Consider the following 57,416-nt stretch of genomic DNA (forward strand, 5'->3'; position numbering starts at 1 on the left):
CCTTCCGGCGCGACGACGGCAAGGCCGAGGCCCGGTTCTGGCTGCTCACCTACCAGGACGAGCTGGACGCCAAGGCCGCGTACGAGGTGCTGTGGCGGGACGCCTGGCACAAGTCGGGCACCGAGAACGTCGACCTCGGCACAGTGGGCCGGCAGCGCGCCGCCTCCGCCGGACCGGCCGGGCGGCACGGCGAAGCGGTCACCGGCCAGATCCGGGTGGGCACCGCCATCCTCTGGATCGGCGCCTCCGGGTCAACCGTGGCCGCGGACCGGCTCGACAAGGACTTCCCGAAGCACATCGCCGCCCTGTTCGCCAAGCGCGTGCAGCAGGCCCAGAACGGTGAGAAGCCCTCCGCCGCGATCCCCGGCCACTGAGCGGGCGACCGCGTACAGCGCCCGCGGCGGCCGGGGACGACGGTGAAGCCGCCCCGTCCGGCCTCGTTACAGTGAAGAACATGAGTTCCTCCCCCCGCTTCGACCGCGGTCACACCGACGACCTGATGGCCTTCCTGATGGCCTCCCCCTCCCCGTACCACGCCGTGGCCACCGCGGCCGAGCGGCTGGAGAAGGCCGGATTCCGCCAGGTCGAGGAGACCGCGGCCTGGGACGGCACCAGCGGCGGGAAGTACGTCCTGCGCGGCGGTGCGATCGTCGCCTGGTACGTGCCGGAGGGCGCCGCGGCGCACACCCCGTACCGGATCGTCGGAGCGCACACCGACTCGCCGAACCTGCGGGTCAAGCCGCTGCCCGACACGGGGGCGTACGGCTGGCGGCAGGTCGCCGTGGAGATCTACGGCGGAACGCTCCTCAACACCTGGCTCGACCGTGACCTCGGCCTCGCCGGCCGCATCTCGCTGCGCGACGGCACGCACCGGCTGGTGAACATCGACCGGCCGCTCCTGCGCGTACCGCAGCTGGCCGTGCATCTGGACCGGTCGGCCAACCCCGACGGGCTGAAGCTCGACCGGCAGAAGCACATGCAGCCGATCTGGGGGCTCGGGGACGTCGAGGAGGGCGACCTGATCCGGTTCGTCGCCGAGGAGGCGGGCGTCGACGCCGCGGACGTGACCGGCTGGGACCTGATGCCGCACCCCGTCGAGCCGCCCGCCTACCTGGGCCGGGACCGCGAGCTGCTGGCCGGGCCCCGGATGGACAACCTGCTCTCCGTGCACGCGGCGACCGCCGCGCTCGCCGCCGTCGCCGGGCAGCCGGACTCCGAGCTCCCGTACATCCCGGTCATGGCCGCCTTCGACCACGAGGAGAACGGCTCGCAGTCCGACACCGGCGCCGACGGACCGCTGCTCGGCACGGTCCTGGAGCGTTCCGTCTTCGCCCGCGGCGGTACGTACGAGGACCGCGCCCGGGCCTTCGCCGGGACCGTCTGTCTCTCCTCCGACACCGGCCACGCGATCCACCCCAACTACGCCGAGCGCCACGACCCGACCCACCACCCGGTGGTCAACGGCGGACCGATCCTCAAGGTCAACGTCAACATGCGGTACGCGACCGACGGCAGCGGCCGGGCCGTGTTCGCGGCGGCGTGCCGGAAGGCGGACGTGCCGTGGCAGACGTTCGTCTCCAACAACTCGATGCCGTGCGGCACCACGATCGGCCCGATCACCGCCGCCCGGCACGGCATTCAGACCGTGGACATCGGCGTCGCGATCCTGTCGATGCACAGCGCCCGTGAACTGTGCGGCGCGGACGACCCGTACCTGCTGGCCAACGCGGTGGCGGCTTTCCTGATGGGCTGAGCGCGCCGGCCGCGCCGACCGGGCGCAACCCTTCGCCGGCTCCACGGCACCCCCGATACCCTGGGTCATTGCCCGTGCCCCCATCTCGGGTGCACCTCGCCCGGAAGGGAACCGGTACGTGGAGTTCCGGCTGCTCGGCACCGTCTCCGTCGACACTGGCACCGGGCCGTTGCCGCTCGGCCCGGCCAAACGCCGCAGCCTGCTGGCCGCGTTGCTGCTGTCCGCCAACACTCCCATATCCGTCGGCCGGTTGACGGACTCCCTGTGGGACGACGAGCCGCCGCTGCACGCCCGCAGCGTCATCCAGGGGCATGTGTCGCGGCTGCGCGCCCTCCTGGTGGGCGCGGACGCGGAGGCGTACGGGGTGGAACTGATCACGCTCGGCGACGCATACGTGCTGCGGCTGCCGGAAACCCTGCTGGACTCACAGCGGTTCGAGGAACTGCTGGTCCTGGCGCGGGAACAGCGCAGCGTCGCCGACGCCGTGCTGATGCTCAAGGAGGCCCTGTCCCTGTGGCAGGGCCCGGCGCTCACCGGCGCGTTCGCCGGCCCGCCGCTCCAGGCCGCCGCGCAATCGCTGGAGGAGTCGCGGCTGGCCGCGGTCGAGCAACTGGCATGCGCCTACACGGCGCTGGGGGAACACAGCCGGGCGGCGTCGGTGCTGCGGGCGGAAGCGGTCGCCCATCCGATGCGGGAGTCGCTGGCGGCGGCGCTGATGACGGCGCTGTACCGGGCGGGGCGTCAGTCGGAGGCGCTGGACTGGTTCCACCGCACGCGGCGGCTGCTCGCCGATGAGCTGGGGATCGACCCGGGCCACGAACTCGCCGACGCGTACGCGCTGATCCTGCGCGGCGAGCCCGGCACGGACGAGCGCGTCGAACCGGCCGACCGCTCGTGGGTCCTGAGCAGCGGTACGGGGGGAAGAGGCGCCGGGACAGGAGCCGGTGTCCGGCCGGAAGCCGGAGGACGAGCCAGTACGGGAGCCGGGGCCGGCGTCGGAGCCGGTACGGAAACCTGGCCGGTAGCCGGTACGAAGGCCGGGGCCGGAGCCCTTACGGAAGCCGGAGCGCGAGCCGGTACGGGAGCCGGGGCCGGGTTTCGTACAGACAGCACGCCCGGCCCGCCTCCTCCGCTCTGTCCCCTGGCTCCGCCGCCCCTCGTCGGGGAGCCGCACCCCACCGACCTACTGCCCCGCGCACCCCGCGGCTTCCACGGCCGGGTCCCCGAACTGGCCGCGCTCACCCGAGCCGCGGCGGGCGAGGCACCCGTCTGTCTGGTCACCGGACCGGCCGGCGTGGGAAAGACCGCGCTGGCCCTGCAGTGGGCACACCGCAACCCCGCCGCCTTCCCGGACGGACGGCTCTTCGCCGATCTGCGCGGGTTCAGCGACACCGGAGAGCCCGCGCTGATCGAGGTCCTGCGCGAGTTCCTGCTGGCGCTCGGCGTCGCACTGCGCCGCGTCCCCGAGTCCGTGCCCGCAGCGGCCGCGCTCTTCCGGTCCCTGACCGACCGGCGCCGACTGCTCGTCGTCCTCGACAACGCCCGCGACTCCGCCACCGTCAGGCCCCTGCTGCCGGGTGGCACCGACTGCGTCACGCTGGTCACCAGCCGGCACCGGCTGGAAGGTCTCATCGCCTCGGAGGCGGCCCGCCCCGTCCCGCTCGACGTACTCGAACCGCAGGACGGCACGGCCCTGCTGGCCGGTGTGCTCGGCGAGGAACGGGTCCTCGCCGAACCCGTTGCCGCCCGCCGGCTCGCCGGCCTCTGCGGCGGACTGCCGCTCGCCCTGCGCGTCACCGCGGCCCGGCTTGCCGGACGTCCGCAGCGGACGCTGGCCGGGATGGCCGACGAACTGGCAGACGAACGCAGCCGGCTGACGTACCTCGACGTCGACGACACCGGTGTCTCGGCCGCGCTGCGGCTGACCGTGCAACAGCTTCCGCCGGACGCCGTCCACCAGTTCACCCGGCTCGGCCACCACCCCGGCAGCCACTTCGACCCGCACACCGCCGCCGCACTCGCCGGCACGGACCCGGTCGCCGCCGCCGCGGCGCTGGAACGGCTCGCCACCGCCCACCTCGTCACCGAAACGGCACCCGGCCGCTGGGGACTGCACGATCTGGTCCGCCTCTACGCGCGCGGCCTGGACCCCGCGTGCGGACCCGAGGCCCTCGTCTGCGTCCTCGACCACTACATAGCCACCGCGCTCGCCGCCGCCGACACGGCCGAACCCGGCGGCGAGCCCTGCTTCGTCCTGCCGGACGGCTACCACCGCCCCGCCGCCGTCAGGGACTTCACCGACCGGGCGGCGGCGATGAGCTGGCTGGCCGCCGAACGCGACGATCTGGCCCTGGCCGCCGTCGCGGCCCGGACCGCCGGGCTCGACGACCGGGCCTGGCGGATCATCCTGCTCCAGTGGCCGCAGGTGGTGTGGCGGGTCCGGGACGGCTGGGCCCCGCTGCTGGAACTGGCCCTGGACTCCGCCCGTGCCGAGAACGATCCGTATGCCGAGTCTCGGGTGCTCAATCTGCTGGGCTGGGTGCTGACCGAGGAGGGCAGGTACGCCGAGGCCGTCGCCCTGCTGGAGCGCTCGCCCGCCCTCGCCCGGCAGGCCGAAGACCGGCTCGGCGAGGCGACGGCGCTGATCAACCTGGCCATCGTCCAGGCCGAACAGGGCGGGCTCGACCTGGCGCTGGAGGGCTGCGAACAGGCCGTCGGCCTGGCCCGCGAGGAATCCGACGCGCACACCGAGATGCTCGCCCTGCAGCACCTCGCCCGGATGCAGCTCACCGCCGACCGCCCGCAGGACGCCCTGAACTCCGCCCGGACGGCACTCGACCTCGGGCCCGAGCACGAGGAGACCACGCTCCGGATGCTGCTGCTGACCGTCAGCGGCGAGGCCCGGCTGGCACTCGGCGAGGAGGACGACGGCATCCGGCTGCTGGACCTGGCGGCGAGGGAGGCGGAAACCGCCGGTTACGACGAGGGCGCGGTTCGGGCCCTCGAAGCGCTGCTACGGATCACGGCACGGACGGAGTACCGCAAACGGTACGACGAGGCGGTCCGGCGGCTCATCAACGGCGGCTGAGCCGCTCACCCTCGGTGACGTGAGAGTGGCGGTCCCGGACGTCAGCGGGACGTCAGCGGGACGCCAGCGGAACATGAGCGACGCACCCCAGACTCATACATGTCAGCAGGTCAGTGGCGCTCGCCAATGACCAGGCGTCCGCCGCACCGTCACACTCGGGGAAATTCCATGAGCACGCTCCGCAACCGCACCACTGTCCTCGCCGCCGCGACCACCGCGGTGCTCGCCCTGGCCCTGACCGCCTGCGATGGGGACGACTCCGGTACGAAGTCCGCCAGCCCGGCGTCGGGCAACTCCGCAGCCGCCTCTTCGCCGGAGACTCCGAAGGACACCTCCGCCGCAAACACCGACACCGCCAAGGGCAGCGGCACCACGGGCGGCAGCACCACGGGCGGCAGCGGTACGGCGGGCGGCAGCGGTACGGCGGGCGGCGACACCAGCGACAGCTACGCCTACAAGCACCCGTGCAAGAGCGGGGACCTGTCGGTGCGCGTGTACCCCCGCGAGGGCTCGGCCACCCAGCAGGTGATCGAGGTCAACAACGTCGGCGCGAACTCCTGCGGCCTGAGCTACTTCCCGCGGGTCAGCCTGGGCGCCGCGAATGCCTCGGACCACAGCTCCGACATCCAGCCGACCGTTCCCGGCGGCCTCGGCGGCGCACCCGCGTACCCGGTTAAGCCCAAGACGGCCGCCATCGCCGTGATCGACCTCAACCCGAGCGGTGCGAACGGCCTGACCTGGATCAACGAGATGAACGTGCTCGCCGACGACGACCACATGCCCAACGCGGAGACGCAGAACTTCGAGCTCGGCCCCGATGTGAAGGTGCTCGACCCGAAGCTCGGCCTGTACCGGAGCACGGTCGCCGAAGCGGTGAGCTCCATGAAGCAGGCGGGCACCTCCTGACCCGCTGAGCCGGGCCGTAGGACGAGCCCCGCGGGACGCGGCCCCTGCCCCTCCGCACACACCGCACCCGGCGCAGAAGGCCCTCCGTGTCCGGGGCTCCGCGCGCCGTCAGACCTGCTCGTCCATCCCTGCCAGCACCAGCGGCAGCCGGGGCGTTCCCTCCGCGGTCACGCGGACGGGGACGCCCCAGTCCTGTTGGTGGACATGGCAGGCCGGGTACTCGTTCGCAGGGTCGTCGTCGCAGGACGCCGCCATCGCGGACACGTGCAGGACCCCCTCGGCGACACCGTCGGCCAGCACCAGGTCACGGAAGAGATCGGTGCCCGGACCGGAGCCCTCCGCCAGCAGCTCGGGCGGGGTCGACGAGACCAGCAGGCGGGTCGAGGGACCGTACCGGGTGTCCAGCTTCTGCCCGGCGGGCGCCTGGAAGACCACATCGAGCCGGAGCGTGCCCGGGGCGATCTCGGTGGCCGCGCGCCGCGTGTGGTGTGCCTGGCCGACGACGCGCACGGCCTCCTCGGGAAGCCGTAGCCGGGTCAGCCGGTGCCGGGCGGACTCGACGACTACGAGATCGCCGTCGGCCAGGACGGCGTCGCTGGGCTCGCGCAGATCCGTGGCGAGGGTGGTGACCTCGCCGCTCACGGGGTCGTAGCGCCGCAGCGCGTGGTTGTACGTGTCACAGACGGCGACGGACCCGTCGGGCAGCGCGGTCACGCCCAGCGGGTGCTGGAACAGCGCCTGCTCCGCTCCGCCGTCGCGGTGTCCGAAGTCGAAGAGTCCGGTGCCGACGGCCGTACGGACGACGAAGCCGGTGCCGTCCCGCTCGACGTACCGCAGGGCGGACGTCTCCGAGTCGGCGACCCACAGCCGCTCCCCGTCGGCCGACGTGGCGAGGCCGGACGGCTGGGCGAACCAGGCCTCGTCGGCCGGCCCGTCGACCAGGCCCTCATTGGTCGTGCCAGCGGCGACCCGCACGGTCCCCGTCGCGGGGTCGTACGTCCACAGCTGGTGCACGCCCGCCATGGCGATCCACAGCCGGTCCGCGAACCAGGCGACGTCCCAGGGGGAGGACAGGTCGACTTCGCGGGCCGGGCCCGTCGTCGGTGAACCCTGCCACCACTGACGGCCCGTGCCGGCGAGGGTCGTCGTCACCCCGGTGGTGGGGTCGAGGGCACGAATCGCGTGGTTGACGGTGTCGGCGATCGCGATCCGGCCGTCGGGCAGCACGGCGAGCCCCTGCGGCTCGGAGAACCGGACCTCGTCGGGCCCACCGTCGGTGAACCCCCTGTCCCCTGTTCCGACGTGACGGCGAACCGTTTCACCGTCACGTTCGATCTCGACCAGGCGGTGCCGGGTGGTGTCGGAGACGAGGAAGCCGCCGTCCGGCAGGAGCAGGGCCTTGCCGGGGAACCGGAGATGCGTGGCGACCGGCTCGGGCGCGACGTAGGGGCCGTCGCCGCGGCGCAGCGTGCCCTTCGCCCCGTGCTCGGTCTCCAGCTCCTCGACCAGCTTCTCGATGGCGTGCGCATGGCCCTCGCCCGCGTGCTGGGCGACTATGTAGCCCTCCGGGTCGATGACGACGAGCGTGGGCCAGGCGCGTACGGCGTACTGCTTCCAGGTCGCCAGCTCCGGGTCGTCGAGGACCGGGTGGTGGACCTCGTACCGCTCGACGGCGTCGACGACTGCCTGGTGCTCGGCCTCGTGGACGAACTTCGGCGAGTGCACACCGATGATCACGACGGTGTCGCGGTGCTTCTCCTCCAGTTCGCGCAGCTCATCGAGAACATGGAGACAGTTCACACAGCAGAAGGTCCAGAAATCCAGGATCACAATGCGTCCTCGCAGGTCAGCGAGGGTGTACTGCTGTTCGCCTGTATTGAGCCAGCCACCCTTGCCGATCAGCTCCGGGGCCCGGACGCGCGCACGTGTTCCCATGTGGACAGTCAACAGCACCATGGCCCGCACGCATTCCGGAGGGTCCACGTATTCCGGGCGGTCCTGGGGGAACCTGTGAGTCATGAGATTCCTGGTGCGTGAACGGCTCTTCGCTGTAGGCGACGACTACTGGATCGAGGACGCGGACGGTCGCAAGGTCTTCCTCGTCGACGGCAAGGCCATGCGGGTGCGTGACACCTTCGAGCTGAAGGACGCGCAGGGCCGGATTCTGGTCGAGATCCGGCAGAAGCTGCTCAGCCTGCGCGACACGATGCTCATCGAGCGGGACGGCGAGCAGCTCGCCAAGGTCCAGCGCAAGCGGCTGTCGCTGCTGCGCAACCACCATCGGGTCACGCTGGTGGACGGTACCGAGCTCGACGTCAGCGGCAAGATCCTGGACCGCGAGTTCGCCGTCGACTACGACGGGGAACTGCTGGCCCAGATCTCGCGGCGGTGGCTGACCGTCCGGGACACGTACGGCATCGACGTCGTACGGGAGGACGCCGACGTGGCACTGCTCATCGCCGTATCGGTGTGCGTCATCGTGCTCGCCGACAAGGAGAAGGAGCACGAGGACTGACGGACTCGAAAACCAGGTCCGTCGAGGGGGTCCCCCATGCCCTTGAGGCCATGGGGAACTTGAGGACAAAACGATCAGCGGGTGGGTCCGGCGATGACATCGAACCCGGTTTCACGTGAAACGTGACTACTCGCCCGTCCGGGGCGGAGCCAGCCCCAGCCGCCGGTCCTTGAGCGCCGGGAACTGCTCGCGCGTGGCGGCGACCTTCGACGGGTCGAGCTCCACACTCAGCACCTCCTCGTCGGCGCCCGCCTCCGCGAGCACCTCGCCCCACGGGTCGACGACGATACTGTGTCCGGCCTGCTGGATTCCGGCATGGGTGCCCGCGGTCCCGACGGCCAGGAGGTACGACTGGTTCTCGACGGCGCGGGCCCGGGCCAGCAGCGTCCAGTGGGCGCGGCGGCGCTCGGGCCAGCCCGCGGCAACGATCAGCGTCTCGGCGCCCGCGTCGACCAGGCCGCGGAACATCTCCGGGAAGCGCAGGTCGTAACAGGTGGCGAGGCCCAGGGTGGTCTCCGGCAGGGCGACCGTGACGAGCTCCTCGCCGGCGCCCATCATGACCGCCTCGCCCTTGTCGAAGCCGAAGCGGTGGACCTTGCGGTACGTGGCGGCCCGCTCGCCCTCGGGCGTGAAGACGAGCGCCGTGTTGTAGAGGGTGCCGTCGGCGGCGCGCTCGACGAAGGAGCCCGCGTGCAGCCAGACCCCGGCGTCGGCCGCGGCCTTGGCCATGATGTCGTGGGTGGGCCCCTGGAGCGGTTCGGCCTCGTCGGCGAAGGAGGTGTACGCGAAGGCGCCGACCGGCCAGAGCTCTGGTAGAACCACCAGATCCGCACCGCGCTGGTCCGCGATCAGCGAAGCCACGCGCTGCCTACGGAAATTGACCGATTCGTCCGGGTCTACTGCGATCTGGATGAGGGAGGCGCGCACACTACCACCGTCCTGGCATTCGAGCCGTCAACACGGGCCTACGATCGTCACACGAAAGCACTGCCGGGGTGCCTGCTCGCAGCGTAACTTAGCGATCGAACCTCCCACGCAGTCCGCCGCCCGCGCCCAGCACTCCAGCCCATGCACCGCAGAACCGCACGAGGGGTCCCGTGACCGTCCATCCCAGCCTCCAGACCTACGCCGATGCCTGGACCCACTCCATCGAGTCGATAGCCGAGCTGGTGAAGCCACTCGCCGAGGGAGAGTGGAACAGCCGTACACCGTGCCCCAACTGGTCGGTGCGTGACATCGTCTCGCACATCATCGGCATGGAGAGCGAGCAGCTCGGCGACCCGCGTCCGATCCACACGCTGCCGCGCGACCTCTTCCACGTACAGAGCGACTTCGCCCGGTACATGGAGATGCAGGTCGATGTGCGGCGTCACCACACCGCGCCGGAGATGACCTCCGAGCTGGAGTACACGATCATTCGCCGCGCACGTCAGCTGCGCAACGAGACCCGTGCCCCCGAGACCATGGTCCGGGCGCCGCTGGGCGCCGAGCAGACCCTCGAACTGGCGCTGCGGATGCGGGCCTTCGACGTCTGGGTACATGAGCAGGACCTGCGGACGACGCTGGGGCAGCCCGGAAATCTGGACTCCCCCGGCGCCTTCATCGTCCGGGACACCCTGCTCGCCGCGCTGCCGAAGGTGGTCGCCAAGGACGCGGGCGCACCGGCCAATTCGGCGATCGTGCTCGATGTGCACGGGGCGCTGGAGTTCCTGCGCACGGTCAGGGTCGACGCGGAGGGCCACGGCTCGGTGGACGGTTCGCCGTCGCTCGGGCCCGCGGTGACGCTGGCGATGGACTGGGAGACGTACTACCGCCTCGCCTGCGGGCGGGTGCGCGCGGCCGCGGTCGCAGACCGGATCAAGATCGAGGGCGACCCGGACCTGGCGGCGGCGATCCTGCAGAACTTCGCCGTGACGCCGTAGCGCCCCGGCGCAGCACCCCGGTGATCGGCGGCGCCCGTCGTGCGAGGACGGGCGCGCCGCCGATCCGGCGCGACAGACGGGTCACGCGGGTACGTGCACGGCCTCCACGCGGCTGATCACATGGTGGTCCCGCTCCCGGTGCGTGGCTCGGGAGCGCAGCCGCAGAATCTGTACGACGCCGAGTGACTCCAGTACGAAGACCGAGGCGAAAGCGATCCGGTAGTTGTCCCCGGTCGCGTCCAGCAGCACGCCGACGGCGAACAGCGTGGTCATCGAGGCGATGAAGCCGCCCATATTGACGATGCCCGACGCGGTGCCCTGGCGCTCCGGCGGGTTGGCGGGCCGTGCGAAGTCGAAGCCGATCATCGAGGCGGGACCGCACGCGCCGAGCACCACGCACAGGACGATCAGCAGCCACATCGGCGCGTGGTCGCCCGGGTAGAAGATGGTCGACGCCCAGAGCAGCGCCGTCCCCGCGACCGTCCCGAGGGCCAGCGGCGCGCGGGCCGCGTGGTGGCGGGCGATGATCTGCCCGTAGAGCAGCCCGAACGCCATGTTGGAGAGCACTACCAGGGTGAGCAGCTCACCGGCGGTGGACCGGCTCAGCCCCTGCGCCTCCACCAGGAACGGCAGCCCCCACAGCAGCAGGAACACCATGGCCGGGAACTGCGTGGTGAAGTGCACCCACATACCGAGCCGGGTGCCGGGCTCCCGCCAGGCGGCGGCGATCTGCCGGCGTACGTAGGCGGCGCCCGCGTGCTCGGCGGGCGGCGGCTCGTGGCCCTCGGGGTGGTCCTTCAGGAACAGCAGAAGGAGTACGAGGACGAGAACCCCGGCGGCGGAGCTGCCGACGAAGGTGGTGGTCCAGCCGAATCCGTGCAGGGCCCGCGCGATGAAGAGCGTCGAGACGAGGTTGCCCGCCATCCCGAAGAGCGCGGCGACCTGCCCGATCAGCGGACCGCGCCGCGCCGGGAACCAGCGGGCGCCGAGCCGCAGCACACTGATGAACGTCATCGCGTCGCCGCAGCCGAGCAGCGCCCTGGAGGCCAGCGCCATGCCGTACGAGGGGGAGAGCGCGAAGCCCAGCTGCCCCAGGGTGAACAGGACGGCCCCGAGGGTGAGGACCTTCTTGGTGCCGAGCCGGTCGACCATCAGGCCGACGGGTATCTGCATGCCCGCGTAGACGAGCAGCTGAAGGATGGAGAACGTGGAGAGCGCGGAGGCGTTGACGTGGAACCGGTCGGCGGCGTCGAGTCCGGCGACACCCAGGCTGGTGCGGAAGATGATGGCGACGAAGTAGACGGCGACACCGATGCCCCAGACCCACACGGCCCGCCGGCCGCCGGGCGGATCACCGGGCAGGGACAGGGTGGGCGCGGCGGCGGAACTCATCGGTCCTCACCCCTGACGAGCACCTTGACCCGGCTGACATGACGCCGCACGACCTGCGCGGCACCGTCCGCGTCGCCGGACCTGATGGCCTCCAGCAGCTCGCCATGCTCGGTGATGTTCGCGGCGATCCTCCCCGGGTGCGCCTCCATCACGGCGACGCCCATCCTCAACTGCCGGTCGCGCAACTGGTCGTAGAGGCGCGAGAGGATGTCGTTGCCCGCATTGCGCACGATCTCGGCGTGGAAACAGCGGTCCTTCACGGACACCGCGGCCAGATCCCCCGCCTCCGCCAACTGCCGCTGCTCTTCGAGAAGTTCTTCGAGCCGCCCGATCAACCGCGCGGAGGCGGGCACGGCCTTGCGGGCCGCGAACTCCTCGACCAGCAGCCGGGTCTCCACCACGTCCGCGATCTCCTGGGCTGAGACGGCGAGCACGAGAGCCCCCTTCTTCGGATACAGCTTGATCAGCCCCTCGACCTCCAGCCGCAGCAGCGCCTCACGCACGGGCGTACGGGAGACTCCGACGGCCTCCGCGAGATCGCCTTCGGTGAGGAGCGTGCCGCCCTCGTAGCGGCGGTCCAGGACGGCTTCCTTGATATGGGCGTAGACGCGCTCGGCGGCGGGGGGCTGCTTGACGGAGGACTTCTCGGCGGGCTTCACACGGGGCTTCACGACTGGGGGTGCGGCAGGCATGTACACAGCATAGATACAAGATGCGCGCATGATGGCACCCGTCCGGAAGCCGGACGGTGAAACCTCGGCCGTCCGCGTCGGAACCGACCGATGGAGCGGGACGGACACCCGCACGGCGTGACGCGATCGACATCAACGACATCGCGTACGGGGCGATGGGGCCCGGATCCGGCGGGGGTGCACCGGACGACGCGCCGGGCCATGCCCCGAACCACCCGTAGCCCCGGAATTGCCCCAGGAATCAGCACATCCTTCCCCGGGTCTCATGAGTCTCATCACCGAGCGGCATCCTTATGAGGCCGCATTCCAGGGGCATTTGGAGCGTTCAAGTTGAAAATCGGAATCAAGGGCATAAACCGTATTTCGGCCGCTGCCACCGTGGCCCTCACTGCGGGTGCTGTCATCGCGGGAAGCGCGTTCGCCTCCACGGCGCAGGCCGCGACACTGCCCACCCCCACGATTACCGCCAAGGGCGGTTACGTGATGAACAACGGCACCGCGAAGTCCCTGTACTCCAAGGCCGCGGACACCCGTCGCTCCACCGGTTCCACCACCAAGATCATGACGGCCAAGGTCGTCCTGGCACAGAAGAATCTCAACCTGGATTCCAAGGTCACGATCCAGAAGGCGTACAGCGACTACATCGTCTCCAAGGGCGCCTCGTCGGCCCGCCTGATCGTGGGTGACAAGGTCACCGTCCGCCAGCTGCTGTACGGCCTGATGCTGCCGTCCGGCTGCGACGCCGCGTACGCACTGGCCGACAAGTTCGGCTCCGGCACCACCCGGGCGGCCCGCGTGAAGTCGTTCATCGGCAAGATGAACACCCAGGCCAAGTCGCTCGGAATGACGAACACCCACTTCGACTCGTTCGACGGCATAGGGAACGGCTCGAACTACTCGACGCCGCGCGATCTGACGAAGCTCGCGAGCAGCGCGATGAAGAGTTCCACGTTCCGCGCGGTCGTGAAGACCAAGTCGACCAAGCAGAAGGTCACCACGAAGAGTGGTGGCTACCGCTACATGTCGTGGTCCAACACCAACTCGATGCTCAGCAGCTACAGCGGCGCGATCGGCGTGAAGACCGGTTCCGGCCCGACGGCCAAGTACTGCCTGGTCTTCGCCGCGACCCGCAACGGCAAGACGATCATCGGCACGGTGCTCGCCTCCACGAACGCGACCACCCGCTCCGCGGACATGAAGAAGATCATGGACTACGGCTTCAAGAAGTAGTTCAGCCCGGCAGCACGGAAGAGGGGCCCCGCACCGCGGAGCCCCTCTCTCGTCAGGCCGTCAGGACCAGGTGATCAGCCGCTTGGGCTGCTCCAGGATCGCGGCGACGTCCGCCAGGAACTTGGAGCCGAGTTCGCCGTCGATCAGACGGTGGTCGAACGACAGGGCCAGCGTGGTGACCTGACGAGGCTTCACCTTCCCCTTGTGGACCCAGGGCTGGAGCTTGATCGCGCCGACCGCGAGGATCGCGGACTCGCCCGGGTTCAGGATCGGCGTACCCGTGTCGACGCCGAAGACGCCGACGTTGGTGATGGTCACCGTGCCGCCCGCCATCGCGGCGGGGGAGGTCCGGCCCTCGCGGGCCGTGGAAACCAGCTCGCCCAGGGACGCGGCCAGCTGCGGGAGCGTCTGCTCGTGCGCGTCCTTGATGTTCGGCACGATCAGACCGCGCGGGGTGGCGGCGGCGATGCCCAGGTTGACGTAGTGCTTGCGCACGATCTCCTGGTTCGCCTCGTCCCAGGCGGAGTTGACCTCCGGGTTGCGCCTGATCGCGACGAGGAGCGCCTTGGCGACGATCAGGAGCGGGTTGACCCGGACCCCCGCCATGTCCTTGTCTTCCTTGAGCTCCGCCACCAGCTTCATCGTGCGCGTCACGTCGACGGTCACGAACTCCGTGACGTGCGGCGCGGTGAAGGCGCTGTCGACCATCGCCTGGGCGATGACCTTCCGCACGCCCTTGACCGGGATACGGGTCTCCCGCGCGCCCGTGACGGCGGCGGCCGGCGCCTCGGGAACGGGAACGGCCTCCGCCACGACCGGGGCCTGAACCTGCACCGGTACGGGGGTGGCCGCCGCGTGCACGTCGTCGCGGGTGATGATCCCGCCCTCGCCGGTCGGGACGACCGTCGCCAGGTCGATGCCCAGGTCCTTGGCCAGCTTGCGCACCGGCGGCTTGGCGAGCGGCCTGCTCTCCCGGACGGCCGTGGCGCCGTGGCCGTTCAGCTCGCCCTGGATCGCCGCCGCCGCGACGGGCGCCGGCGCCTCGGTACCCTTGCGGGCGCGCCGCTTCGTGGAGCTCTCGGCGACGCCGTACCCCACGAGGACGGGCTGACGTCCCTTGGGAGCCTCGGGCTCCGGTTCCGGCTGCGCGGCCGGCTCGGGCGCCGGGGCCGCGTCACCGGTGCCCGGGGCCACGTCCACCGCGATGATCACCTGGCCGACGTCGACGGTCGTGCCCTCGGGGAAGCGCAGCTCGTGCACCACCCCGTCGTACGGAATCGGCAGCTCCACGGCCGCCTTCGCCGTCTCGACCTCACACACGACCTGGCCGTCGGTGACGGTGTCGCCGGGCTGGACGTACCACTTGAGGATCTCGGCCTCGGTCAGTCCCTCGCCCACGTCGGGCATCTTGAACTCACGGAAGCGAGCAGCGTTGGAAGTGTCGGTCATCGTTGTCACGCCCCAGTCCTCAGTACGCCAGCGAACGGTCGACGGCGTCGAGCACACGGTCGAGACCCGGCAGGTACTCGTCCTCCAGCCGCGCCGGCGGATACGGGGCGTGGTAGCCGCCGACCCTCAGCACCGGTGCCTCCAGGTGGTAGAAGCAGCGCTCGGTGATCCGGGCGGCGATCTCCGCCCCGGAGCCGTAGAACACCGGCGCCTCGTGGACCACGACGAGCCGGCGGGTCTTCTCGACCGAGGTCTGGATGGCGTCGAAGTCGATCGGGGACATCGAGCGCAGGTCCAGGACCTCGATCGATTTGCCCTCCTCCTGGGCGGCCGCGGCCGCTTCCAGGCAGACCTTCACCATCGGCCCGTACGCGACGAGCGTCAGGTCGGAGCCCGTACGCGCCACCGCGGCCCGGTGCAGCGGACCGGGGATGGAGTCGGTCTCGACCTCGCCCTTGTCCCAGTAGCGGCGCTTCGGCTCGAAGAAGATGATCGGGTCGTCGCTCTGGACGGCCTGCTGCATCATCCAGTAGGCGTCGCTCGCGTTCGAGGGCGAGACCACCTTCAGGCCCGCGACGTGCGCGAACAGGGCCTCGGGGGACTCGCTGTGGTGCTCGACGGCGCCGATGCCGCCGCCGTACGGAATCCGGATGACGACCGGCAGCTTGATCTTGCCGAGCGCCCGGGCGTGCATCTTCGCAAGCTGCGTGACGATCTGGTCGTACGCGGGGAAGACGAAGCCGTCGAACTGGATCTCCACGATGGGCCGGTAGCCGCGCAGGGCCAGTCCGATCGCCGTACCGACGATGCCGGACTCGGCGAGCGGGGTGTCGATCACCCGGTCCTCGCCGAAGTCCTTCTGGAGTCCGTCGGTGATCCGGAATACACCGCCCAGCTTGCCGACGTCCTCACCCATGATGAGGACCTTGGGGTCGGTGTCGAGAGCCTTGCGCAGCGACTCGTTGAGAGCCTTCGCAATGGACATCTTTTCCATGGCCATGGCTACTTGCCCTCCTCGGCGGAGTCGGAGTCCGCGAACGATGCCTGGTAGGCGGCGAACTGGGCGCGCTCCTCGTCGACGAGCGGGTTCCCGTCGGCGTAGGCGTGGTCGAAGATCGCCATCGGGTCCGGATCGGGCATCGCCCGTACCGCCTCTCGCACCCGCTTGCCGAGGGTCTCGCTCTCCTCGTCCAGGGCGGTGAAGAACGCCTCGTCGGCGTTGCCCTGCTTCTCCAGGTAGGTGCGCAGCCGCAGGATCGGGTCCTTGGCCTCCCAGGAGACGCGCTCCTCGTCCGCCCGGTACTTCGTCGGGTCGTCGGACGTGGTGTGCGCGCCCATGCGGTAGGTGAACGCCTCGACGAGCGTGGGCCCCTCCCCCCGGCGGGCCCGCTCCAGCGCCGACCTGGTGACGGCCAGGCAGGCGAGTACGTCGTTGCCGTCGACCCGGACTCCGGGGAAGCCGAAGCCCTGCGCGCGCTGGTAGAGCGGGACGCGGGTCTGCTTCTCGGTCGGCTCGGAGATCGCCCACTGGTTGTTCTGGCAGAAGAAGACGACCGGGGCGTTGTAGACCGCGGAGAAGGTGAAGGACTCGGCGACGTCTCCCTGGCTGGAGGCGCCGTCACCGAAGTACGCGATCACGGCCGAGTCCGCGCCGTCCTTGGCGACACCCATGGCGTAGCCGGTGGCGTGCAGGGTCTGCGAGCCGATGACGATCGTGTACAGGTGGAAGTTGTTGCTGTTCGGGTCCCAGCCGCCGTGGTTCACACCACGGAACATCCCGAGCAGATTGGTCGGGTCGACCCCCCGGCACCAGGCGACACCGTGTTCGCGGTACGTCGGGAAGACGTAGTCGTCGTCGCGCAGGGCCCGGCCGGAGCCGATCTGGGCGGCCTCCTGGCCGAGCAGCGAGGCCCACAGGCCCAGCTCGCCCTGGCGCTGCAGGGCGGTCGCCTCGGCGTCGAAGCGGCGGGTCAGGACCATGTCCCGGTACAGGCCGCGCAGTTCTTCGGCAGTCAGGTCGATCTCGTAGTCGGGATGCTCCACCCGCTCGCCCTCGGGCGTCAGCAGTTGCACGAGCTCGGGCTCGGAACGCTGTGGCGTCTTCGCGGGTGTCTTGGCGGGTGTCTTGGCGGGCGTCTTGGCGGACGTCCTAGCAGGCGTTTTCACGGCGCTGGTCCGCTTACTGCTGCGTCGCGGTTTGCTCGCGGCAGTGCTCTCCACGGTCACGTGCGTGCTCCTCCGTCGGTCCGGCCCCCGGGGTCTGCCGGGAAGCCAGTGCGGCTCGCCTGTGTCCGTACCCGTGCACGGGGTGGGTGCCGCTCGGTCCGGGAAACAGGCGTGACAGGTGCCCCGGCGAGCGCCCTGCCAAAAGCACGTTACCCAGTACGCCGCTTAACTGCGAAACCCTATCTGACCTGCAATTTTGCTTGGATTTCCAAGTAAATCGAAAAAGTCGGGAACTCTCGCTGGTCACAGCACTGGGAACAGCCTTGCAGGCCGGCCGGAACAACGGCACGTTATCCCGCCGTTCGGCGGCAGGGAAGAGGCGAGTGTGTGAGACTGCGTTTTGTGCGCGAACAAGGAAAAATCACCGTTTTTCTGCTGGATGACCACGAAGTCGTCCGGCGCGGAGTCCATGAACTGCTCTCGGTCGAGGACGACATCGAGGTCGTCGGCGAGGCCGGCACGGCGGCGGACGCGCTGGTCCGCATCCCCGCGACCCGCCCCGACGTGGCGGTGCTCGACGTACGGCTGCCGGACGGGAGCGGGGTGGAGGTCTGCCGGGAGATCCGTTCCCAGGACGAGAGCATCAAATGCCTGATGCTGACCTCGTACGCCGATGACGAGGCACTGTTCGACGCGATCATGGCCGGCGCCTCGGGATATGTGCTGAAGGCGATCCGCGGCAACGAACTGCTGAGCGCGGTTCGGGACGTGGCGGCCGGGAAGTCGCTGCTGGACCCGGTCGCGACCGCCCAGGTGCTGGAGCGGCTGCGCGACGGAAAGAAGGGCCGGGGCGACGACAAGCTCGACAGTCTCACCGATCAGGAGCGCAGGATCCTCGATCTGATCGGGGAGGGGCTGACGAACCGGGTGATCGGCGAGCGGCTGCACCTCGCCGAGAAGACGATCAAGAATTATGTCTCCAGCCTGCTCTCCAAACTGGGCATGGAACGGCGCTCGCAGGCCGCCGCGTACGTGGCCAGGCTGCAGGCCGAGAAGGGCTGAGAACGAGGCGGGACAGCGGGAGACAGCGGGAGACGGCGGGAAGCGGCGGGGCGGCGCGGCAGCCGGACACTGCGGGGCGCGGCCGGAAGCACCCGGGCGCGCACGGGGCGGCCGTGGTCCTCGGTGGCCTTCGGGACTTTGGTCCCGGACCACCTGGGGCTGCGGCCTCTTTCTACGGTCTCCCCGGTGGCGGAGAGTGGAGGGCATGTCCTCTGAGGAACTCCACGCGATCGCTCTGCTCGGCCGCGTCCCCTACGGCCGGCTGGCGACGAGCATGCGAGCCCTCCCGATACTGGCGATCGCCCGTCACATCGTCGTCGACGGCCGCGTCGTCCTGCGGATGCACCGCGGCCTCGGCTACCACGAGGCCTGCGACGGCACGGTCGTGGCGTACGGGGCGGACAACTTCAACACCACGCCCTCGGGGGACGACGGCGAGCTGTGGTCCGTACAGTTCACCGGTCCCGCCGAGATCGTGCACCCGACCCCCGAGCAGCGGGAGCGCTTCGGCGCCGCCCCCACCCGGATGAACGGGGAGCCCTTCGCCCCGGCCTACCTCGGGGTCGACCCGCACTTCGCCTCCGTGCACACATTGGGCCTCCCACGCAAGTCAGCCGAGCCGCAACGCAGCGTGATCTAACATCTGGTGAGTGCCGCGCTCATCTGTAACCCTTCCGTCTGCTCCGCCGGTCGGCGAGGTGCTGTGCTCCTCCGCGCCCCGCTCCGCAGTGCCTCGTCCACCCGTTCCTCCGGTGGACGAGGTGCTGCGCTGCTACCCGGACGCCGGTGAACTCCTCACCTGCAAACCTGTCTCTCAAGGCCTCCTCAACCACGGCTACCGCGTCTCCACCACTCGCGGCCACTACTTCCTCAAGCACCACCTCGACGACGCCACCGGCGACCGCGCCACGATCGTCCGCCAGCACCGCGCCACCCAGCGGCTCCAGTCACTCGGCGTGCCCGTCGCCCCGCCCGTGGAGGACACCGAGGGCGACACCGTGACGGAGATCGGCGGCCGGTGCTACGCCCTGCACCCCTGGGTCGACGGGCTGCACCGGGCCGGCGCCCAGCTCACCGCCGCCCAGTCTCAGCGGCTCGGAGCGCTGCTCGGGGCCGTGCACACCGGGCTCGAACAGGTCATGGAGGCGGGCACGGGGCTCGCGGGGCGGTCCGGCGGGTACCGGAGCCCCGACGCCGCCGACACGTTCGCGCTGATCGACGACCTGCTGGCGGCCGCGCGCGGGCGCCGCCCCCGGGACTCCTTCGACGAGCTGGCCGAATACCGTCTCCTGGAGCGGCGGGCCCTGCTGGAACAGCATGCCGACCGCAGACCGCCCACCCCCGACGTCCCGGCCACCGGGTGGGTGCACGGCGATTTCCACCCGCTGAACGTCCTCTACCGGGGCACGGACCCGGTCGCGATCGTCGACTGGGACCGGCTGGGGGTCCAGCCCCGCGCGGAGGAGGCGGTACGGGCCGCGGCGATCTTCTTCGTGCAGCCGGCCGGGAAGCTGGAGCTGGAGAAGGTACGGGCGTACGCGGGGGCCTACCGGCGGGCGGCTGGGGCGGGGGCGGCGGAACTGGCCGCGGCGGTGCACCGCGTGTGGTGGGAGCGGCTCAACGACTTCTGGATACTGCGCTGGCGGTACTGCCTGCACGACCGAAGGGCCGACCCGCAGTTCCCTGCGGTGTCGGCCCTGGCGGTCTGGTGGACGCGCGAGTACGAGGCGGTGTGCGAGGCGTTCACGGGGTGAGACCTCGCGCGTTCACGAGATGGGAGCTCACCCCATGAACGCTGTGGGGTCACGAGGTGGCGCCGCCGCCCGTTACGGGATTGCCGCCAGATCCGCCGAGGGTCCCCCCGGACGCATCGCTGCCCGTACTGCCCGTACCGCCCGTACTCGTATCGGCGCCACCGCCGTCACCCGTACCCGAGCTGCCGCCGTCGCCCGTACCTGAGCTGTCGCCGCTCGTACCGGTGCTGCCGTCGCCCGTACCTCCCGTGCCGCCGGTCGCCGTACCCGTACCCGTACCGCCGTCGCCCGTACTCGGCGCGGACGGTTCCGTCGACGGAGGCTCGGACGACTGGCTCGGGATGACCGGCGGGGTGTAGGACTGCCGCGGCGGGGGCGAGTTCTGCTGATTGCCGGTGGAGCTCTCCGGCAGTTGGCTCTGCTCGCTCTGCTGGTCGCTCGGCTCGGGCGAACTCTCCGGCGAGGTCGGTGAACTGGAGGTCGTCGCGGGCTTCTTCTCCTGCTTCGTGCCGCCGAGGTCCTCGGCGTTGACCGCGATGGCGACACCCGCCCCGATGGCGATCAGCGCGAGCACGATGAACAGCCACAGCTTGCCGCGGCCGCCCCCGCCCCCGTTTCCGCCTTCGTAGCCCCCGTCGTCGGGGTTCATCGGCGGCAGGATCGGGCCCTGCGAGGTGTCCCCGTGCTGCGGATGGCCCATCGCCATCGTGCCACCGGTGATCCCCATCGCCGGCGTGTGGCCGCCCTCGTGCATCGCGACCGGGCCGGTGTTCCACGTACCCGTGTGGCCGCCCTGCACCTGGAGCATCTGCAGGCCGTACTGGACGAGGCCGCGCATCTCCTCGGCGCTCTGGAACCGGTCGTCCGGGTCCTTCGCGAGCGAGCGCATGACCAGCCCGTCCAGCTCCGGCGGCACCGCGCCCAACACCTCGGACGGCGGGACCGGAATGTCCTGCACATGCTGATATACGACGGAGAGCGGCGTCTCGCCCGTGAACGGGGGCCGCAGCGCCAGGAGTTCGTACAGCAGGCAGCCGGTGGCGTAGAGGTCGGATCGGTGGTCGACGGCCTTGCCCAGCGCCTGCTCGGGGGAGAGGTACTGCGGCGTGCCCATGACCATGCCGGTCTGCGTCATCGTCGACTGCGCGCCGTGCAGCGCACGAGCGATGCCGAAGTCCATCACCTTGACCGCGCCCGAGTTCGTGATGATCACGTTGGCGGGCTTGATGTCACGGTGCACGATGCCGTGCTGGTGCGAGTACGCGAGGGCTTCCAGCACGCCCGAGACGATGATCAGGGCCTGCTCGGGCGGCGGCGCCTCGGCGCTGAGGAGCAGATCGCGGATGGTGCGGCCCTCGACGAGCTCCATCACGATGTAGGGGACGGTCTGGCCGCCCACCACGTCCTCGCCGGAGTCGTACACGGCGACGATGGCATGGTGGTTGAGGCCCGCGACCGACTGCGCCTCGCGCGTGAACCGGGCCTTGGAGACCGGGTCCTCCGCGAGATCGGAACGCAGGAGCTTCACCGCGACCGTACGCCCCAGTCTGACGTCCTCGGCCGCGAAGACCTCCGCCATGCCGCCCCGGCCGAGCCGGTGGGTCATCCGGTAACGTCCGTCACCGACGACGCCGTCGATGCCCCAGGAGTCGGTGCCATCCGAAACTCCGCCGCCGTTTGCTTCGGAATCGGGTGCCATCAGTCCTCGCCGTCGTATCTGTCCGCGCGTCCGCGGGTTCTCACGGTGTCTAGCTGCATTGCCACGTCACGCTACAGCCTCTGCCGGGCACACCGTTTCCGAGAGGGACCGGTCATCCAATCGCCCGGCGCGCCGCCCGGGCAAATTCGATGCGGATCCTGTAACGCTTCCGAGACGCTTCTTGTGCGTAGGGTCACGGAACGGGCACCCGGCTTGACGTGTCGTACCCCTCGGGCAGACTTGGCGCGTAGTTAGGGATCACCGCGTCAGTCGCGCGCCGAGGGGGAAGCAAGTCATGAGCCAGGACGGCGCACACGGCGCTCAGGGGCGCTACGCGGGCGGTTCGGTCGCCGGCGGCCGATACCAGCTTCGCGACCTGCTCGGCGAAGGCGGGATGGCATCCGTATATCTGGCCTACGACTCCGCTCTGGACCGCCAGGTCGCGATCAAGACGCTCCACACGGAGCTGGGCCGCGAGCAGTCGTTCCGCGAGCGGTTCCGGCGCGAGGCACAGGCCGTTGCCAAACTGCAGCACACCAACATCGTCTCGGTCTTCGACACCGGCGAGGACGAGCTCGGCGGCGCGGTGATGCCGTACATCGTCATGGAGTACGTGGAGGGGCAGCCGCTCGGCTCCGTACTCCAGGCGGACATCCAGCACCACGGGGCGATGCCGGCCGACAAGGCGCTCAAGGTGACGGCCGATGTGCTGGCCGCGCTGGACACCAGCCACGAGATGGGCCTGGTCCACCGCGACATCAAGCCCGGCAATGTGATGGTGACCAAGCGCGGTGTCGTGAAGGTCATGGACTTCGGCATCGCCCGCGCCATGCAGTCGGGCGTCACCTCGATGACGCAGACCGGCATGGTCGTCGGCACCCCGCAGTACCTCTCCCCCGAGCAGGCCCTGGGCCGCGGGGTGGACGCGCGCTCCGACCTTTACTCGGTCGGCATCATGCTGTTCCAACTGCTGACCGGGCGCATCCCGTTCGACGCGGACTCGCCGCTCGCCATCGCGTACGCGCATGTCCAGGAGGAGCCGGTCGCGCCCTCCACCATCAACCGGTCGATCACCCCGGCGATGGACGCGCTCGTCGCCCGCGCGCTGAAGAAGAACCCGAACGAGCGCTTCCCCAGCGCCGCGGCCATGCAGGACGAGATCGCGCGCGTGCTGAGCGCGAGCGGGCAGCCGGGTGCCCCGTTGATCGTCGCGGGCGGCGGCGCCCCGGCGAACAGCGGTTCGGGCGTCGGCTCGGCGGTCTTCCCTCCGGTCGACCAGTCCACTCCGGCGCCACAGAACGTCCAGATGCCGTACCAGCCGGGCCCGTACCAGTCGGGGCCGTACGGTGCGCCGACCCCGGCGCCCACCCCGGCCCCGTCGTACGGCTATCCGCAGTCGGCTCCGGCGTACCAGAGCCAGGCGCCGATGTCCCCCATGTCCCCGATGCGGCAGCAGACCCCGTCGCCGCCGTACACGATCGCGCCGCAGTCCCAGACGCAGGGCGGCCCCGGCAGGGGCGACGCCAGGCGGAACATGCCGATGACAGTCGGCTCGATCGTCGTCGCGCTGGTCGCGATAGGCGGGCTGATCACGGTGCTCATGCTGAAGGAAAACCCGGGTACGAAGGGGGCCTCCTCCAGCGAGTCGTCGGCGTCGAGCGAGCACAAGGATCCGGAACGGAACCGGACGATGAAGACCGATGCGTGCACGGACGCCATGGAGAACAACGACGACCCGAACAAGGTCGACGCACCGAGTTTCCTCTACAAGGACATCCTCTCCGCGAAGGCGTGCGCGGACGCGGCGGGCTGGACGATCAAGCAGATCGAGGTGCCGGGGAACGCCTACGCGGAGGACCAGGTCATCGACCAGTTCCCGACCTCCGGAACCGCCGTGCCCAAGATGGGCGCCCACTTCGAACTCCGCATCGCGACGGGCGACCCGGCCTGACCCCGTCCTGAGCCGGCGTGGTACGCACGTGCACGGCGGGCGCGGTACGCACGTGCACGGCGGGCGCGGTACGCACGTGCACGGCGGGCGCGGTACGCACGTGCACGGCGGGCGCGGTACGCACGTGCACGGCGGGCGTATACGGGGCAGTGACGGGGGTGAGGGCGACCTCCCGAAGGCGTCATATATCCGAGATGCCGGACATATCATCACATGTGACGCTGACCGCATGGCTCAAGGACTTCTCCCATCGCGGCCCACGAGGTGTGTGGTCTGCCTCATATTCTCGGCGGGCGCGGCACTGGGGGCCGCGACAGGCCAGGTGCACGCGGACCGGCGCGCCCCAGGCGGGGCGCCACGGGCGGTCAGCGGCTCGGTGACTCCTCCCGCGAGGGCCTCCGCCGCACCTTCCGCCCACCCGTCCACCGACCCCAGCGCCCCAGGTGCCCAACCGTCGGACATGGGGTCGGCCGCCCCTTCGGCCACCCCTTCGACCGCCCCTTCGGCCGCCCCTTCGGCCACCCCTTCGGCCGAATCCTCGGCCGAATCCTCGGCCATACCGACGACCACCCCCTCGGACGGCGGCTCGGCCGCCCCCTCCCCCGCGCCCCCGGCGCCTCCGCCGCCCTCCCCCCCGGCATCCGGTTCCGCTTCGGCCTCCCCCTCCGGCCCGCCGTCCGCCGCCGCGGACACGAAGTCGCCGCCCCGCGAAGCGCAGTCCCCGCTCGCCGGGCGCGAGGCCGGTGAGGGGCGGCTGCGACCCGGACGGCCGCTCGCGCCCGCGGACAGTTCTTCCACCGAGGCCGACGAGCCCGAAGCGCCCGCCGAGCCCGTCCAGCCCGACGCACCCGACACCCCCGACACGTGGCCCACGGCGACCGATCCGGGGCCGGTCCCCGCCGCGATACCCGCGGCGAGCACATCCCCCGAGCCCGGCCGACTCGCGCCGCAGGCCCTCGACAGGCCGGCCGTACAGCGCGTGCAGCGGGCGTCTCTGGGCGCGGGAATCGCGCTGATAGGGCTGGGACTGGGCTTCCTCGCGATCCGTATGCGCCGCTCGGCCTGAGATGGCCCCACGGACCCGCAACCAGCGCGCAGGCACGCCGAGCGGCATTTGCATCGACCGGCATACTGGGTATACATACTCAGTATGTCGATCCGTCACGGGCTACTGGCCCTGCTGGAGCGGGGGCCCAGATACGGCTCGCAGCTCCGCACCGAATTCGAGTCGCGCACCGGCTCCACCTGGCCACTGAACGTCGGCCAGGTGTACACGACGCTGGGCCGGCTGGAGCGCGACGGCCTGGTCGTCCAGGACGACGAGGACGACCAGGGGCACGCCCTCTACGCCATCACCGACGACGGCCGCACCGATCTGCGCAACTGGTTCGAGACACCCGTCGACCGCAGTAGTCCGCCCCGCGACGAGCTGGCCATCAAGCTCGCCATGGCGGTCGGCGCGCCCGGTGTGGACATCCGGGCCGTCATCCAGTCCCAGCGCCACCACACCCTGAAGGCCATGCAGGACTACACCCGCCTCAAAGCACAGGCCCTGGCCGACGTCCCGGCCAACCGCGACGAGGTCGCCTGGCTGCTCGTAGTGGAACAGCTGATCTTCCAGGCGGAGGCGGAGGCCCGCTGGCTGGACCACTGCGAGTCCCGGCTGGTCCGCCTCGCCGAGGCCGCCGCCACGGAGCCGGAAGCCGAGGTACGTACGCCCGGCCGCACCCCGGCAGGCCGCAGCCCTGCCCGTATCACCCGTCCGCGCAGCCGGCACTGACCACCAACCACCCGCGTACACCCGGCACGTACCGGGACTATCCGGCACCCGGCGCCCCGCGCCCGCCGCCCGCCGCCCGCCGCCCGGCACAAACTCCGCAGCGCCCGCATACGCACCCGGTGCCGGCCACGGACCGCATCCGGGTCCGCCGCCGGCCCACAGACCTGTTCCAAGGGGGGAACCACCCATCATGTCCTCACGCGCCCCGTCCCGATCCGTGTCCTCGTCCGGCACACCGCTGTCGGTCGACGCACCGGTGCTCGAACTCCGAGCGCTCACCCGCACCCACGGCACCGGCGTCGCCGAAGTACACGCCCTGCGCGGCGTCAACCTCGCCGTGCACACCGGTGAACTCGTCGCCGTCATGGGCCCCTCCGGCTCCGGCAAGTCGACCTTGCTGACCATCGCCGGCGGTCTCGACACCGCGACCAGCGGCCAGGTCGTCATCGAGGGCCAGGACATATCCGGCCTCGACCGCAAGGGCGTCGCAGCCCTGCGCCGCCGCAGCGTCGGCTATGTCTTCCAGGACTACAACCTGATCCCGGCGCTGACCGCCGCCGAGAACATCGCCCTGCCGCGCGAGCTCGACGGGGTCTCCGTGCGCAAGGCCCGCAAGGAGGCGCGGGCGGCGCTGGAGGAGATGAAGCTCCTGGAGATCGCCGACCGGTTCCCGGACGAGATGTCGGGCGGTCAGCAGCAACGCGTCGCGATCGCCCGCGCACTGGTGGGGGACCGGCGCCTCGTGCTCGCCGACGAACCGACCGGGGCGCTCGACTCCGAAACCGGCGAGGCCGTGCTCGCACTGCTGCGCAACCGCTGCGACCAGGGCGCGGCCGGTGTGATGGTGACGCACGAACCGCGCTACGCCGCCTGGGCGGACCGGGTCGTGTTCCTCCGGGACGGTTCGATCGTCGACCAGACGCTCCCCGCCGACGCCGACTCGCTGCTGACCGCCGAGGGCGCCCAGTGAGCGTCTTCACGGGCTGGCGCGCCGCCCTCCGCATCGCCAGGCGCGACGCGACGAGGGCCAAGGGCCGCAGCGCATTGGTGGTCGCGATGATCGCGATACCGGTGCTCGGCGTGACGGCCCTCGATGTGACGTACCGGAGCATGACGCCGACCGTCGCCGAGCAGCTGACCAGCATGATGGGCTCCGCCGACGCGCTGTTCAGCAACGGGGTGATGACGGGGCCCATCGAGCAGCTCCCCGATGGAGCGGTGAGCCACATCTACATGGGCGTGGACGCCGCACCGCCCGTGGAGGACAGCGACCCGGTCGACGTCAGGACGACGTTCCCCAAGGGTTCGCGGGCGATCAGTATCCAGTCCGTCCCTGCGAGTGTCACCACCCGGTACGGCATCACGAACACCGACATCGTCGAGATCCGGACGTCGGACACGATGGCCCGCGGCAAGATCGACCTCGTGCGCGGCGCCTACCCGCACGGCAAGGGCGAGATGGCCGCCACGGAGCCGTTCATGAAGGCGACCGGGCTGCACGTCGGCTCGACCACCACCGTGCGCAACTCCGGCCGGACGTACACCATCACCGGCGTGATCGAGCTGCCCGGCGAGCTGAAGGCCGAAGCGCTCTACGCCGACCCCGGTGCGGTCATCGCTCCGTGGAAGGCCGAGGCCGACCACGACAAGAAGGTACTTCCGCCGAACGCCGGGTCCATGGACTGGCTGGTCAAAGGCCCCGCAGGGGTCGGCGTGACCTGGCCGCACGTCATGGCGGCCAATAAGTCGGGCGTGCTCGTCACGTCCCGGCAGGTCGCCCTCGACCCGCCGCCGGACTCCGAGGTCCCGCTGATGGCCAGGAACCCCCACATCGCCGACAGCGGCTCCGGAGAGCTCAGCACGGCACTCGTCACCGTGATCGCGATGGCGGTCCTGGAGATCGTGCTGCTCGCCGGACCGGCCTTCGCGGTCGGTGCGCGACGTTCCCGCCGTCAGCTCGGCCTCCTCGGCACCTGTGGCGGGGACAGGCGGCATGTCAGGGCCGTGGTGCTCGGTGGGGGTCTGGTGCTCGGTGGCATCGGAGCGGTGACGGGTGTCGTGGTCGGTCTCGGGCTCACCGCGGCTTTCCAGCCCGTGATCGAGAACTGGGCCGGGCACCGGTTCGGCTCTCTGACGATGCTGCCGCTGGAGTTGCTGATCATCGCCGCCATCGGCCTGATCACCGGCTTGTTGGCGGCGTTCGCCCCGGCGATCGTGGCGAGCCGGCAGTCCGTACTGGAGTCGCTGACCGGCCGGCGCGGCGTCCGCCGCTCCTCCCGGGTGCTGCCTGTCCTGGGCACCTGCGTACTGGCGCTCGGTGGTGCGATCGCCCTCTTCGGCGGCAGCATCGGGAGTTCGGCACTGGTCGCCGGCGGATCCATCGTCGCCGAACTCGGTCTGCTCGCCTGTATCCCGGTGATCGTCGGCTTCCTCGGGCGGCTCGGCAGGAGGCTGCCCCTCTCGCCCCGGATGGCGCTGCGCGACGCCGCCCGCAACCGTGGTCGTACCGCTCCCGCCGTCGCCGCGGTCATGGCGGCCGTCGCGGGTTCGGTGGGCATCGCCACCTACATGTCCAGCTACTCGGCCGAGTACGAGTACAACTACATCCCGTTGCTCACCGAGGGAACCATCGTCGTCTCGTCCTTCGACGAGGAGTCGGCCGCGCGGCTCCCGCTGGCTCGGACGGCCGTGGAGCGGAACATGGCCGTCACCGGCGGACACGCGGACTTCCGACGGGTCTGGGCGGGCAGCGACTGCCGCGTCTACGAGGAAAACCACTGCGGCACGCTGGAACTGGTCAAGCCCGACGGCAAAGCACACAGTTGTCCGCTCACCCGCAAGGGGGCCAAGGAACTCGCCGCGCGACTCTCCGCCGACGAGCACAAGAAGATGGTGCGTTCCCCCGCCTGCCTGACCGACCTGATGACATCGGGTCTCTTCAACACGGACGAGAGCAACATCGTCGTCGCGGACGCGGCCCTGCTCGACACGTATGTGAAGCTCGACGACCCCGCGGCCGCCGAGGCACTGGCCGCGGGCACACCCGTACTCCTCAACCCGGTGTACGCGGAGAACGGCGAGGTGACGATCAAGTCGGTCCACCAGTACAGCGAGAAGGACAAGAAGAACGGGAAGCAGCACCCGGGCAAGGCGCGGACCACCGTCGACAAGCTGAAGGTGTACGTGGCCCCCGCCAAGTACGCCGCCACCCCCGGAATCCGCATGATCCTTCCGGCGCGGACCGCGGAGCGGCTCGGCCTGCACACCAGGGCGGCCGGAAGCGTGTATGCCGTCGCCCACGCCCCGACGAACGCCGAGGACCAGCGGGTTTCCGGTGCCATCGCGCAGGCCGGCGGCGGAATGTGGGTGCAGTCCGAACACGGCCCCGGCCGGCAGGACAACACCGTACTGCTGATCCTGACCCTGTTCGCCGGAGTGGTGACCCTGGGCGCGGCCGCGATCACTACGGGCCTCGCCAAGGCGGACGCGGAGGCCGACCTCAACACCCTGAGCGCGGTGGGCGCGCCACCGGGCGTGCGGCGCAGGCTGTCCGGCTTCCAGTGCATGGTGGTGGCCCTCACGGGTGTGGTGCTCGGCACGCTGGCGGGTCTGGTGCCCGCGGTGGCGCTGCGTCTCGTCGACCTGCGGGAAGCACTGGCGCAGATGCGGGTGGACCCCACCCAGTCGGCGTACACGCCGATCGTGCTTCCCTGGACGGCCGTCGGTCTGCTCGTCGTCTGCATTCCGCTGCTGGCCGGGCTCCTCGCGGCGGCGTTGACCCGATCGCGCCTGGCCCTGGCACGACGGGCCGGGTGAGGTTGCGAGCGGTGCGGTCGGCGGTGTGACCGGCTACGGTCGGACCGGCTGCCGTGGGCCGACCGGCCGATTCGGTGCCCCCGAAAACGGTGGATCAACCGTTTGCGGGGGCACCACCGTGTTGTGCGGCAGGTGTGCGAGACAATGGCGCCATGGAAATGCCGAGGAATGAACGGTCGCAGGAGCACCCCCAAGTCCTCGTGGTGGGGCAGGACGGCATGGCGATCGGCGGCGGTGGCACTGACGACGAGTCGCGTGAGGTCCCGGTGACGGAGATGGTCGAACAGCCCGCGAAAGTCATGCGCATCGGCAGCATGATCAAGCAGCTCCTGGAGGAGGTCAGGGCTGCTCCTCTCGACGAGGCGAGCCGGGTCAGGCTCAAGGAGATCCACGCGAGCTCCGTGAAGGAGCTGGAGGACGGCCTCGCGCCGGAGCTGGTGGAGGAGCTGGAGCGGCTCTCCCTGCCGTTCACCGAGGAGTCGGTGCCCTCCGAGGCGGAACTCCGGATCGCTCAGGCCCAGTTGGTGGGCTGGCTGGAGGGCCTCTTCCACGGCATCCAGACGGCGCTGTTCGCCCAGCAGATGGCGGCGCGGGCCCAGTTGGAGCAGATGCGCCGCGCCCTTCCGTCGGGGAGCGGCCACGAGGACGAGGACGGCAGCGGGGACCAGCACGGGGCCATCCGGTCGGGGCCGTATCTGTAGTCGATACGCCGCTCCGGCCCGTACGGCACTCCGGTCCGTACGTTTCGATGACGTAACAACGCCAAGGCCCGGCACACATGGTCGACGACCTGGGTGCCGGGCCCCGTTGTGTGGTGCGTGCGGTACGTGCCCGGTGGCGGGCGCAGGGACAGGGGCGGGTGTCAGCCCGCGGGTGTCCGCAGAAGCACCTTCCCGATGTGTGTGCTGGACTCCAGCACCCGGTGGGCCTCGGCGGCGTCGGGCATCGGCAGCGTGCGGTCCACGACCGGCCGTACGACACCGTCGGCGATCAGCGGCCAGACATGCTCGCGCACGGCGGCGACGATGGCGGCCTTCTCGGCGAGCGGACGACCGCGCAGTGAGGTCGCGGTGATGGCGGCCCGCTTGTGCAGCAGGGCGTTCAGATTCAGCTCACCCTTGACGCCGCCCTGGAGGCCGATGATGGCCAGCCGGCCGTTGACGGCGAGCGCCTTCACGTTCCGGTCCAGGTACTTCGCGCCGACGATGTCGAGGATGACGTCCGCACCGGCGCCGTCCGTCGCCTTGCGCAGCTCCTCGACGAAGTCCTGCTCCCGGTAGTCGATCAGGATATCGGCGCCCAGCTCCGCACAGCGCGCCAGCTTCTCCGGTCCGCCCGCGGTCACCGCGACCCGTGCGCCCACGGCCTTGGCGAGCTGGATCGCCATAGTGCCGATGCCGCTGGATCCACCATGCACCAACAGCGTCTCGCGGGGGCGCAGATGGGCCACCATGAACACGTTCGACCAGACCGTGGCCGTCACCTCGGGCAGTGCCGCCGACAGCGTCAGGTCGACTCCGTCCGGTACGGGCAGCAGCTGCCCGGCGGGTACGGCGACCTTCTCCGCGTAACCGCCACCGGCGAGCAGCGCACACACCTCGTCGCCGACCGACCAGCCACTGACGCCGGGCCCGATCGCCGAGATGCGGCCCGCGCACTCCAGGCCCGGGTACGGAGAAGCACCGGGCGGCGGGTTGTAGAACCCCTGCCGCTGCAGCACATCGGCGCGATTGACCGCGCTGGACACGACATCGACGAGGACCTCGCCCTCACCGGCTACCGGATCGGGCACCTCGGCCCATACGAGCGCCTCGGGGCCACCGGGTTCGGGGATCGTGATCGCATACATGGCGGCGAGGCTACTCCGTGGCACGGAACGGACGGAGCCGCGGCGCCGGACGGGCAACCATGCGGCGCCGGGAGGCGACGCCATGACGCGATGAGCCGAGCGGTGAAAGCGAGCCGGAACGACGGGAGCGGCGAGAGCGAGCCGAATCGGCAAAGTGCCCACCATCGACCCGAGGATGACGCAGATGACGAGCTCGCGGCGCCCGCGCGGTGCCCGGCTACGGGCGGGGCACGCCTGGCGCCGGGTGGCTCGGCGGTGGTTCGTTCGAGGCACGCACGATGGTGATCAAACGGTCCGTCAGCTGCAGAGGACTGGCCGCCGGATCGTCGTATCCGAGCAGTCGATGCCCCCGCAACACGCTGACGACGAGGTCCTCGGTCTCCCGGACACTCTTGCCCACTTCGGCCTTTATCACCGGCCGTTCGACGAGGTCGAGACCGCTGCCCTGCTGGATCAGGTCCTCCATCACCGTGCCCGCGCTGGGACTGAGGACGGAGAGGCCGAGCAGCCGTCCCGCCGCGCTGGCGCTGGTGATCACCGCGTCGGCGCCGGACTGCCGAAGCAGCGGGGCGTTCTCCTCCTCGCGCACCGCGGCGACGATCTTCGCGCCGCGGTTGAGCTGCCGCGCCGTCAACGCCACCAACACCGCCGTGTCGTCGCGCTGCGTGGCGATGATGATCTGACGCGCCTTCTGGAGCTCGGCACGCAGGAGAACTTCGCTGCGCGTCGCATCGCCGACCACACCCACGAAGCCTTCGGCGTTGGCGATCTCGATCACCTTGCTCGCCGGGTCGACGATGACGATCTGTTCCTTCTTCAGGCCGGTGGCCCGCAGGGTCTGGATGGCCGAACGACCCTTCGTGCCGAAGCCGACGACAACGGTGTGGTCACGCAAGTTGGCTCTCCAACGCTTCAGCCGAAAATCCTCTCGGGTCCGTTCCGTAAGAACCTCAAGAGTGGTACCGACCAGGATGATCAGGAACAGCACCCGCAACGGTGTCACGAGCAGTACATTGGTGAGCCGGGCGGCGTCCCCGTACGGGGTGATGTCGCCGTATCCGGTGGTGGAGAGGGTGACCGTCGCGTAGTACACCGCGTCCAGAAGGTCGACGTTGTCATCGGCGGCGTCGTGATACCCACTGCGGTCGAGCCAGACGATCAGCACGGTGACGGCAAGCACTATCAACGCCATCATCAGCCGTTTGGCAACCTGCCGCGCCGGTCCTTGGACGACCCTGCGCGGGAGCTCCACCCGCGTGGGCGCGACATGCTCGTCGGCGCGCCTGGCCATCGCATCGTGGCCGGGAAGTTTCACGTGAAACACCCTTCCGTCCACGGCGTCGCCGAGGCCCACGGCAAGTCGAGGATCTCCACCCCGGTGCCGGACCGTACCCCGCCCGGAGGTATGACGGCCAGTCCGTCGGCCGCGGCAATCCCCCGGAGCATCGCCGGACCGTTGTAATGCAGCGGTACGACGTACTCGGCACCGCTGCCGGCTCCCACGTTGCCGAGATTACGTGCGCGGTCGTCACGGCCGCCCGCGCGGTGGACAACGGGTACCAGACGGGTGTCGTGCGGGTGCCCGTGCACCTCGTCGCGCACCACGGCCCAATACGGCGCCTCCGGCGCATGGCCGGCCAGCCCGCGGAGCAACGGCTCAGCGAGCGTGAGAAGCCCGGAGATGGCGGCCAGCGGATTGCCCGGCAGCCCGACGAGGTACGGGCCCGCATTCGGCCCCTCCGCCCTGAGCCTGGCCAGCAGCATCGGGTGGCCGGGGCGGACGGCGACGCCGTCGACCAGCAGCTCGGCCCCGATCTCGGCAAGGACCGGGTGGACGTGGTCGACAGGGCCAGAGGCCGTACCGCCGGTGGTGATGATCAGATCCGCGGCGGAGGCGGTGAGGGCGCGTCGGAGGGCCGCGGCGTCGTCGTCGAGGCGCTGCGGGGCGGAGACCTCGGCACCCAGGGCGCGCAGCCAGGGGCCGATCATCGGGCCGAGCGCGTCACGGATCAGCCCGTCGTGCGGCAGCCCACTGGTCAGGAGTTCGTCACCGAGAACGAGGACATCGACGCGGGGGCGGGGGACGGTGCCCAGCTCGTCGTATCCTGCGGCGGCGGCCAGGCCGAGGACCGCGGGCGTCACCAGGGCGCCGACGGGCAGGAGTTGATCGCCGGAACGGCATTCCTGGCCTCGGGGCCTGATGTCCTGTCCTGGATGCACCCGGTGCGTCGCGTGGAGCAGCCCCTTGGACTCGTCCACGCGAGCGTGCTCGCTGCGGATCACCGCGTTGGCGCCCGCCGGGATGCGCGCGCCGGTGGCGATCCGTACGGCATCGCCGTCGGGGAGCGCGGCGGGGGCGTGGTGCCCGGCCAGGATGCCCTGTTCTCGGTTCGGACGTGGACTGAGGCGTGCACTCGGGCGTGGGCTTGTGTCGCCCTCCTCATCTCCGCTTCCTTCGACTTCGCGGATGGTCCATGGCCCCGGTCCGGTGACGACCCAGCCGTCCATGGCGGAGGTGTCGAAGGACGGCAGATCGGTGAGTGCGACGAGCGGTTCGGCGAGTACGTGTCCGAGTGTCTGATCTAGGGGGAGCCGCCGGGTACGGACGGGAACGTCACGGCCCGACCGAGCGGCGAGCGCGCGCGCCTCCCGCCAGGGGTGCGCCCGGCCGGCCGGAGGCGGGTACGAGGATGCGGATGCGCGCTCTTCGGCGAGGCGGGGCCGGTCCGTGGAGTTCGACGACTCCACGGGACAGGACTCCGTGAAGAGGGGCCGACCAGCAGACTGAGCTCGGTCCACGGACTGAGGCAGATCCGTGAAGCCGAGCCGATCCGCAGGCCGAGGCTGATCCACGGAGTGAGGCCGTCGTGACGGTTGGGGCTCATCCAACGACCGGCGCCCAACCAGCGCGAGGGCCTGTTCAACGGCCCGGTCCTCCTCAACGGCCCGGTCCTCCTCAGCGGCCCGGTCCTCCTCGGCGGCCCGCAGTTCCTCCTGGGTCGGCCACCGCTCGCCCGACGCCGGACTGTCAGGCGCCGAGGCCCCGCCGCCCTCGGAAGGCCCCGCGTCCACCGAGGCCCCTGCGTCCACCGGCGCAACGCCCAACGATGCGGCGTCGACCACCGGGAGCGGGTCGGACCTGTCGTTACCAGCCGTCATGGGGTCTCGTTCTCGTCCGCCCACCGGATGGCCAGCGCGGCGGCCTTGCGGGCGGCCTCGGTCACCGCTGCCGGGCCGTCGCCGTCGCTGCTCGCCTTCGCCGCCGCGTACCCGACGAGGAACGTCGTCAGGGGCGCGGCGGGACGGGCGACGCCGTGGGCGGCGTCACGGGCGAGATCGAGCAGGACGTCGGTGTCGACGTCGAGTTCGATACCCAGTTCGTTCTTGACTGCGTTGATCCATTCATTCAGCACGGTTCCATGCTCTCTGATACGGGCCCGGGCCGACGCAATGTCCTCCCAGGTGTCGCAGTCGAAGGAGGCGAGGGGGCCTGCTTCCACTCGGGCAAGATCGAGCTCGTTCGTCAGCAACCGCAAGGGAAGCCCGGACAGAGCGCCGTGCTCGGTGGCGATCAGGGCGAGCTCGCGGCGCAGCGGTTCGCCACGGTAGACGGCGACGAGAGGCTGATCGCGACCGTCCTGGTCGGTGCACAGGGCCCCGTCCCGCCGACCATCACGAGCGGCGGCCAACAACGCTCCGACGGTGCTCTCCGCGAGGAACGGAAGATCGGCGGAGAGCACGAGAACCCATTCCGCGCCGGTACGCCGGACACCGGCATCGAGCGCGGCCAACGGGCCGCCGCCCTGCGGTTCCTCACGCGTCCAGGTCACGGCGCGCAGGGTGGGCCGACGCCCGCCCACCACCACGGTGGTCGAGGCGTCGGTGCAGGCCGCGAGCACCCGGTCGAGCAGCGCACGGCCACCGACCCGGATGCCGGGCTTGTCGGCGCCGCCGAGCCGCTTGGCGGCTCCTCCGGCAAGGACGATGGCGTCATACGCGGTCATGCTCCGAGTATGCGGGCCACGGCCCCCGCCGATCCTCCCCGGTCCGCAATCCGGCAGATCCACCGGGGAAGCAACGGGAGCCCGCAGCCGAATCCGCCTACAACGTGCGCAGGAGCACCGCCGGTTGTTCCACGCAGTCAGCCACGTAGCGCAGGAATCCGCCCGCCGTACCGCCGTCACAGACCCGGTGGTCGAAGGTCAGCGAGAGCTGGACAACCTGGCGTACGGCCAGCTCACCTTCGTGCACCCATGGCTTGGGCACGATCCGGCCGACTCCCAGCATCGCCGCCTCCGGGTGGTTGATGATCGGGGTGGAACCGTCGACCCCGAACACGCCGTAGTTGTTCAGCGTGAACGTGCCACCGGTCAGCTCTGCCGGGGTCAGCCTCCCCGCCCGGGCCGCCTCGGTCAGCCGGGCGATCTCGGCCCCGATCGACTCCGCGTTCCGGGCCTGCGCATCCCGCACGACGGGGACGACGAGGCCCCGCTCGGTCTGCGCCGCGAACCCGAGATGGACCTCCGGCAGCCGCACTATCTCCCGCGCTTCCTGATCCACCGTGGCGTTGAGCTCGGGGAACCGGGCCAGCGCCGCGGTGCAGATACGCGCCAGCAGGGCGAGCACCGACACCTTGGGCCCGGCCGCCGGACCACCGGCGCTGTTCATCGCGGATCTGGCTGCCATCAGCTCGGTGGCATCGGCGTCGACCCAGCACGTCGCATCGGGGATCTCTCGCCGACTGCGAGCCAGCTTGTCGGCGACCGCGCCCCGTACGCCGCGCAGCGGAATGCGCTCCACGGCCTGACCCGTGGCCCTCTGCGACGCCGACGGCCGTGCCGGAGGCAGCGACGTCGACACCGAAAGCGGCCCTTGTCCCGGCTCGGGCACCGGTGCCGACACGGGCACCTGGACCGCGTCCGGCGAAGGGGCCGCCGCCTCCTCTGCCGACGCCCTGATCGCGGACTCGACATCGGCACGCATGATCAACCCGTCCGGCCCGGAGCCCACCAGCTGCCGCAGATCGAGGTCATGCTGCCGCGCCAGCTTCCGCACCAGCGGGGAGACAACGGCCACCGGCCCCTTCACCGCATCCGGAGCGGGAACAGAAGCAGATGCCGCAGGCGCAGCCGTCGTGTACGCGGCAGCATGCGCCGCCACCGCCTCGGGCCGGACCCGTCGACGGCGTGCCACCGGCGCACCCGTCCCGTACCCGACCAACACATTGCCGGACGACTCCACCTCACCGGCCCCGTCTCCGGCCCCATCTCCGTCCCCGGAATCGGAACCGGAACCCGCCCCGCCCGAACCGGCCCCCGGCCTCACGGCCGCCACCACCGCCCCAGCCCCCGCACCTTCCCCTGCCCTCGAGCCCACCAATCCCGCAGACCCCAGGCCCCCCTTGGACCCCACAGCCACCGTCAACAGCGGTGCCCCGACCGGAAGTTCCACGCCCTCCTCGCCGAACCGCGCGGTCACCACGCCCCCATAGGGGCACGGCACCTCCACCATCGCCTTGGCCGTCTCGACCTCGACGACCGGCTGGTCGATGGCGACGACATCGCCGACCTCCACCAGCCAGCGCACGATCTCCGCCTCGGTCAGCCCTTCGCCGAGGTCCGGCAGCTTGAATTCGAGTACCTGTGGCATCAGCTCGCCGCCTCCCACTGCAAGCGGGCGACCGCGTCGAGCACCCGGTCCACACCCGGCAGATGGTGCCGCTCCTGCATCGGCGGCGGATACGGAATGTCGAACCCGGTGACCCGCAGCACCGGCGCCTCCAGATGGTGGAAGCAGCGCTCGGTGACCCGGGCCGCTATCTCGCCGCCCGGGCCGCCGAAACCGGAGGACTCATGGACGACGACCGCACGCCCCGTACGCCGCACGGAGGCGGCGACAGTCTCGTCGTCGAACGGGACCAATGAGCGCAGGTCGACGACTTCGAGATCCCAGCCCTCTGCCACGGCCGCCTCCGCGGCCTCCATGCAGACCGGCAATGACGGCCCGTACGTGATCAGCGTCGCGCTGCGCCCGGTCCGGCGGACGACTGCCCGTCCGATCGGTTCCACGGCCACCGGTGCCTCGGGCGACCAGTCCGCCTTCGACCAGTAGAGCCGCTTCGGCTCCAGGAAGACCACCGGATCGTCGGAGGCGATCGAGGCCCTCAGCAGCCCGTACGCGTCCTCGACCGTGGCGGGCGTGACGACGTGGAGGCCAGGCGTCGCCATGTAGTACGCCTCCGAGGAGTCGCTGTGGTGCTCGACCCCGCCGATCCCGCCGCCGTACGGCACCCGGACCGTGATCGGCAACGGCATGGCGCCGGCCGTCCGGTTCCGCATCTTGGCGACATGGCTGATGAGCTGCTCGAACGCCGGATAGGCGAAAGCGTCGAACTGCATCTCCACCACCGGCCGCAGCCCGTACATCGCCATACCGACGGCCGCGCCGAGGATGCCCGCCTCGGCCAGCGGGGTGTCCGTGCAACGGTCCTCGCCGAACTCCTTCGCCAGACCGTCGGTGATCCGGAAAACCCCACCGAGCGTGCCGACATCCTCGCCGAGGACGTGCACCGTCGGATCCTCGGCCATCGAATCGCGCAGCGCTCGCCCGAGCGCCTGCGCCATGGTGGCCGGCTTGGCCTTCGCCGTCCGCTCTCCGGCCGGCGCCGCTGCGGTGGTCATCGCCCGCCCTCCAGGTCGTTGTGGCCGTGCTGGTCCTGCTCGGCCTCCAGCTCGACACGCAAGCGGGCCGCCTGCTCCCGCAGTTGAGTGGTCTGTTCCTCGTAGACATGGGTGAAGAGGTCCATCGGTTCAAGCACCGGATCGGCGTTCATCCGCTCGCGCAGAGCTGCCGCCATCCTCTCCGCGTCCGCACGCGCGTCCTCGATCCCGTCGTCGCCGAGCAGTCCCCGTCCGGTCAGCTCCCGCTCCAGAAGCTGGATCGGATCGTGTGCACGCCACGCCTCCACTTCGCTGTCGACGCGGTAACGCGTGGCGTCGTCGGCATTCGTATGGGCGTCCATGCGGTACGTCACCGCTTCGACGAGCGTCGGCCCGGCACCGCTCCGGGCCCGTGCCACCGCCTCACCGAGAACTTGGTGCACGGCGGCCGCGTCATTGCCGTCCACCAGCCGGCCCGGCATCCCGTACCCCACGGCCTTGTGTGCCAGGGACGGAGCCGCGGTCTGCTTCGCCAGCGGCACGGAGATCGCGAAACCGTTGTTCTGCACGAGGAAGACGACCGGGGCCCGCCAGACGGCCGCGAAATTCAGCGCCTCGTGGAAATCGCCCTCGCTGGTCCCGCCGTCACCGACCATGGCCAGTGCCACCACGTCGTCACCCTTGAGCCGCGCCGCGTGTGCCAGGCCCACGGCGTGCGGCAGCTGAGTGGCGAGCGGGGTGCAGAGCGGGGCGATGCGGTGTTCGCGCGGGTCGTAACCGGTATGCCGGTCGCCGCGCAGCAGTGTCAGTGCCTCGACCGGGTCGAGGCCGCGCGCCACGGCAGCCAGCGTGTCGCGGTAGCTGGGAAACAGCCAGTCCCGCTCCTCCAGCACCAGTGCGGCCGCTACCTCGCAGGCCTCCTGCCCCGTGCTCGACGGGTAGACAGCGAGCCGGCCCTGCTTGGTGAGAGCGGTGGCCTGTGCGTTGTACCGGCGACCGCGCACCAGCTCCGCGTAGAGCCGCAGCAGCAACGCGGGGTCGGCATCGGCCACGGCGTCCGTACCGAGCACGCGATACGGCTCGGGGTCCGGGAGCAGCGGCGCGGGATCGGTGAGCGGCTTCCAGGCCGGGGGCGGCGTGGGCCGGTAAGCGGCCGCGCCGGGCAGCTCTTGGACCGTCATGACAAGCACCTCCTGGCATCGAGGGGTTTCGAGCGGCGTCTGTCGGCATCGGGGATCGTCCGATGCCGAGGGGTGTCGAAATACATCGAAATGTCGAGCGCTGTCCGAGGCGCGGATGTGCCGCGCCTCACCTACCGATTGTTCGGTCGCGAGCGCATTTTGGCTACAGGCGCCTTCAGGCTGTGGACAAACGGTTCTCCACAGCCTGGGATAGGGGCAGGTCGTCCAGGGCGAGGAGGCGCGGGCACATGTCAGCTGAACAAATGGCCGACGGGGGCGAGGAACCCGGCCAGGTTCCGCCCGCGCGCCCGCTGGACGCCGTCGACCGCGACATCCTGCGGTTGCTCCAGACGGACGGCCGCGCCTCGATACGGTCGGTGGCCGACCGCGTCCATGTCTCACGCGCCAACGCGTACGCCCGGATCAACCGGCTCATCGACGACGGTGTGATCCGCGGTTTCAGCGCGCGCGTGAACCATGAGCGGGCAGGACAGGGCGCCTCCGCGTACATCACGCTCAAGATCGTCCAAAATTCCTGGCGCACCGTGCGCGAGCAGCTCCAGGCACTGCCCGGGGCCACTCACATCGCACTCGTCAGCGGCGACTTCGATGTCCTACTGCTGGTGCACACCCCGGACAACCGGTCGCTGCGCGAACTGGTCCTGACCAGGATCCAGGCCATCCCGGAGGTGCTCTCCACCCGCACACTTCTGGTGTTCGAGGAGACGGACCTGGCCACGGGCCCGGCCAGACCCCCCGAGCTCACGTAACGAAACGAAGCGGACGGAAGGCGTAGCGGGATGAAATACGGACGCTCCGGGCCGAGACGGAACCTCCCGTTCACACCGCCCGAGATAGCGGTCACACCCAAGGCGCAGTCGCCCAGGCCTGCCCGCTCGTCAGCGTTTCAGCTCAGCGGGTGATCCGCTCAACGACTGGACCGCATCCCCTCAAAGGCCACCAGGACGAGCGTGTCCGCCAGCCGCTCACCATCGACGCCACCGTCCGGCTGCGGCCGGTACCACTCCACCAGCGAGTTGACCATCCCGAAGAGCAGCCGCGTCACCAGCCGTATGTCCACGTCGGAGCGGAGATCGCCATCCGCGACCGCCGCTCTGAGCAGATCGGTCACCCGGTGGTCGAACTCGCGTCGCCGCTCCATGGCCCAGCGCTCGGTCTTCGTGTTGCCCCGCACGCGCAGCAGCAGCGTGACATAGGGCAGTTCGGCTATCAGCACATCGACGGTGCGACGGGTGACGTACTCGACCCGCTCGATCGCCCGCCCCTGCGTAGCCCCCGGCTCGTCGAGAATGCCGAAGAGCCCGTCCAGCGCCCGGCTCACCGCACGGCGGAGCAGCTCCTCCTTGCCCGCCACATGGTGATAGATGGACGACTTGGAGATGCCGGCGGCCCGGGAGAGATGCTCCATGGACGTGCCGTCGTAGCCGCGCTCGTTGAAAACACGGACAGCGACGGTGAGCAGAGTCTCCGGGGTGTACGTGTCCCGCTTGGCCGTGGTCATGTCCGCGATCCTCCCCTACAAGTTGTCCACAGGTTTGGCGGGCCCCCTTGTCCCGACCGATCGTTCGGTTACTCTAACTCTGTCCGCCCGTCCCTGCCCAGCTCGATGAGGAGTTGGTCCGTCATGGCCGCCGAGCTCTCCCCGCACCTGTTGTCCGAGAAGCACCGCCCCACGCTCGACCAAGCCCTCGACGCGATCCGCACGCGCGCCTACTGGTCTCCGCATCCCGAGCATCCGAAGGCATACGGCGAGGGCGGCGCCCCCGGCAGCCTGAGTGCCGCCGAGGGCAAGGCCGCGTTCGACGCCGTACTGCACACCCGGCTCGACCTCGGCCAGCCGGGCACCGACGGCTGGACGGGCGGAGAGATCTCCCCGTACGGGCCGGAGCTCGGCGTCGAATATCCGCACGCCGACCTGGATGTCCTGCTGCCGGCGATGCGTACGGGCATGGCCGCCTGGCGTGCGGCGGGCCCCGAGACCAGGGCCCTGGTCTGTCTGGAGATCCTCGCGCGGATCAGCGCCAGGACCCATGAGTTCGGCCACGCCGTGATGCACACCAGCGGCCAGGCCTTCATGATGGCGTTCCAGGCGGGCGGCCCGCACGCGCAGGACCGCGGCCTGGAAGCCGTGGCGTACGCGTACGCGGAGCAGATCCGCACCCCGCTGAGCGCCGACTGGTCCAAGCCGCAGGGCAAGCGCGACCCGCTCCAGCTGCACAAGTCGTTCACCGCGGCGCCGCGCGGCGTCTCGCTCCTGATCGGCTGCAACACGTTCCCCACGTGGAACGGCTATCCGGGCCTCTTCGCCTCAATGGCCACCGGCAATCCCGTCCTGGTCAAGCCGCACCCGCGCGCCGTGCTTCCGCTCGCGCTCACGGTGCAGCTGGCGCGCGAGGTGCTCGTCGAGGCGGGCTTCGACGCCAACCTGATCGCTCTGGCCGCCGAACGGCCGGGCGAGGGAATCGCGAAGTCTCTCGCGGTACGCCCGGAGATCAAGATCATCGACTACACCGGATCCACAGCCTTCGGCGACTGGCTGGAGACCAACGCCCGCCAGGCCCAGGTGTACACGGAGAAGGCCGGCGTCAACAGCATCGTCCTCGATTCCACGGACGACTACCGAGGGATGCTTGCCAACCTGGCGTTCTCCCTCTCGCTGTACAGCGGCCAGATGTGCACCACTCCGCAGAATCTGCTGATCCCCCGCGACGGCATCACGACCGACGACGGCAACAAGTCGTACGACGAAGTCGTCGACGACATCGCCGCCGCGGTGAACGGGCTGCTGGGCGACGACGCCCGGGCGAACGCACTGCTCGGCGCCCTGGTCAACCCCGATGTGAAGGCCCGCCTGGAGGCGGCGGCGGAACTGGGTGAAGTCGCCCTGCCCTCGCGCGAGGTGGCCAATCCGGAATTCCCCGACGCCGTGGTCCGCACTCCCGTCGTCGTCAAACTGGACGGCACCAAGCCGGACGACGAGGACCACTTCTTGTCGGAGTGCTTCGGACCGGTCTCCTTCGCCGTAGCGGTTGACTCGACAGCCGACGCCGTGGAGCTGCTCCGCCGCACGATCCGCGACAAGGGCGCGATGACGGTCGGCGCGTACACCACCTCACCGGAGGTGGAGCGCGCGGTGGAGGACGTCTGCCTGGACGAGTCGGCCCAGCTCTCGCTGAACCTGACCGGCGGGGTGTACGTCAACCAGACTGCGGCGTTCTCCGACTTCCACGGCTCGGGCGGCAACCCGGCAGCGAATGCGGCCCTGTGCGACGGAGCGTTCGTAGCAAACCGCTTCCGCACAGTGGAAGTCCGCCGCCAGGCATAACCCCGCCTCGCTCTCCCGTTCTCCCGTCCCTCACGGAATCGTTCACCCCCGCCGCTTTCGGGCTTCTTTCCAGCCCTCCGGCGTTTGAGGAGCGGGGGTTCGGGGGGCGGAGTCCCGGTCACGGAAAGGGGCCGGGAGAAGGGGCGGGCAGGGCCGGCCCGCCTCAGGCGTCCCACCCACAGGCACCGCCACCCGGCCCACACCTACCCCGGAATATGCGCATAGCGCTGCACCCACGCATGCATGGCAATCGCAGCCGCGGCCCCCGCGTTGATCGACCGCGTCGACCCGAACTGCGCGATGGAGCACACCATCGCCGCGTGCTTGCGGGCCTCTTCCGTCAGTCCGGGCCCCTCCTGCCCGAAGAGCAGCACACACCGCCGCGGCAACTCGGTCCGCTCCAGCGGCACCGCGCCCGGCAGATTGTCGATCCCGATGATCGGCAGGCCCTCCGCCGCCGCCCACGCGGTCAGCGACTCCGTGTCGGGGTGGTGCCGTACATGCTGGTACCGGTCGGTGACCATCGCGCCGCGCCGGTTCCAGCGCCGCCGCCCCACGATGTGGATCTCCTTGGCAAGGAAAGCGTTCGCGGTGCGCACCACGGAGCCGATATTGAAGTCGTGGCCCCAGTTCTCGACCGCCACGTGGAAGTCGTGCCGCCGCAGATCAAGATCGGCGACGATCGCTTCCCGCGTCCAGTACCGGTAGGCGTCACCCACGTTGCGCCGGTCGCCGTGAGCGAGCAGCTCGGGGTCGTACCGCTCGTCCACGGGCCAGGGCAGCGGGTGCGGCCCGACGCCGATCTCCATTCCGAATCCGTCGTCGTACTGCATCGGTTCCGCGGCCGTACCAGGCTCTCCCTCCGGTACGGACGCGCCGGGCGATTCAAGCCCTGGGGACTCCTCGATCAGCGATTTGCCGCCGGTACTGCCGGTGCCACCAATGCCGCCGATGCTGCTGCCGCTCTCACTACTCACCCGACGAGCGTATGGCCCCCGTCGTCGCTGTGCTGCGGGGCCTCCTCGTCATCTGCGGCACGCCGCTGCCCCGGCACCTTGACCCTGCGCGAGAACAGCAGCTCCCGCCCGAGAGTCACGCGGCCGCCGAACCACACCAGGAAGACGGTCGGCAGGAAGACGGAGTCGGCGGCGATCATCGCCATCGAGAAGAAGGGCAGCCCGAGCAGCAACGCGATGCCGGCGTGCTCGCACATCATGGCGACGAGCAGGACATTCTTGACCCGCCGATTGAACAGGGTGAAGGGGAAGGCGACCTGAACAATGACCGTGCCGTACGTCAGCAGCATCACCATCACACCGCTGGACGCGAGGATGTCCGACAGCCCGGGCCAGGGTGTGAAGTAATCGAGATTGAGCGGGTAGTGCAGCGCCGTGCCGTCCTGCCACCGCGAACCCTGGATCTTGTACCACCCTGCCGTCGCGTAGATCACACAGACCTCGGCCGCGATCACGACGAGGGTCGCGTTGTGGACGAGGTTGGCGATGACGTCGAGCAAGGTGCGCGCTTCGCTCTCCGGTGCGCGACGATTCACGACCCACCAGGCGCCGTGGCCGACCCAGAGGAGCCAGAAGAGCACCGGCAGCCACGAGGTGCCGCCGAGACCGTCTGTCACGGTGGCCACCGTCAGAACCAGGCCGAGCACCACCCAGAGAACCGGACCGGCCACATCCCCCCGCACCGAACGCCTCTGACCTTCGACGTCCGCATCCACATCTGCACCAGCCGGCGGGCCCGGGGTGCGGCTCACACGACCCGCCCGCCCCGCACGAGCAGCACGCCGGGCATCCAACGACCAGACCTGCCCGCAACGCGTCAGCACGAGATAGATCGCCATCAGGTGGATGACGTTGTCGCCACCGTCGCCCAGAAAGATGCTGCGGTTCTGCAGGGAGAGCACACCGACCATGAAGAGGACCGATGTGGCGCGGGTGTGCCAGCCGACCATGAGCAGCACGGCGGAGAGCAGAGCCACCGCGTACACGGCCTCGAACCAGACCGTGCTGTCCGACCACATGAGCGTGGTGAAGGCTCGATTGCCGGATATGAGCTGCTGCGCCATGTCCCAGCGCCATGGGGCGTCGGGGCCGTACATCTCGTGGCGGTTCGGCAGTTCGCGCAGCAGGAACAGCAGGTAGGTGGTGGAGAAACCGATCCGGATGACGGCACTCTGGTACGGGCCGAGGGCCGAGGAGGTGATGCGCTGGATACCACGGGCGAGCTTGCGATCGAAAGTGGACGTAATCACTTGTCCGCTCCCTTGTCGCTCTCGGAGAGGTCTGCGTCGGTTACGGTCCACCACGGCAGCACCCGGTAGGACGGCTTCGTACTGATCCGTTCCTCGCTCCAGCCGGGCGCCGCGATGGACCGCACCTCGGAACGGATCTGGATGCGCTCTACGGTGCCGCCGTAGTCGTGCTCACCGAGGCGCCGCATCGCGATGCGGCGGATGTAGCGCTCGGAGAGCTCACCGCGCAGGCCGTTCGCCCGGTTCTCGTTGTCGTGGGAACTGACGTAGAAGTCCCAGCTGCGGCGCAGCTCGTTCTGATGGATATGGCTGGGAAGAAGATTGCCGCGTATCGCCTTGCCGTCCTCAGCGGAAAGGCTCATCCAGGGGGTGGTGCGGCGGCCGCTGGCGCCGGCTGTCTCGGCGCGTACGTGAACGGCCACGTTCTGCTGGAGCGGGTTCGGGGCGAAGAGCTTCCAGTTCTGTTCGAACTCTGGATAGATCCAGTCGTCGACCGCCTGGCCGTGCTGCTTGGTCAGCGTGTTGGAGGGGGCGACATGCAGAAACACCATGGCCAGCTGGCCGCATGCGAACAGCCCGATGACGGACAGCGCGATCGCGGCAACGATCTGGTACGGAAGGGACAGGGCAGCTATGCCGCCACGGAGACCCGAACCCGGCTCCTGACCGGTGCCGGACGGCGTGTCCTCGCCCTGCCCCGGCCCTGGTCCGGCGCTCCCGTTCCCGCCTCCGACAGCCCTGTCGTCGTACGAATCCATCCCGCCCCGATCCCCGTCGGCCCCCGGCCAGTTATCCACAGGGTTGACACCCTACGGGCCGCCGACTCACCATTGAAGGCAATGAACCGAACGATCGGTCGGTCGGTAGGGAGTCCGGGATGACGGCAGTGACTGCGGACCAAGCGGCGCAGGCAGGAACAAGCAGGCCTGCAGGGGCCGACGACGCCCTGGAGGCGGCCTTCGACGCCGCGGTGGCGGCAGACGAGCGCATCGAGCCGCGCGACTGGATGCCGGACGCGTACCGCGCCTCGCTGGTCAGGCAAATGGCCCAGCACGCCCACTCCGAAATCATCGGTATGCAGCCGGAGGCCAACTGGATCTCGCGAGCGCCCTCACTGCGCCGCAAGGCGATCCTGATGGCCAAGGTGCAGGACGAGGCCGGGCACGGGCTCTATCTGTACAGCGCCGCGGAGACCCTCGGCACCGGCCGTGAGGAGTTGCTCGACAAGCTCCACGCGGGCCGCCAGAGGTATTCATCGATCTTTAATTATCCGACGCTGACCTGGGCGGACGTCGGCGCGATCGGCTGGCTCGTGGACGGCGCCGCGATCACCAACCAGGTGCCGCTCTGCCGCTGCTCCTACGGCCCGTACGCCCGGGCGATGGTCCGCATCTGCAAGGAGGAGTCCTTCCACCAGCGCCAGGGGTACGAGCTGCTGCTCACCCTCAGCCGCGGCACCCCGGAGCAGCACGAGATGGCTCAGGACGCGGTGAACCGCTGGTGGTGGCCGTCCCTGATGATGTTCGGCCCGCCGGACGACGCATCGGCCCACTCGGCGCAGTCGATGACCTGGAAGATCAAGCGGCACTCCAACGACGAGCTGCGGCAGCGCTTCGTGGACATCTGCGTTCCCCAGGCCGAAGCGCTGGGGCTCACCCTTCCGGACCCGGATCTCCGGTGGAACGAGGAGCGTGGACATCACGACTTCGGGGAGATCGACTGGAAGGAGTTCCAGGAGGTCCTCAAGGGCAACGGCCCGTGCAACGAGCAGCGCCTCACCCAGCGCCGGCGGGCGCACGAGGAGGGCTCCTGGGTCCGGGACGCGGCACTCGCGTACGCGGAGAAGCACACAGGAGTACGGAACCCGGTACGGAACGAGGAGGCGACAGCATGAGCAGCTCGACCGATTGGCCGCTGTGGGAGGTGTTCGTGCGTTCGCGCCGCGGGCTGTCCCACACCCACGCGGGGAGCCTGCACGCCCCGGACGCGGAAATGGCCCTGCGCAACGCGCGCGATCTGTACACACGCCGCTCCGAGGGCGTCTCCATCTGGGTGGTCCCGTCCGCACAGGTCACGGCCTCCTCGCCGGACGAGAAGGACTCCTTCTTCGAGCCGGCCGGTGACAAGCCGTACCGGCACCCGACGTTCTACGAGATCCCGGAGGGGGTGAAGCACCTGTGACCGCGGCCATCGCCCTGGGCGACGACGCGCTGGTGCTTTCGCACCGCCTGGGGGAGTGGGCCGGCCACGCCCCCGTGCTGGAGGAGGAAGTGGCCCTGGCCAACATCGCCCTGGACCTGCTGGGACAGGCCCGGGTGCTGCTCTCCCTCGCCGGGGACGAGGACGAGCTGGCGTACCTGCGCGAGGAACGCGCATTCCGCAACGTCCAGCTGGTCGAGCAGCCGAACGGCGACTTCGCCCACACCATCGCCCGCCAGCTCTACTTCTCCGCCTACCAGCGCCCCCTGTACGAACAGCTGGCGGCCGGCGAGAGCCGGTTCGCCGGGCTGGCGGCGAAGGCGGTCAAGGAGGTCGCGTACCACCAGGACCACGCGGAGCACTGGACACTGCGGCTCGGCGACGGCACGGACGAGAGCCATGGGCGGATGCAGCGCGCGGTGGATGCCCTGTGGCGTTTCACCGGAGAGCTGTTCCAGCCCGTCGAGGGTGTGGAGATCGACTGGCAGTCGCTGCACAACGGCTGGCTGGAGACCGTCACCGCGGTGCTGGAGAAGTCCACGCTGACTGTTCCGGCCGGGCCGCAGTCCGGAGCATGGACGGCGGGCGCGGGCCGCCAGGGCATCCACACCGAACCCTTCGGCCGGATGATCGCGGAGATGCAGCATCTGCATCGCAGCCACCCGGGGGCAACATGGTGACCGAGACCCTCCTGAAGGAGGAGCTGTACCGGCTCGCAGGCTCTGTGCCCGATCCCGAACTGCCCGTGCTGACCCTGGACGAGCTCGGAGTGCTCAGGGGTGTGGACGTACTCGCGCCCGGCAAGGTCACCGTGCGTCTCACCCCGACCTACACCGGCTGCCCGGCGATCGAGGCCATGTGCTCCGACATCGAGCAGGTGCTGCATGACCACGGCATACCGGAGGTTTCCGTGGTCACCGTGCTCTCGCCGGCCTGGTCGACGGACGACATCAGCGCGGAAGGGCGGCGCAAGCTGGCCGAGTTCGGCATCGCACCCCCGCGCCCGCACGGCGCCACGGCTCCCGCAGGCGGCCCGGTGCCACTCACGCTCTCGGTGCGCTGCCCGCACTGCGGCTCGACCGATACGGAGCTGCTGAGCAGGTTCTCCTCCACCGCCTGCAAGGCGCTGCGCCGGTGTGTGACCTGTCGCGAACCGTTCGACCACTTCAAGGAGTTGTAGATGTTCCATCCGCTCCGGGTCCGCGCGATCGAACGGCTCACGGACGATTCGGTGGCCGTCGCCCTCGCCGTACCGCCCGAGTTGCGCGAAACCTTCCGTCACCAACCCGGTCAGCACCTCAATGTGCGCTACACCGTCGATGGCGAAGAGATCCGCCGCTCGTACTCGATCTGCTCCCCGGCCACCGCGGAACCGGCCGATCCGGTGCTGCGGGTGGGCATTCGGCTCGTCGACGGCGGCGCGTTCTCCACTTACGCGCTGAAGGAACTCGCCGTCGGTGATCTGGTCGAGGCGATGGCCCCGATGGGGCGCTTCGTACTCACGCCCCGCGCCGGACATTTCGCGGCGATCGTCGGAGGCAGCGGGATCACCCCGGTGCTGTCGATCGCGGCGACACTGCTGGCACGTGAGCCCGACGCCAGTTTCTGTCTGATCCGCAGCGACCGGACGGCGGTCTCGACGATGTTCCTGGACGAGATCGCCGACCTCAAGGACCGCTACCCGGACCGGTTTCAGCTGGTCACGGCGCTCTCCCGGGAAGAGCAGCAGGCAGGCCTTCCATCCGGCCGGCTGGACCGCGAGCGGCTCACCGAACTGCTGCCCGCACTGCTTCCGGTGGCGGACGTGGACGGCTGGTATCTGTGCGGGCCGTTCGGCCTGGTACAGGCGGCCGAAGGCGCGCTGCACGGCCTGGGCGTCGACCGGCCCCGTATCCACCAGGAGATCTTCCACGTGGACGACGGCCCGAACGCGCCGGCCCGCCCCCGGGCCGAAACGCCGGCTCACAGCAGACTCACCGCGACCCTGGACGGCCGCTCCGGCACCTGGCCGGTAGAGGACGGCGAATCACTGCTGGAGACCGTACTGCGCAGCCGCTCCGACGCTCCGTACGCGTGCAAGGGCGGCGTGTGCGGAACCTGCCGGGCGTTCCTGGTCTCGGGCGAAGTGCGAATGGACCGCAACTTCGCGCTGGAACCCGAAGAGACGGGCGCGGGCTATGTGCTGGCGTGCCAGTCGCATCCGGTCACTCCAGAAGTGGAACTGGACTTCGACCGCTGACCGCCGACCGGCCATCGCCGGCCACACCCCATGTCACCCGCCTCCACACCTCCTCCCGGCCTCCTCCTGTTCCCTTCTCATAGAACCTGTTCTATCTTGACGCTCCGTCAGGTCCGTTTACGGGAGCAGCGGTTCGCGGGAGGCCAGGGCAGTGGACTTCACCTTCACCGAGGAACAGCAAGCAGCCACAGAGGCGGCGAGGGCGGTCTTCTCGGGCGTAGTACCCGACGGGGTTCCCAGCCCGGCTCTCGTGCCGGGCGCGGTGGCCGAGGACATCGACCGGCCCCTGTGGGCCGGGCTCGCCACAGGCGACCTGCTGGGCCTGACGCTGTCGCCGGAGCACGGCGGGGCGGGGCTCGATCTCGTCGCGCTCTGTTTGGTGCTGCGCGAGTCCGCCAAGGTGCTTGCGCGGGTGCCGTTGCTGGAGACGTGCACGGTCGCGATGGCGCTCCAGCGCTATGGCGACCCGAGGCTGGCTGCCGAGTTGCTTCCCCTCGTCGGCCGCGGCGAGTTGGTCCTCACCGTCGGGGCCAACGGCCGCTCCGGCCACGACCCGGCCGAGCTCGCCGTCACTGCGCACCGCGACGTCCCCACGCGGAGCGACCGGCCCGGTGAGGTATCCGGCAAGGGGCCTGACAAGGTTCCCGACGAAATTCTTGGCGATGCGACCGGTGATGCCTCTGGTGGAGCCGCGGGCTGGGTACTCGACGGGGTGCAGTCAGGGGTGCCCTGGGCGCAGGCTGCGGACTGGATCGCGGTTCCCGCCCACACGGGGGAGGGTCGGGCCGTTCTTGCCCTGATCCGGCCCGCCGACGAAGGCGTCACCCTGGCCGAACAGGTCTCCACCAGCGGTGAGCTGTTCGCCGAGGTCCGGCTGGATTCGGTAAGGATCAACAGCCGCGCGTTGATCGACACCGCCGGGGCCTGGGAGTGGCTGCGCGCCCTGCTCACCACCGGGACGTGCGCGCTCGCGCTCGGCCTGGGCGAGGCAGTGCTCGCCATGACGAGCGAATACACCGGCAAACGCGAGCAGTTCGGCTTTCCGGTCGCGACCTTCCAGTCCGTCGCCGTGCAGGCCGCGGACCGTTACATCGACCTGCGGGCCATGGAAGTGACGCTCTGGCAAGCAGCCTGGCGGATCTCCACCGGGGCCGACAGCGCGCTGCCCCCCGAGGGCGACATCGCCGTGGCGAAGATCTGGGCGTCGGACGGTGTCCGTCGGGTCGTGCAGACGGCACAGCATCTGCACGGCGGCTTCGGCGCCGACACCGACTACCCGCTGCACCGCTTCCACGCCTGGGCGAAGCAGATCGAGCTCTCCCTCGGCCCGGCTGCGGCGCACGAGGAGTCACTGGGTGACCTCCTGGCCGCACACCTCCTCGGCTGACCCCCGACCCGACCCTCAGCCGACGCCGCCCGAGCCGTCGAGCCGCCGAGCAGTCGCGCGGCCCGAAGGCACCAGCAGCCGGGCAACCGAGCTGCCACCCGGCTCAGAGCACGAAAGCCGGGGTGCCGTTGTCGGTGACCATCGAACGCCCGGCACCGTCCCAGGCAAGCATCCCGCCGTCGATGTTCACCGCGTCGATGCCCTGCTGCACCAGGTACTGGGTGACCTGGGCGGACCGGCCACCGACCCGGCACATCACGTGCACGCGCTGACCGCCCTCAGCAGCCTCGGTCAGCTCACCGAAGCGACCCACGAAGTCACTCATCGGAATGTGCAGAGCGCCTTCGACATGCCCGGCCGCCCATTCGTCGTCCTCCCGGACATCCAGCACAAAGCCGCCCGACGGAACCGCCGCGACATCCACCGAGGGCAGCGGGACGAAATTCATGGGTCATGCCTTCTCTCGTACGTACGCTCCAGAGTCACCAGGAACGCTACTGCACCAGACCCGCCAGCTCCGCCTCACGCTGAGCGACCTCGCCCAGCAGCTGATCGGCGATCTCGTCGAGCAGCCGGTCCGGATCGTCGGGCGCCATCCGCAGCATGGCTCCGATCGCGCTCTCCTCAAGCTCCTGAGCGAGCACCGTCAGCAGTTCCTTGCGCTGGGTCAGCCAGTTCAGCCGGGCGTAGAGCTCCTCGCTCTCGCTGAGCTCCATCTCCGGCGTCACCGGCCCCGCCGCCCACTCCTGCGCCAGTTCGATCAGCAGCGCCTCGTCACCACGCCCGTAAGCGGCGTTGACGCGGGTGATGAACTCGTCCCTGCGTGCCCGCTCCGTCTCGTCCTGCGCCAGGTCCGGGTGGGCCTTGCGCGCCAGCTCGCGGTAGAGCTTGCGCGCCTCCTCGGTCGGCCGGACCCGCTTGGGCGGCCGGACCGGCTGCTCGGTCAGCATCGCCGCCGCCTCGGGGGACAGCCCGTCGGAGTCGATCCAGTCGTGGAACAGCTCGTCGACACCCGGCATCGGCATCACGAGCGCCCGGGCCTCCTGAGCCTTGCGGAGGTCTTCGGGATCACCGGTCCTGGCAGCCCGGGCCTCCGCGATCTGCGCGTCGAGCTCATCGAGGCGGGCGTACATCGGCCCAAGCTTCTGGTGGTGGAGCCGGGTGAAGTTCTCGACCTCGACCCGGAAGGTCTCCACCGCGATCTCGAACTCGATCAACGCCTGCTCCGCCGCCCGTACCGCCTTGGCGAGCCGAGCCTCGGGTCGAGCACGCTCCGTATGCCCGCCGACAGCTCCGCCGGTCCCATCAGCAGCACCGGCGCCCTCACCAGCACCGACACCGGCTGACCGGCCGTCCGGCGCATCCGGCGCATCCGGCGCATCCGGCGCATCCGGCGCATCCGGCGCATGCTGATCGTGCTGCCGGTCGTTGTCCTGCCGGTCATCGTCGTTCCGGGTGGTCGGCACCCCGGCGGCTTCGTGGGTCACCCGTCCAGCGTATGGCCACCTCCCACACCCCGATGACGCGCGGTCGGCTCAATGCCCCTCACACGCCCGGTTCGGCGGCTATTCGCCCCGCCCCGATGGCCCGTACCAGCTCCGTGTGGTCCGCCTCCGTGCGGTCCGCGTACGTCACCGCGAACGCCGCCACCGCCTCGTCCAGCTCTTCGTTCTTGCCGCAGTAACCCGCGATCAGTCGCGGATCGGCGCTGTGTGCATGGGCCCGCGCCAGCAGCGCACCGGTCATCCGGCCGTAATCGTCGACCTGGTCGGTTGCCAGGGCCGCCGGGTCCACGCTGCCCTTGCGGTTCCGGAACTGCCGCACCTGGAAGGGGCGCCCCTCCACGGTGGCCCACCCCAGCAGGATGTCGCTGACGACCTGCATCCGCTTCTGTCCAAGCACCACTCGACGCCCCTCATGCGCCACCTCCGGCACATCGAACCCGGCAGCCGGAAGATGCGGCGACAGTACGGAGGGCCGCGCCTCCTTCACCTGCAGCACCAAGGGCTCGCCACGGTGATCGAGCAGGAGCACCACGTACGATCGGGTGCCGACGCTCCCCGTGCCGACCACCCGGAACGCCACGTCGTGGATCGCGTACCTGGCGAGGAGCGGCACCCGGTCCTCCGAGATCGTGCCCAGATAATCGCCGAGCCCCGCCGCCACCGCCGCGGCCTCGTCGTCCGGTACCCGCCGCAGCACCGGCGGCGCGTCGATGAAGCGACGTCCGCCGTCCCCGGAATCCTCGGTGGACTTGGCCGCGAAACGGGCGCTGGTGTTGTTACGGGCCTTTTCCGATACCCGCTCCAGGGTGTCGAGCAGATCCCGCGCATCGGTGTGCGAAACCAATTCCTCGTCTGCGATGGCATTCCAGGCATCGAGCGCGGGCATCTTGGCCAGCAGCCGCATCGTCCGCCGGTAGGCGCCCACCGTGTCGTGTGCACCCTGGCGGCAGGTGTCCTCGTCCGCCCCGGCCTCCCGCCCGGCGAGCACCAGCGATGTGGCGAGGCGCTTGAGGTCCCATTCCCAGGGGCCGAACATGGTCTCGTCGAAATCGTTCAGATCGATGACCAGGCTGCCGCGTGCATCGCCGTACAGGCCGAAATTGGCTGCGTGCGCATCACCGCAGAGCTGAGCGCCCACCCCGCTGACGGGCGTGCCCGCCAGGTCATGGGCCATCAGCCCGGCCGAGCCACGCAGAAAGGCGAAAGGTGTGGCGGCCATCCGCCCCACCCGGATCGGAGTGAGCCCGGGCACCCGGCCGCGGCTTGACTCCTCGACCGCCTGCACGGCATCGGGCCGCCCGGCCGGAAGGTCCAGAGAGGAGTGAGAGGCCCTGGACACTCTCTCCCGCAAGGCCTTGCCTACCCCCCTGGGCGACTGCGGCGCGCTCCCGCCCACCGCGGCCACCCCATCCGCCCGGCGAGCGAATCCGGGCACGACCGGAATACGCGGATTCCCTTGTACAGCCCGCTGAACCGGCACTGTCGCTTCGATTTTGCCCATGGCGCGCGGCCTCCCCCACCCTCGCCCTGCGCTCCTGGCCCGACGCCCTGTCGCAGATCAATTGCGACGAAGGTACCGCCGTCCGCCAAAAGCCGTCTGCCCCTGTGGAGAACTCACGTTCCGGCCTGTGGACAACACCCCATGGGCAACGCTCTGCCCTGGTCAGACGCCGACGGCCTCTTCCAGCTCCTCTTCCAACTCCCCTTCCAGCTCTTGCTCGTCGTCCACCTCGGTCCGGGCTTCGGCCCTGATGTGTCGCCCCCGTCCCCGTGCGGCCCCGGCCTCGACCGTTCCCCCGGCCGCCTCTGCCGGAGCGGCCTCCACCGCGACCTTCCGCCGCCTCGCCTCGACCAGCCCTGCCGCACCCATCATTGCCAGACCCACCACGAACCAGAGCGCGAGCACCAGCACATTCCGGCCGAGCGCATATCCGCCGAAGTACACATGACTGCGTACGCCCTCGACGAAGCCCGCACCGTTCCAGAAGGAGTGCAGCGCACCGAAGAAGCCGGGCTGCAGCTCCGGCCGGAAGATGCCGCCGGAGCTGGTGAAGTTGAGCATCACGAAGAGCACCATCACGCCGAGCGTCGTCCACCGCTTGAGGAAGGTGTGCAGCCCGACGCCGATCAGCAGAATGCCCGCCGAGTAGAGCCAGGCCATCGCCCAGAGACCGCCGAGCCCGTGGTCCACGAGACCGAACAGCGGACCGGCGAAGACCACTCCGATCAGGCTCACCGCGAGGGACGCGGCAGCCGTCAGCGCGGCCCTGATCTGCAGCGAAAGCACCGCACCCGCGCCTCCGATCACCGCGACCGAGGCGTAGGAACCGATGCTCACCGCAACCAGCAGGAAGAAGATGCCCTGGCCGGTCGGATCGCCGTCCGCGGTCGGTGCCGTGTCCGTCACCTTCAGCGGATGACCGTGCTCGGCGGCGACCTTGGTGAAGATCTTCTCGACCACCGTGGCGCTGGTGTCGGACGCCGCGCCGGCCACCAGCAGCTCGGGGTGCTTCCCCGGCAGGTAGGCACCGTAACTGGCCTGTGTCTTCAGGTGATTCACCGCCGCTGCGCGATCAGGGACCGTGTGCACACTCAGCGCCCCGTCGCCCTTGTCCTGCAGCGTCTGCGCGAGCACCTGCGCGCTCGGCCCCGACCCGACCACGTCCACCCTCAGCTCGTGCGGCTCAGGGGCGTGAAACGCCCCGAGGTAGGCGAGCCCCATGCCGATGCACATCAGCAGCGGCGTGACGAGATGGCTCAGCACATGACGCAGAGCGGCTGCGGTGGAGCCGGCGGCGGCACTCGGGCCTGAGGACATGCGGAACACTCCAATAGTTGGCTTTTACAACTCCTAATTCGTTGCGCTATGCAACCGAATCCCCAGGGAGACGAGACGGAAGGCGAACCAGTGCCAGGCGACCCCGTAGAACGCGAAGAATCGCTGAATGTCATCCAGCGCGAACTGACCGCCTTCGCGCGTCGCGCGCGGGCCGCGGCAGCCCGCCTCCATCCGGAACTGCCCCTGGTCTCGTACACGCTGCTGGCGCACATCGACGACCAGCACGGCTGCCGGGCAACGGATCTTGCCGCGCACTACATGCTGGACAAATCGACGGTCAGCCGGCAGGTCGGCACTCTGGAAAAGCTGGGCCTGGTCGAGCGCCACCCGGACCCGGACGACCATCGCATCCAGGTACTGCACCCCACCGAGGCAGGAACCCGGGCACTCGCCTCGACGCAGGCCAGCCGCCAAGCCGCGTACCAGCAGCGTCTCGCCGACTGGACAACGGACGACCTCGCCAGGTTCGCGGAGTACCTACTGCGCTACAACTCGGCAGGCGACGCCAGCGCAACCACCCCGCAGAACCCCTGACCTGCACCCGCAGCCTGCACCCGGTTCTCGCAACCCAGCTTCGCCAGGATCCGGCTCACATCGTCTTCACCGTCGCCTCGCTCATGTGCAACCGCCTGCCCGCGTCCGCGTTGGAGAGCCCCTCCCCAAGCAGCGCCAGCAGCTGAGCTCCGCCACCCGCAGGCTGCACATGCCGCTGTGGACCATTGACGATCTCGACGACGAAGGAATCCGGCTCGCAGCGCAGCTCGACCGTGATCGCCCCACTCGCCGCATGCTTGTACGCATTGGTCAGCGCTTCCTGGACAACGCGGTACGCCGCATGGTCCGCGGCCGCGGCCAGCGCCCGGATCCTTCCCGCACGGCGAAGCCTCCACGGCGCTTCCGGCAGCCCGCGCCGCCGCCGTCAACTCCTCGATGCCGGCGGTACCCCGCGCCGCCGACTGTCCGCCCTCACCGCCCTGCACCGGTACCTCGACACCGTCCCGGAGAATGCCGACGACCTCGCGCAGCTCATGCATCGCGTGGACCGGGGCGTCTCGCAGCACCCCGACCACTTCCCGCTGCCGTGCCATCACGTCCCGGTCGACCTCCAGCGCTCCCGTATGGGCAGCAATGAGCGCCCGTCGGTGACCGAGGCTGTCGTGCATGTTCTGGGCGATCCGCTGGCGTTCCATGAGCCGCGCCTGCCCCACGGTCACGCAGCCCATCGGCCACGGAGACAGCGAGCACGCGAAACGCGACAAGCATGGCCGGCGACCGACATAACAGGCACGCCGAGCGCCCTCGAGCACCAGCAAGAACCGACGTGTACCCGCGGGAACCGACGTGCACCGGCGGGAACGAAGAAGCCCCACAGACCGTTTGGCCTGTGGGGCTTCTCTCTTGTGCGCGAGGGGGGATTTGAACCCCCACGTCCCAAAGGACACTGGCACCTGAAGCCAGCGCGTCTGCCGTTCCGCCACTCGCGCAAGAGTGGTGTTTTCAGACTCTCCCACCGTTTGGTGCGAGCGCCTGGCGACATCCGGAAGATTAGCACGCTGGACAGGGTGGATTCACATCCGTTGTTTCACCGAACGCCTGGCGGGAAACGGGAACGCCCAGCGGCCGCCCCCACTCCTCCTCAGTGCACCCCTCGTGCGGGACACTATGAGGAGGCCGCCTCTACGATCCGTGTGAGAGGTGACACTCATCCACAGGGCAGACAAGGGGAACCAGCCGATTTCCCGACGCGTGGATACGATCAGTAAGCAGTACAGGGACGACTACAACGGAGGAGGTGCCCCATGGGAGTCATGAAGCGTTTCGAGCAGCGTCTCGAAGGTCTGGTCAATGGCACCTTCGCCAAGGTCTTCAAGTCCGAGGTCCAGCCGGTCGAGATCGCGGGAGCCCTCCAGCGCGAGTGCGACAACAACGCAACGATCTGGAACCGTGAGCGGACCGTCGTCCCCAACGACTTCATCGTCGAGCTCAGCACCCCCGACTACGAGCGACTCAGCCCGTACTCGGGACAGTTGGGCGACGAACTCTCCAGCCTGGTCCGCGACTACGCCAAGCAGCAGCGGTACACCTTCATGGGCCCCATCAAGGTCCATCTGGAGAAGGCCGACGACCTGGACACCGGGCTCTACCGGGTGCGCAGCCGCACCCTGGCGTCGAGTTCGTCACAGCAGCAGGACCCCCAGGGCCGGCCGGGACAGCCCGGCCAGCCCCCCCACCCGGGCCCGGGACGTCCCGCGCAGCCCACCGGCGGTTACGGCTATCCGCCCAGCTCCGCCCCGCCCATGCCCGCGGCGCCGCCGCCGGGCGCAGGCAGGCCCGGAGCACCCAGTACCGACCGGCGCCCGCCGGCCGGACCCAGCCCCCTGCCGAACGCGCAGGTGCGGCGCTGGATCGAGATCAACGGCACCCGCCATCAGATCTCCCGCCCGACGCTGGTGCTGGGACGCAGCACCGACGCCGACGTGCGGATCGACGACCCCGGCGTATCGCGTCGGCACTGTGAGATCCGGACCGGAACGCCCTCGACGATCCAGGATCTCGGGTCCACCAACGGCATCGTGGTGGACGGGCAGCACACAACCCGCGCTACGCTCCGCGACGGCTCGCGGATCGTCGTGGGCAGCACCACCATCGTTTACCGGCAAGCCGAAGGGTGAAGCGGGGGCAATGTCAGAGCTGACCCTGACGGTCATGCGGCTAGGATTCCTGGCTGTTCTGTGGCTGTTCGTAATCGTGGCCGTCCAGGTCATTCGCAG

Annotated in this window: 50 protein-coding genes, 1 tRNA gene and 1 pseudogene (2 of these 52 cut by a window edge); 27 read left to right on the top strand and 25 right to left on the bottom strand. The window is 70.0% G+C overall.

All coding sequences use genetic code 11. From position 1 onward, the window contains the following. From OG936_RS16645 to OG936_RS16660, 4 genes are all read left to right on the top strand, one after another. A protein-coding gene (locus OG936_RS16645) for a hypothetical protein (RefSeq protein WP_406495602.1) crosses the window boundary here: on the top strand, positions 1 to 374 show its 3' portion. Its footprint begins 322 nt before the window's first position; the window shows 374 of its 696 coding nt (coding positions 323–696); its start codon lies beyond the left edge, outside the window; it ends in the stop codon at positions 372 to 374. An 80-nt stretch (positions 375 to 454) separates the two neighbouring features. Continuing rightward, positions 455 to 1,753 (top strand): M18 family aminopeptidase, encoded by a 1,299-nt coding sequence (locus OG936_RS16650; protein ID WP_406495604.1) that lies wholly within the window; start codon positions 455 to 457, stop codon positions 1,751 to 1,753. 118 nt (positions 1,754 to 1,871) lie between these two features. Then, complete coding sequence (locus OG936_RS16655; protein WP_406495606.1) at positions 1,872 to 4,841, top strand: BTAD domain-containing putative transcriptional regulator; 2,970 nt, start codon at positions 1,872 to 1,874, stop codon at positions 4,839 to 4,841. A 168-nt stretch (positions 4,842 to 5,009) separates the two neighbouring features. Next, complete coding sequence (locus OG936_RS16660) at positions 5,010 to 5,747, top strand: DUF4232 domain-containing protein (RefSeq protein ID WP_406495608.1); 738 nt, start codon at positions 5,010 to 5,012, stop codon at positions 5,745 to 5,747. Between the two features lie 108 nt (positions 5,748 to 5,855). On the opposite strand, the gene OG936_RS16665 is transcribed toward OG936_RS16660, so the two are convergent. Further along, on the bottom strand, positions 5,856 to 7,682 hold the full coding sequence (locus OG936_RS16665; protein WP_406495609.1) for an NHL domain-containing thioredoxin family protein: 1,827 nt from the start codon (positions 7,680 to 7,682) through the stop codon (positions 5,856 to 5,858). Positions 7,683 to 7,764: 82 nt separating this feature from the next. On the opposite strand from OG936_RS16665, the gene OG936_RS16670 reads away from it, so the two are divergent. Continuing rightward, on the top strand, positions 7,765 to 8,262 hold the full coding sequence (locus OG936_RS16670; RefSeq protein WP_406495611.1) for an LURP-one-related/scramblase family protein: 498 nt from the start codon (positions 7,765 to 7,767) through the stop codon (positions 8,260 to 8,262). Between the two features lie 126 nt (positions 8,263 to 8,388). On the opposite strand, the gene OG936_RS16675 is transcribed toward OG936_RS16670, so the two are convergent. Continuing rightward, positions 8,389 to 9,189 (bottom strand): carbon-nitrogen family hydrolase, encoded by an 801-nt coding sequence (locus OG936_RS16675; RefSeq protein ID WP_406495613.1) that lies wholly within the window; start codon positions 9,187 to 9,189, stop codon positions 8,389 to 8,391. Between the two features lie 170 nt (positions 9,190 to 9,359). Between OG936_RS16675 and OG936_RS16680 the strand changes: the two genes are divergently transcribed. Next, positions 9,360 to 10,184, top strand: a complete 825-nt coding sequence (locus OG936_RS16680; RefSeq protein ID WP_383752139.1) for a maleylpyruvate isomerase family mycothiol-dependent enzyme — start codon at positions 9,360 to 9,362, stop codon at positions 10,182 to 10,184. 81 nt (positions 10,185 to 10,265) lie between these two features. On the opposite strand, the gene OG936_RS16685 is transcribed toward OG936_RS16680, so the two are convergent. Both OG936_RS16685 and OG936_RS16690 read right to left on the bottom strand, forming a co-directional pair. Beyond that, complete coding sequence (locus OG936_RS16685) at positions 10,266 to 11,576, bottom strand: nitrate/nitrite transporter (protein WP_406495614.1); 1,311 nt, start codon at positions 11,574 to 11,576, stop codon at positions 10,266 to 10,268. Next, a complete protein-coding gene (locus OG936_RS16690) occupies positions 11,573 to 12,268 on the bottom strand; it encodes a GntR family transcriptional regulator (protein ID WP_406495616.1) in 696 nt (231 codons plus the stop codon). Before OG936_RS16690 ends, OG936_RS16685 begins: the two co-directional genes overlap by 4 nt. 330 nt (positions 12,269 to 12,598) lie before the next feature. Here OG936_RS16690 and OG936_RS16695 point away from each other — a divergent pair, with 330 nt between their 5' ends. Further along, entirely contained in the window at positions 12,599 to 13,498 is a 900-nt protein-coding gene (locus OG936_RS16695) for a D-alanyl-D-alanine carboxypeptidase family protein (RefSeq protein ID WP_406495618.1), read from the top strand. Between the two features lie 60 nt (positions 13,499 to 13,558). Here OG936_RS16695 and OG936_RS16700 read toward each other — a convergent pair whose 3' ends face one another. From OG936_RS16700 to pdhA (OG936_RS16710), 3 genes are read right to left on the bottom strand one after another with little or no spacing between them, the layout of a single operon-like run. Next, positions 13,559 to 14,956, bottom strand: coding sequence for a dihydrolipoamide acetyltransferase family protein (locus tag OG936_RS16700; protein WP_406495619.1), 1,398 nt, complete (start codon positions 14,954 to 14,956; stop codon positions 13,559 to 13,561). A gap of 10 nt (positions 14,957 to 14,966) precedes the next feature. Next, complete coding sequence (locus OG936_RS16705) at positions 14,967 to 15,947, bottom strand: alpha-ketoacid dehydrogenase subunit beta (RefSeq protein ID WP_406495621.1); 981 nt, start codon at positions 15,945 to 15,947, stop codon at positions 14,967 to 14,969. Between the two features lie 2 nt (positions 15,948 to 15,949). Further along, positions 15,950 to 17,173 (bottom strand): pyruvate dehydrogenase (acetyl-transferring) E1 component subunit alpha, encoded by a 1,224-nt coding sequence (gene pdhA / locus OG936_RS16710; protein ID WP_406495623.1) that lies wholly within the window; start codon positions 17,171 to 17,173, stop codon positions 15,950 to 15,952. Positions 17,174 to 17,515: 342 nt separating this feature from the next. On the opposite strand from pdhA (OG936_RS16710), the gene OG936_RS16715 reads away from it, so the two are divergent. From OG936_RS16715 to OG936_RS16725, 3 genes are all read left to right on the top strand, one after another. Continuing rightward, a complete protein-coding gene (locus OG936_RS16715) occupies positions 17,516 to 18,175 on the top strand; it encodes a response regulator (protein WP_406495624.1) in 660 nt (219 codons plus the stop codon). Between the two features lie 205 nt (positions 18,176 to 18,380). Beyond that, positions 18,381 to 18,815 carry a pyridoxamine 5'-phosphate oxidase family protein gene (locus OG936_RS16720; RefSeq protein ID WP_406495625.1) on the top strand — a complete coding sequence of 145 codons (435 nt, stop codon included), beginning with the start codon at positions 18,381 to 18,383 and terminating at the stop codon, positions 18,813 to 18,815. Positions 18,816 to 18,936: 121 nt separating this feature from the next. Then, positions 18,937 to 19,929, top strand: coding sequence for a phosphotransferase (locus tag OG936_RS16725; RefSeq protein WP_406500474.1), 993 nt, complete (start codon positions 18,937 to 18,939; stop codon positions 19,927 to 19,929). Positions 19,930 to 19,978: 49 nt separating this feature from the next. On the opposite strand, the gene OG936_RS16730 is transcribed toward OG936_RS16725, so the two are convergent. Next, positions 19,979 to 21,628, bottom strand: a complete 1,650-nt coding sequence (locus OG936_RS16730) for a protein kinase domain-containing protein (protein ID WP_406495627.1) — start codon at positions 21,626 to 21,628, stop codon at positions 19,979 to 19,981. Positions 21,629 to 21,923: 295 nt separating this feature from the next. Between OG936_RS16730 and OG936_RS16735 the strand changes: the two genes are divergently transcribed. From OG936_RS16735 to OG936_RS16760, 6 genes are all read left to right on the top strand, one after another. After that, complete coding sequence (locus OG936_RS16735; RefSeq protein WP_406495628.1) at positions 21,924 to 23,579, top strand: protein kinase domain-containing protein; 1,656 nt, start codon at positions 21,924 to 21,926, stop codon at positions 23,577 to 23,579. 460 nt (positions 23,580 to 24,039) lie between these two features. Beyond that, positions 24,040 to 24,645 (top strand): hypothetical protein, encoded by a 606-nt coding sequence (locus OG936_RS16740; RefSeq protein ID WP_406495630.1) that lies wholly within the window; start codon positions 24,040 to 24,042, stop codon positions 24,643 to 24,645. Between the two features lie 84 nt (positions 24,646 to 24,729). After that, positions 24,730 to 25,359, top strand: a complete 630-nt coding sequence (locus tag OG936_RS16745) for a PadR family transcriptional regulator (protein WP_406495631.1) — start codon at positions 24,730 to 24,732, stop codon at positions 25,357 to 25,359. Positions 25,360 to 25,549: 190 nt separating this feature from the next. Further along, positions 25,550 to 26,329 (top strand): ABC transporter ATP-binding protein, encoded by a 780-nt coding sequence (locus OG936_RS16750; RefSeq protein WP_406495632.1) that lies wholly within the window; start codon positions 25,550 to 25,552, stop codon positions 26,327 to 26,329. Further along, on the top strand, positions 26,326 to 29,175 hold the full coding sequence (locus OG936_RS16755) for an FtsX-like permease family protein (RefSeq protein ID WP_406495633.1): 2,850 nt from the start codon (positions 26,326 to 26,328) through the stop codon (positions 29,173 to 29,175). The genes OG936_RS16750 and OG936_RS16755 overlap by 4 nt, the downstream gene beginning before the upstream one ends. 152 nt (positions 29,176 to 29,327) lie before the next feature. Further along, a complete protein-coding gene (locus OG936_RS16760) occupies positions 29,328 to 29,876 on the top strand; it encodes a bacterial proteasome activator family protein (RefSeq protein ID WP_406495635.1) in 549 nt (182 codons plus the stop codon). Between the two features lie 161 nt (positions 29,877 to 30,037). Here the strand turns inward: OG936_RS16760 and OG936_RS16765 are convergent, their stop codons facing one another. The 7 genes from OG936_RS16765 to pdhA (OG936_RS16795) all read right to left on the bottom strand — a co-directional run bounded on the left by OG936_RS16765 (position 30,038) and on the right by pdhA (OG936_RS16795) (position 38,864). Then, positions 30,038 to 31,024, bottom strand: a complete 987-nt coding sequence (locus OG936_RS16765) for an NAD(P)H-quinone oxidoreductase (RefSeq protein WP_406495637.1) — start codon at positions 31,022 to 31,024, stop codon at positions 30,038 to 30,040. A gap of 217 nt (positions 31,025 to 31,241) precedes the next feature. Further along, on the bottom strand, positions 31,242 to 32,378 hold the full coding sequence (locus tag OG936_RS16770) for a potassium channel family protein (protein WP_406495639.1): 1,137 nt from the start codon (positions 32,376 to 32,378) through the stop codon (positions 31,242 to 31,244). Continuing rightward, positions 32,336 to 34,012, bottom strand: a complete 1,677-nt coding sequence (locus OG936_RS16775) for a molybdopterin molybdotransferase MoeA (RefSeq protein ID WP_406500476.1) — start codon at positions 34,010 to 34,012, stop codon at positions 32,336 to 32,338. The genes OG936_RS16770 and OG936_RS16775 overlap by 43 nt, the downstream gene beginning before the upstream one ends. A gap of 167 nt (positions 34,013 to 34,179) precedes the next feature. Next, on the bottom strand, positions 34,180 to 35,028 hold the full coding sequence (locus OG936_RS16780; protein WP_406495640.1) for an NTP transferase domain-containing protein: 849 nt from the start codon (positions 35,026 to 35,028) through the stop codon (positions 34,180 to 34,182). Between the two features lie 97 nt (positions 35,029 to 35,125). Next, complete coding sequence (locus OG936_RS16785; protein WP_406495642.1) at positions 35,126 to 36,673, bottom strand: dihydrolipoamide acetyltransferase family protein; 1,548 nt, start codon at positions 36,671 to 36,673, stop codon at positions 35,126 to 35,128. After that, positions 36,673 to 37,704 carry an alpha-ketoacid dehydrogenase subunit beta gene (locus tag OG936_RS16790; protein ID WP_406495644.1) on the bottom strand — a complete coding sequence of 344 codons (1,032 nt, stop codon included), beginning with the start codon at positions 37,702 to 37,704 and terminating at the stop codon, positions 36,673 to 36,675. The genes OG936_RS16785 and OG936_RS16790 overlap by 1 nt, the downstream gene beginning before the upstream one ends. Then, positions 37,701 to 38,864, bottom strand: coding sequence for a pyruvate dehydrogenase (acetyl-transferring) E1 component subunit alpha (pdhA, locus tag OG936_RS16795; protein WP_406495646.1), 1,164 nt, complete (start codon positions 38,862 to 38,864; stop codon positions 37,701 to 37,703). The genes OG936_RS16790 and pdhA (OG936_RS16795) overlap by 4 nt, the downstream gene beginning before the upstream one ends. Before the next feature lie 263 nt (positions 38,865 to 39,127). On the opposite strand from pdhA (OG936_RS16795), the gene OG936_RS16800 reads away from it, so the two are divergent. After that, entirely contained in the window at positions 39,128 to 39,634 is a 507-nt protein-coding gene (locus OG936_RS16800; RefSeq protein ID WP_266752295.1) for an Lrp/AsnC family transcriptional regulator, read from the top strand. A gap of 158 nt (positions 39,635 to 39,792) precedes the next feature. On the opposite strand, the gene OG936_RS16805 is transcribed toward OG936_RS16800, so the two are convergent. Continuing rightward, positions 39,793 to 40,386: a TetR/AcrR family transcriptional regulator gene (locus OG936_RS16805; protein WP_362192630.1), complete on the bottom strand. Its 594-nt coding sequence runs from the start codon at positions 40,384 to 40,386 to the stop codon at positions 39,793 to 39,795. A 123-nt stretch (positions 40,387 to 40,509) separates the two neighbouring features. Between OG936_RS16805 and paaN the strand changes: the two genes are divergently transcribed. After that, positions 40,510 to 42,210, top strand: coding sequence for a phenylacetic acid degradation protein PaaN (paaN, locus tag OG936_RS16810; RefSeq protein ID WP_406495648.1), 1,701 nt, complete (start codon positions 40,510 to 40,512; stop codon positions 42,208 to 42,210). Between the two features lie 203 nt (positions 42,211 to 42,413). Here paaN and OG936_RS16815 read toward each other — a convergent pair whose 3' ends face one another. The 3 genes from OG936_RS16815 to OG936_RS16825 all read right to left on the bottom strand — a co-directional run bounded on the left by OG936_RS16815 (position 42,414) and on the right by OG936_RS16825 (position 45,234). Further along, positions 42,414 to 43,043, bottom strand: a complete 630-nt coding sequence (locus tag OG936_RS16815) for a TrmH family RNA methyltransferase (RefSeq protein ID WP_406500477.1) — start codon at positions 43,041 to 43,043, stop codon at positions 42,414 to 42,416. Positions 43,044 to 43,183: 140 nt separating this feature from the next. After that, the gene (locus OG936_RS16820; RefSeq protein ID WP_406495649.1) at positions 43,184 to 44,476 is read right to left on the bottom strand and encodes an HTTM domain-containing protein; all 1,293 of its coding nucleotides are present in this window, start codon (positions 44,474 to 44,476) and stop codon (positions 43,184 to 43,186) included. Further along, complete coding sequence (locus OG936_RS16825; RefSeq protein WP_406495650.1) at positions 44,473 to 45,234, bottom strand: DUF5819 family protein; 762 nt, start codon at positions 45,232 to 45,234, stop codon at positions 44,473 to 44,475. Before OG936_RS16825 ends, OG936_RS16820 begins: the two co-directional genes overlap by 4 nt. A 119-nt stretch (positions 45,235 to 45,353) precedes the next feature. Between OG936_RS16825 and paaA the strand changes: the two genes are divergently transcribed. The 6 genes from paaA (at position 45,354) to OG936_RS16855 (ending at position 50,301) form a co-directional block, all read left to right on the top strand. Beyond that, positions 45,354 to 46,370 carry a 1,2-phenylacetyl-CoA epoxidase subunit PaaA gene (gene paaA / locus OG936_RS16830; RefSeq protein WP_406495652.1) on the top strand — a complete coding sequence of 339 codons (1,017 nt, stop codon included), beginning with the start codon at positions 45,354 to 45,356 and terminating at the stop codon, positions 46,368 to 46,370. After that, entirely contained in the window at positions 46,367 to 46,657 is a 291-nt protein-coding gene (gene paaB, locus OG936_RS16835; RefSeq protein WP_266747273.1) for a 1,2-phenylacetyl-CoA epoxidase subunit PaaB, read from the top strand. The genes paaA and paaB overlap by 4 nt, the downstream gene beginning before the upstream one ends. After that, complete coding sequence (gene paaC, locus OG936_RS16840; RefSeq protein WP_406495654.1) at positions 46,654 to 47,355, top strand: 1,2-phenylacetyl-CoA epoxidase subunit PaaC; 702 nt, start codon at positions 46,654 to 46,656, stop codon at positions 47,353 to 47,355. Before paaB ends, paaC begins: the two co-directional genes overlap by 4 nt. Further along, positions 47,349 to 47,855, top strand: a complete 507-nt coding sequence (gene paaD / locus OG936_RS16845) for a 1,2-phenylacetyl-CoA epoxidase subunit PaaD (RefSeq protein WP_406495655.1) — start codon at positions 47,349 to 47,351, stop codon at positions 47,853 to 47,855. The genes paaC and paaD overlap by 7 nt, the downstream gene beginning before the upstream one ends. After that, positions 47,856 to 48,914 carry a 2Fe-2S iron-sulfur cluster-binding protein gene (locus tag OG936_RS16850; protein WP_406495656.1) on the top strand — a complete coding sequence of 353 codons (1,059 nt, stop codon included), beginning with the start codon at positions 47,856 to 47,858 and terminating at the stop codon, positions 48,912 to 48,914. Positions 48,915 to 49,065: 151 nt separating this feature from the next. Beyond that, complete coding sequence (locus tag OG936_RS16855) at positions 49,066 to 50,301, top strand: acyl-CoA dehydrogenase family protein (protein WP_406495658.1); 1,236 nt, start codon at positions 49,066 to 49,068, stop codon at positions 50,299 to 50,301. Positions 50,302 to 50,404: 103 nt separating this feature from the next. On the opposite strand, the gene OG936_RS16860 is transcribed toward OG936_RS16855, so the two are convergent. The 4 genes from OG936_RS16860 to OG936_RS16875 form a co-directional block, all read right to left on the bottom strand. Then, the gene (locus OG936_RS16860) at positions 50,405 to 50,749 is read right to left on the bottom strand and encodes a rhodanese-like domain-containing protein (protein ID WP_383752064.1); all 345 of its coding nucleotides are present in this window, start codon (positions 50,747 to 50,749) and stop codon (positions 50,405 to 50,407) included. A 46-nt stretch (positions 50,750 to 50,795) separates the two neighbouring features. Further along, positions 50,796 to 51,788, bottom strand: a complete 993-nt coding sequence (locus tag OG936_RS16865) for a hypothetical protein (protein ID WP_406495660.1) — start codon at positions 51,786 to 51,788, stop codon at positions 50,796 to 50,798. A 58-nt stretch (positions 51,789 to 51,846) separates the two neighbouring features. Continuing rightward, positions 51,847 to 53,307, bottom strand: a complete 1,461-nt coding sequence (locus tag OG936_RS16870; protein WP_406495662.1) for a DUF2252 domain-containing protein — start codon at positions 53,305 to 53,307, stop codon at positions 51,847 to 51,849. Between the two features lie 162 nt (positions 53,308 to 53,469). Beyond that, complete coding sequence (locus tag OG936_RS16875; RefSeq protein ID WP_406495664.1) at positions 53,470 to 54,624, bottom strand: hypothetical protein; 1,155 nt, start codon at positions 54,622 to 54,624, stop codon at positions 53,470 to 53,472. 90 nt (positions 54,625 to 54,714) lie between these two features. On the opposite strand from OG936_RS16875, the gene OG936_RS16880 reads away from it, so the two are divergent. Further along, on the top strand, positions 54,715 to 55,179 hold the full coding sequence (locus OG936_RS16880; RefSeq protein WP_406495666.1) for a MarR family winged helix-turn-helix transcriptional regulator: 465 nt from the start codon (positions 54,715 to 54,717) through the stop codon (positions 55,177 to 55,179). A 130-nt stretch (positions 55,180 to 55,309) separates the two neighbouring features. Here OG936_RS16880 and OG936_RS16885 read toward each other — a convergent pair. Together OG936_RS16885 and OG936_RS16890 are read right to left on the bottom strand one after the other, a co-directional pair. Continuing rightward, a pseudogene (locus tag OG936_RS16885) lies at positions 55,310 to 55,850 on the bottom strand (sensor histidine kinase); the annotation flags it as partial. 196 nt (positions 55,851 to 56,046) lie between these two features. After that, positions 56,047 to 56,129, bottom strand: a tRNA-Leu gene (locus OG936_RS16890). 315 nt (positions 56,130 to 56,444) lie between these two features. Here OG936_RS16890 and OG936_RS16895 point away from each other — a divergent pair. Next, on the top strand, positions 56,445 to 57,317 hold the full coding sequence (locus OG936_RS16895; RefSeq protein ID WP_383752049.1) for an FhaA domain-containing protein: 873 nt from the start codon (positions 56,445 to 56,447) through the stop codon (positions 57,315 to 57,317). 10 nt (positions 57,318 to 57,327) lie between these two features. Beyond that, positions 57,328 to 57,416: the 5' portion of an FHA domain-containing protein gene (locus OG936_RS16900; protein WP_266747285.1), read on the top strand. Its footprint extends 427 nt past the window's final position; 89 of the gene's 516 nt are visible here — the first part of the coding sequence; the start codon lies at positions 57,328 to 57,330; its stop codon lies beyond the right edge, outside the window.

This window comes from Streptomyces sp. NBC_00846, from assembly GCF_045207325.1.
In the GTDB taxonomy this organism is placed as follows: Bacteria; Actinomycetota; Actinomycetes; order Streptomycetales; family Streptomycetaceae; genus Streptomyces.

Excerpts from the sequence above, each read along its gene's own strand:
- OG936_RS16690 (WP_406495616.1), bottom strand. The coding sequence starts at position 12,268 with ATGCCTGCCGCACCCCCAGTCGTGAAGCCCCGTGTGAAGCCCGCCGAG.
- OG936_RS16735 (WP_406495628.1), top strand. The coding sequence starts at position 21,924 with ATGAGCCAGGACGGCGCACACGGCGCTCAGGGGCGCTACGCGGGCGGT.
- OG936_RS16745 (WP_406495631.1), top strand. The coding sequence starts at position 24,730 with ATGTCGATCCGTCACGGGCTACTGGCCCTGCTGGAGCGGGGGCCCAGA.
- OG936_RS16790 (WP_406495644.1), bottom strand. The coding sequence starts at position 37,704 with ATGACCACCGCAGCGGCGCCGGCCGGAGAGCGGACGGCGAAGGCCAAG.
- OG936_RS16685 (WP_406495614.1), bottom strand. The coding sequence starts at position 11,576 with ATGAGTTCCGCCGCCGCGCCCACCCTGTCCCTGCCCGGTGATCCGCCC.
- OG936_RS16720 (WP_406495625.1), top strand. The coding sequence starts at position 18,381 with ATGTCCTCTGAGGAACTCCACGCGATCGCTCTGCTCGGCCGCGTCCCC.
- OG936_RS16765 (WP_406495637.1), bottom strand. The coding sequence starts at position 31,024 with ATGTATGCGATCACGATCCCCGAACCCGGTGGCCCCGAGGCGCTCGTA.
- OG936_RS16805 (WP_362192630.1), bottom strand. The coding sequence starts at position 40,386 with ATGACCACGGCCAAGCGGGACACGTACACCCCGGAGACTCTGCTCACC.
- OG936_RS16650 (WP_406495604.1), top strand. The coding sequence starts at position 455 with ATGAGTTCCTCCCCCCGCTTCGACCGCGGTCACACCGACGACCTGATG.
- OG936_RS16860 (WP_383752064.1), bottom strand. The coding sequence starts at position 50,749 with ATGAATTTCGTCCCGCTGCCCTCGGTGGATGTCGCGGCGGTTCCGTCG.
- OG936_RS16780 (WP_406495640.1), bottom strand. The coding sequence starts at position 35,028 with ATGACCGCGTATGACGCCATCGTCCTTGCCGGAGGAGCCGCCAAGCGG.
- OG936_RS16870 (WP_406495662.1), bottom strand. The coding sequence starts at position 53,307 with ATGGGCAAAATCGAAGCGACAGTGCCGGTTCAGCGGGCTGTACAAGGG.
- paaB (WP_266747273.1), top strand. The coding sequence starts at position 46,367 with ATGAGCAGCTCGACCGATTGGCCGCTGTGGGAGGTGTTCGTGCGTTCG.
- OG936_RS16800 (WP_266752295.1), top strand. The coding sequence starts at position 39,128 with ATGGCCGACGGGGGCGAGGAACCCGGCCAGGTTCCGCCCGCGCGCCCG.
- paaD (WP_406495655.1), top strand. The coding sequence starts at position 47,349 with ATGGTGACCGAGACCCTCCTGAAGGAGGAGCTGTACCGGCTCGCAGGC.
- OG936_RS16895 (WP_383752049.1), top strand. The coding sequence starts at position 56,445 with ATGGGAGTCATGAAGCGTTTCGAGCAGCGTCTCGAAGGTCTGGTCAAT.
- OG936_RS16825 (WP_406495650.1), bottom strand. The coding sequence starts at position 45,234 with ATGGATTCGTACGACGACAGGGCTGTCGGAGGCGGGAACGGGAGCGCC.
- pdhA (WP_406495646.1), bottom strand. The coding sequence starts at position 38,864 with ATGACGGTCCAAGAGCTGCCCGGCGCGGCCGCTTACCGGCCCACGCCG.
- paaN (WP_406495648.1), top strand. The coding sequence starts at position 40,510 with ATGGCCGCCGAGCTCTCCCCGCACCTGTTGTCCGAGAAGCACCGCCCC.
- OG936_RS16875 (WP_406495664.1), bottom strand. The coding sequence starts at position 54,624 with ATGTCCTCAGGCCCGAGTGCCGCCGCCGGCTCCACCGCAGCCGCTCTG.
- OG936_RS16750 (WP_406495632.1), top strand. The coding sequence starts at position 25,550 with ATGTCCTCACGCGCCCCGTCCCGATCCGTGTCCTCGTCCGGCACACCG.
- OG936_RS16850 (WP_406495656.1), top strand. The coding sequence starts at position 47,856 with ATGTTCCATCCGCTCCGGGTCCGCGCGATCGAACGGCTCACGGACGAT.
- OG936_RS16665 (WP_406495609.1), bottom strand. The coding sequence starts at position 7,682 with ATGGGAACACGTGCGCGCGTCCGGGCCCCGGAGCTGATCGGCAAGGGT.
- OG936_RS16815 (WP_406500477.1), bottom strand. The coding sequence starts at position 43,043 with ATGCAGTACGACGACGGATTCGGAATGGAGATCGGCGTCGGGCCGCAC.
- OG936_RS16785 (WP_406495642.1), bottom strand. The coding sequence starts at position 36,673 with ATGCCACAGGTACTCGAATTCAAGCTGCCGGACCTCGGCGAAGGGCTG.
- OG936_RS16740 (WP_406495630.1), top strand. The coding sequence starts at position 24,040 with ATGGGGTCGGCCGCCCCTTCGGCCACCCCTTCGACCGCCCCTTCGGCC.
- OG936_RS16705 (WP_406495621.1), bottom strand. The coding sequence starts at position 15,947 with ATGGCCATGGAAAAGATGTCCATTGCGAAGGCTCTCAACGAGTCGCTG.
- OG936_RS16730 (WP_406495627.1), bottom strand. The coding sequence starts at position 21,628 with ATGGCACCCGATTCCGAAGCAAACGGCGGCGGAGTTTCGGATGGCACC.
- OG936_RS16670 (WP_406495611.1), top strand. The coding sequence starts at position 7,765 with ATGAGATTCCTGGTGCGTGAACGGCTCTTCGCTGTAGGCGACGACTAC.
- OG936_RS16760 (WP_406495635.1), top strand. The coding sequence starts at position 29,328 with ATGGAAATGCCGAGGAATGAACGGTCGCAGGAGCACCCCCAAGTCCTC.
- paaA (WP_406495652.1), top strand. The coding sequence starts at position 45,354 with ATGACGGCAGTGACTGCGGACCAAGCGGCGCAGGCAGGAACAAGCAGG.
- OG936_RS16660 (WP_406495608.1), top strand. The coding sequence starts at position 5,010 with ATGAGCACGCTCCGCAACCGCACCACTGTCCTCGCCGCCGCGACCACC.